We start from the raw sequence: 57,202 nt of genomic DNA on the forward strand, positions 1-57,202 counted from the left end.
GTCTCCTGGGATGCCGCCTTGAGCACCACCGCCGAACGCTTAAATGTCCTGCGCACTGAATATGGCAATCAAACAGTTGCAGCCTACCTTTCTGGTCAGCTGCTGACTGAAGATTACTACGTGGCCAATAAGCTGTTTAAGGGCTTTTTGGGCACACCCCATCTTGATACCAACTCGCGGCTCTGTATGGCCTCGGCGGTGGTGGGCTACAAGCGCGCCTTCGGTGCCGATGCGGTGCCGTGTAACTACGAGGATTTGGAAGAGGCGGAGCTGATCGTACTGGTGGGTTCCAACCTGGCCTGGAATCACCCGGTACTCTATCAGCGTATTAAAGTGGCTAAAGAGCGCAATCCGCTGATGCGCTTGGTAGTGATCGACCCTCGCGTGACCGACAGCTGTGAAATCGCCGACCTCTACCTGGGAATTAAGCCGGGCAGCGATGCTTACCTGTTTAACGGACTATTGGCGTGGATGGCGAAGCGCCGCAAGCTCGATACCCTCTACCTCGAACGCCACACCGAAGGCTTCGACGAGGCCCTGGAAGCCGCGCAGCAAACCGCGGGCTCAGTGGCGGAGGTAGCGGCTGCCTGTGATGTCGACGCCGAGCGACTGGAAACCTTCTACTACTGGTTCGCTAGCCAACTGCATGTGGTCACGCTCTACTCTCAGGGCGTTAATCAATCCGCCAGCGGTACTGATAAATGCAATGCGATTATTAACTGCCACCTGGCGGGCGGCAAAATCGGCTTGCCGGGGGCGGGGCCGTTCTCGATTACCGGACAGCCCAACGCCATGGGTGGCCGAGAAGTGGGTGGGCTGGCCAACCAGTTGGCGGCGCATATGGATTACCACACCCCTGGCGCTCTTGATCTGGTCAGCCGCTTCTGGTCTACCGACAGCCTGACGCCGACCCTGCCGGAAGGGCCAGGCTATAAAGCCGTGGAGCTGTTTGAAGCCATTGAGCAAGGCGAAATAAAAGCGCTCTGGGTGATGGCCACCAATCCAGCCATCAGCCTGCCTGATGCCGCACGGGTGCGCACCGCGCTGGAGAAGTGCCCGCTGGTGATCGTTTCCGAGTGCGCTGCCCATACCGATCTGCTGCCCTACGCCGATATTGTGCTGCCCGCCTCGGGGTGGTCGGAAAAAGAGGGCACCGTGACCAACTCCGAGCGGCGTATCTCCCGTCAGAGGGGCATGTTGCCACCGCCGGGTGAAGCTCGCCACGACTGGTGGATAATATGTGAGGTGGCAAAACGATTGGGCTTTGCCGAGGCATTTAACTACACCCACCCTTGGGAGATTTTCGACGAGCACGCAAGGCTCTCGGGGTTTGAAAATAACGGTGCGACCGGCAGCCCAAAACGGCTGTTTGATATTTCGGGATTGGTGGGCCTGGGCCGGGATGGCTACGACGCCTTGGCGCCCATTCAATGGCCGGTCACAAAGGCCGCCCCCCATGGTACGGCACGGCTGTTTGAGGATGGCGAATTTGCCACAGAGAATGGTCGCGCCAAGCTGCTGGCGATCCATCCCCAAGGGCCTGAGCAGTCGCTGAGTGCCGCCTACCCGCTACGGTTGAATACCGGCCGAATACGCGATCAGTGGCACACCATGACCCGCACCGCGCGCTCGCCGCGCCTAATGAATCACCGCGCCGAACCCTTTATGGATGTGCACCCGGATGATGCCCATAGCGTCGGTGTCACCGATCAGGGGTTAGCGGTGCTAACCGCCGCGAAGGGCGAATTTCGTGCTCGGGTACGGGTCTCCCACGCCCAGCGCCGCGGTGAGGTCTTCGTGCCCATCCACTGGACGGACTGCTTCACCCAGCAGGCCAGAAGCAGCGCGCTGATCGACAGCATTATCGATCCGCTCTCCGGTCAGCCGGAATCGAAGCACGGCGCCGTGGCGCTGGCGCCTCTGGCTACTGATTGGCAGGCTACTCTGCTGGTTGCCGAAGGGGGAACGGAGCCAACACCCTGGTGCAGCAGCGCCTACTGGACACGTATTCCCATGCGTGGCTGCCAGCGTTGGCAGCTCGCCCATACGCAGCCGGTTAATGACTGGCTGGCGCAGTTGAGAACCTGGCTGCCTGGTGACGTATCGGTCGTCAGCCAAGACCCCTCTAACGGACGCCTGCGCGCCGCCTGTGTGGAAAACGGTCAGTTGCGCTGGTGGCTGATGGTCGGCCCGCCCAACGAGTTACCGGGGCTGGCGTGGCTGGAAGCGCGTTTTAACGAGACGGTGCTGAGCGATACCCACCGCCGCCGACTATTAGCCGGCTGTGACGACGGCGCCGCGGATACCGGCCCGGTGGTATGCAGTTGCCACCAAGTGGGCCAAGCCACCATCGTCCATGCTATCCGAGAGGGCGACACCAGCGTAGAAGCGTTGGGGGCCAGGCTCGCCTGCGGCACCCAGTGCGGTAGCTGTATTCCCGAATTGAAATCACTGATTGAAGAGGAGCGGCCCAATGCCCGCACTAAGCAACCCCTTGCTACTGAAGTGGTTTAACGCCTTTATGCGGTTTTCACACCGCGCGCTTACGCCGTTGGTTCCGCACGTTTCCGACATACGTTTGCCACTACGTGGCGAGTGCCGTGCCGGGCAGGTCTACCTGGTTGGTGCAGGCAGCGGCGACGCGGAGCTGTTAACCCTCAAGGCTGCACGCCTACTTATGCAGGCGGACGCCGTGGTGTATGACCGCTTGGTAGGTGATGACGTGCTGGCGCTGATTCCTAGCGGCAGCGAGCGCTACTACGTGGGGAAAGCCCGCGGCCATCACAGCGTACCGCAAGCTGAGATCGGCGAGCTGATGGTCAAACTCGCCCGGGAAGGTAAGTCGGTAGTGCGCCTGAAGGGCGGCGACCCAGCGGTGTTTGCGCGGATGGGCGAGGAGCTGGATGCCCTGGCTGCCGCCCAGGTGCCCGCGGCCATAGTGCCGGGGATTACCGCGGCCTCTGCCGCCGCTGCCTGTATGGGCATTCCCCTCACCGATCGCGGCCATGCGCAGCAGCTGCGCTTTGTGACTGCCCAGCTCTGCCGCGAAGACGGTACGCCGGATTGGGCATCGCTGGCGCGTAAGGATGAAACCCTGGTGTTTTATATGGGGCTTTCCAAAGTGCGTGCGATTTGCCACGGCCTGCGCGAAGCGGGTCTGCCGGATGAGTGGCCGATCATGCTGGTGGCTAATGCCAGCCAGCCAGAGCAGCAGTCACTGGTGGGTTCACTGGCGGATATGCCTGAAAAACTCGCCGCAACCCCCTTGCCATCTCCCTGCTTGATTGTGGTGGGCAGCGTGGTGCAAAGAGTTGTCACAACGCCCGCTACCCTAGCCACCCATGTTTGCTCTGCACAGCACACCACGCCTTAACGGCAGTGTTTGCGGTGCGCGTTTTACGCTTCTGACCCTGCTGTCCCTTGAGATCCACAACAAAGGAAACGCTCTTTATGTCCTACTTATTGCCTGCCGAATTTGCCACCAAGATGGTCGATGCTGGCGAAGCCAAGCTGCATATGTCTACCCGCGATGCGCTGATTCGCGCCTTTATGGCGGGAGCCATTTTAGCCATTGCGGCGGTGTTTGCGGTGACCGTGGCGGTGCAAACTGGCTACCCGATTGTCGGCGCTATTCTGTTTCCCGTGGGCTTTTCGATACTCTATCTAATGGGGTTTGATCTGTTGACCGGGGTGTTTGTGTTAACCCCGCTGGCGTGGCTGGATAAGCGGCCTGGGGTGACGATTAATCGTATTCTCAAGCACTGGGGCATTGTGTTTATCGGTAATTTTGGTGGGGCATTAACGGTCGCCTTTCTCATGGCGATTGTGTTTACCTACGGCTTTAGCACCGAACCCAGCGAAGTGGGGCGGGTGATTGGTGAAGTAGGTGAAGGGCGCACCGTGGGTTACAAAGAGTATGGGGCCGGCGGCATGGCGACGATTTTTATTCGCGGCGTACTGTGCAACTGGATGGTATCGCTGGGGGTTGTAGGCGCGATGATCTCCACCACGGTGAGCGGTAAGGTGATTGCCATGTGGATGCCGATTATGCTGTTCTTCGGCATGGGCTTTGAGCACTCGGTGGTCAACATGTTCTTGTTCCCCTCCGGGCTGATGATGGGCGGTAACTTCTCGATCATGGATTACCTGATCTGGAACGAAATTCCGGTAGTGCTGGGTAACTTGATCGGTGGTTTGGCGTTAACGGGTCTCACGCTCTACACCACTCACGTGCGTACCGCGCCGCAAAAAGCCCTATGATTTGATAGGCAGCAGTTTGTCATTCACCAAGCCTTCGCTCCGGCGGGGGCTTTTTTTAGGGGAAGCATAATGGCAGCGCTGACCATTTCGCTCGGCCAGCACTCTGATAAAGGGCGCAAACCAAGCAATCAGGATTTTTATGGCGCTTATCTGCCCAGTGAACCCCTGCGTGCCACCAAAGGCATTGCGGTTGCGCTAGCCGATGGGATCAGCAGTAGCGAAGTGAGCCGGGAAGCGAGCGAAGCGGCAGTAGGCGGGTTTTTAACAGACTACTACGCCACCCCAGCCACTTGGGCGGTTAAAACCTCGGCCCAGCGGGTACTGCAGGCCACCAATGCCTGGCTTTATGCCCAAACACGGCAGAGCCAGTACCGCTACAACCTGGATCGTGGCTATGTGTGTACCCTGAGCGCGCTGGTGATTAAGTCCACCACCGCCCATCTGTTTCACGTAGGTGATAGCCGTATCTATCAGCTCTCTGGCAACACGCTGGAGCCTCTGACTGAGGATCATCGTTTCTGGGCCTCCCGGGAAGTCAGTCATTTAAGCCGCGCCATGGGGGCCAGCCAGCACCTGGAGCTGGATTATTCCTCGGTACCGCTGAGTGTCGGCGACGTGTTTGTACTTACTACCGACGGTGTGTATGAGTGGCTGACCGGCGCTGAAATGGCTGCACTCATTCACGCCCATTGGGGCGATCTCGATGCGGCGGCTGAGGCGCTAATCTCTGCCGCTATCGATAATGGCAGCGACGATAACCTCACCGTGCAAATTGTGCGCATTGATTCGCTGCCTGAGCACCACGCTAATGAGCTCTACGCGGCGCTGAGTACACTGCCGTCACCTTCTGAACTGCGCCCAGGAAGCGAGCTGGACGGCTACCGCATTGTGCGTCAACTGCATGCCAGTAGTCGTAGCCATGTCTACTTGGCGGAAGAGATAGAGAGTGGCGAAAAAGTCGCGCTGAAAACGCTTTCGACTGAGCTAAGCCAAGACCCTGCAAGCATTGAACGGTTCGTGCGCGAAGAGTGGATTGCCCGGCGTATCGCTAATCAGCACGTGCTCAACGCCCCCGCCCAAGCACGCCCCCGCCACTCCCTTTACACCGTATTGGCGTATATCGAAGGGCAAACCCTCACCCTGTGGATGCGCGACCATCCTCAAGCTGAATTGGCCAGCGTACGCCCCATCGTCGAGCAGATCGCCAAGGGGCTGCGCGCCTTTCATCGCCTGGAAATGCTCCATCAGGATTTGCGCCCCGACAACGTCATGATCGATAGCCACGGCACGGTAAAGCTGATTGATTTCGGCGCTGCCAAGGTGGCGGGCATTGCCGAAGAGGTTAATGCGGCTAGCGACGATATTCTAGGCACCGCCCAGTACACCGCGCCGGAGTATTTTCTGGGTGAAGGTGGCACGCCCCGTTCGGATCAGTACTCCCTGGCAGTGATTACCTATCAGATGCTAACCGGCACGCTGCCCTATGGCACCGAGGTGGCCAAAACCCGCACTCGGGCAGCGCAGCATAAGCTTGCCTACCAATCGGCGCTTAGCGAGAACCGTGAACTGCCTGCCTGGGTAGATGAGGTGCTCAAAAAGGCCCTTCATCCCAATCCTCACAAACGTTTTCCGGCCCTTTCGGAGTTTATTTTCGAGCTGCGCTCGCCAAGCCAAGAAATGCTTAAACGCGCGCAGTTACCGCTGCTGGAGCGTGACCCGGTGCTGTTTTGGCAGGGCGTGTCGCTGATCCTGACGCTAGTGGTTATCTTCCTGCTAGTGCGTTGATAGCACCGAGGCCGATCAAGAGATAATAAAGAAGGGGGTTGAAGTGGGGCATTGACCGCCCCATGTTAGTTAACACGCTATCAATAGAAAAGGATGTTAATGATGCAGAATGTAATGCCTAACCCCGGCTTCGGCACCTTTCGCCTGGAAGGCGATACGCTTAAGCAAAGTATCCACGCAGCGCTTGAGGCCGGTTACCGGCACATCGACACAGCACAGTTTTATGGCAATGAAAAAGAGGTAGGGGAGGCGATTCGCGACAGCAGCGTGCCACGCAGCGATATTTTCCTAACCACCAAGGTGTGGTTCGACAACCTTGAACCTACAACACTCAAAGCCAGCGTGGACGAAAGCCTGCAAAAATTAGGCACCGATTACGTTGACCTGCTGCTGATCCACTGGCCCTCCCCAGAGGATGAAGTACCAATGGTCGATTACCTAATGGCGCTGAAAGAGGTCAAAGCCGAGGGTAAGGCGCGCAATATTGGTATTTCCAACTTTACCATCGCCCAGGTGGACGAAGCGGTTAGCATTCTAGGCAAAGGTGAGATTCTTACCAACCAGATTGAAGTTCATCCCTTTTTACAGAACCGTAAGCTAGCGGATCACTGCGAGCAGCAGGGAATCCAGGTCACCGCCTTTATGCCGTTAGCTGTGGGCAAGGTTATGGACGACCCGACCCTTAAGCAGATTGCCGACGCACATAACGTCACGCCCGCACAAGTTGCCCTTGCTTGGGTCAAACAGCGCAATATGATTACCATACCTTCATCGACCAAGGCGCATAATATCCAAAGCAATATGGCCGCCTTTGATTTGGTGCTAAGCGACAGTGAAATGGCGGAAATCGCCCAGTTAGATCGTAAAGAGCGTATTGCCAGCCCTGACTTTGCACCCGCTTGGGATGAGTAAGGGAGTCAATAAGAGGCGCTTGAAACGACAACCGATGAACTTCAATGAACAGTTTTTGTCGTAGTGGATGCCTGCCCAGGCAGGCATCTTTAAGTAAACGGAGAAGATGATGAAACAGCGCAAGATCAAAGATAACGCGTTAAAAGCGCAGCTGCGAACGCCGATGTTTAAAATGCAGCAGCAAACCCCGAAAAAAGGTAAAGGCAGCTACTCCCGTAAAGGACGTAACTCCCTGGGAGGGCATCGCCAAGCTGCCTAACTCGGCGTTTTGGCGATGCCTTCCCCAGGCATCTCTGCGCAGTATCCCCCATATTGTGCAGACTCCCATCAGTTTGGCCGATCCAATGGATCGGCTTTTTTTATTGTGCGCCAGGCATGGCACGCAACTGAAAACGCCCCGGCCACTTCCTGTGACCGGGGCGTCGGCTACGCCAAACTACTCCCGCAGTGGGGACATTTCTCGTAGGCGTCGCGGGTTTCAGCCTGAAGGCGCTGGTTGCGCTGGCTTGGCTCCTCTACGCCGTGAATGGATACTAGCTGGCCCTGCTCCCAGCGTAGGCCAATATCTTTCAACAGGTGCGGGTCATGAAAGCGCGGATCTTCGTAAAAGCGCCGCTGGTTACGATAGTGAGTGAAAGCGCTGAGTAGTTTGCGGGTCATTGTTGCGATTGCCATGGGGCGGTCTCCTGGGTTAGGAGGCCGGGCAACATCGCGATCAGGGAGTCTCAAAGGTAACGATAAAACAACATGGCCGCGACACCTGCCGCGGCCAGTTTTCTCATTACATCTCTGGCGCGCGACAACAACAAGCTGATACCGCATTATTAATAATGCGATGCAGCTTATTCATTCGTGTCGCGGGGATTTGCCGGCGCATGATGAGGTCTCTGAGAATTATTACGTTAAGAAAATTACGTTAATCAAATTCTGGTTAATAAAACCAAGCTTCCTTTTAAAGGCAGCTTTTATCTTTTAACCGATGCTTATATGAGCGTCAAGTCTAGATGCCATCTAGTTAGCGACATGTGCTATAGAGGTGGTTTGGCAGGTCTCCATGCGATACCCCGACTGGTAAACGCTGCGCAGACGCAGGCCGTGCCGTCCATCCAACTCCAACTTACGACGTAGGCGGCTTACATGGGTATCTACGGTTCGCGTTGAAACGTCCCCTTTGATACCCCATACCAACTCTAATAAATGCGCACGGGTAATCAGTTCACCGATTTTTGAGAAGAAGAGCGCCGCTAATCGATACTCACGCTCGGTTAAATCAACGGCGTTGCCCGCAACACTGATGTAGTGCTCTTCGGTGTGCAGAGTAAAGGTGTCGGGACAGGCGGGTGCTGGGCGAGGTGTGGCATATCCAGACCGTCTACCTAGTGCGCTTACTCTGGCAATAAGCTCACTGGGGCGCAGGGGTTTCGCAAGGAAATCGTCGGCACCCTGTTCGAGCGCTTTAACGACGTCGTCTTCACCCTGGCTAGCGGTAATAAACAGGATTGGCCCGCGCCAGCTGTCATGTTGGCGCAGGTGGGCAACCACATCCATGCCGTCACTGTCGGGCAACCACCAGTCGATAATCAAAAAATCAAATGATCGTTGCTGGGTCGCGCGACGCAGCTCGTTGGCGCGGGTAAATAAAGAAACCTGATGGCCTGCCGTGAGTAGACACTGCTCAATAAAAGCCTGCTGATCAATATCATCTTCAAGTACGCCAATATGCATGGTGATCCCCTGTATTACCGTCTTATAAGCGTCACACGCGTAGTAGCTACAAACTCATGCGTTAAGTTTAGTTGATGATGGTGCGTTGACACAAAGGTTCACAGTTTGTCCGCAGACGGCCGATATATACTGCTTGCACTCTTGATCGCTCATACCGAGGTGCAGCTTAATGCGTGGTTCTTTGGTTTCTAAAAGCAAGGTTTTAATCGCCGCAGTGGGGCTTGCCTTGCTGTCGCCGCCCCTGGCTAGTGCGCTGGAAGTACCTGAAGGCCCGGTGATATTGGTAGTGAGTGGAAAGGTGGGGCAGACTAATGTGGGTGACGAAGCCCATTTTGATAAAGCGATGCTAGCAAGCTTAGGGCAGCACGAAACGATTACCCGTACGCCCTGGCACGACGGTGTGATTGGCTTCTCTGGCCCCTTGGTGCGAACTATTCTGGAAGCCGTCGGTGCCGAAGGGGAGGATATTCGTGTGGTAGCGTTGAATGAGTACGCCGCGACAGTGCCCATCAGTGATTTTGAGAATTACGATGTCATTCTTGCCATGCAGGCAAACGGTAAAGCGCTGCGAATTCGCGACCAGGGGCCGCTGTTTGTCATCTACCCCTTTGACCAGCACCCCGAGCTGCTAGATGAAGAGATATTTTCGCGCTCTGTGTGGCAGGTGGCGCGCATCGACGTTAAATAAAATAATCGGACAATTGCCATGCTGGCCTTATTGAAGTTCTATTTCTCCCGCAGCACCAGGGTCGCTACATTCTCAGCGATCCTTTTTTTTCTTTCAGCGTTAACCACCGGTGGTGTTATTTATAACCGTCAGCATGCGTTGGAGAACCGCCTGCTCGAAAACTTATTATGGGCCGGGTATCAGTTTGATCGAGAGGTGCGCGAATTGCGCCTCTCGCTATTCGAAACGAGTGCAGGGAACGCTACGGTTGATGACGTGTTGCTGCGTTTTGAAATTCTCTTCAGCCGACAGTCACTTTTTTTTAAAGGTGAAATAGGCAAAATCGTGGCGGAACTTGAGGATATTGAGGCGGTCATTCAACAAACTCAAATCCGCATTTTAGAGATGGATACCCTGCTCGAAAAGGTATGGGACAGCCCCACCCAGTTAAATAGCGAGTTAACGGCTACCCTCCTACAGCAAACGGCGGAGCTACAGCAGCTCACCGGAAACATTTTGATCGAAACCAACGCCCATGTTTCCCATCTACATAGTGAAGAACACCGCGCATTGACGCGTCTCTACGGATTGGTGCTGTTGCTTATTGTCCTGTTAATGTTTTCAGGTGGCATGCTGGTTCGCGCGCTGATTATGGAAAGCCGTTCAAGTGATCAGAAGGCACAAGCATTAGAAGCCAAGGGTAAAGAGCTGAACGAGGCCGCCAAGCAAGCAGAGAAAGCGAGCCTGGCAAAATCTGAGTTTATGGCGGTGATGAGCCATGAAATTAGAACCCCATTAAATGGCGTCGTAGGTATGGCGGATTTGTTAAGCGAGGAGGTTAAAACAACAAGTGCGAAGACTTATCTAGCGGCGCTTAAGCGCAGTGCAGAGAGCCTACGCGCGGTGATCAACGATATTCTCGACTACACCAAAATTGAGTCGGGGCGCCTCGACCTGGATGCTCAGCCGTTTGATCTTCACCAATGTATTGACCAGCTTTGTGAGAACTACACGCTTCGCGAGCCGAAGGCAAAGGTCTCCTTCAGCTACGCTATTGATCCCGCTTTACCCCGTTATGTGATGGGTGACGTCGCTCGGTTACGTCAAGTCATGATGAATTTAATCAATAATGGCTTAAAGTTTACCGAAGAGGGTTTCGTTAAATGCCAGGTAAAACCACTGGGAGACGATAATATTCTCGTCGAGGTGCATGATACTGGTTGTGGAATCGCGGAAGCGGATCAAACGCAACTCTTCTCGGCGTTCTCGCAAGTGGATACCTCCATGGCGCGGCGTCACGAAGGAACTGGGCTTGGGCTGGCGATCTGTAAGCGTTTAGTCGAGGCCATGCAGGGGAAGATAGGCGTTAATAGCCAGCAGGGACTTGGTAGCCGATTTTGGTTTATTGTTAGAATGCCGGAAACTGAACCGTTGGCGGTATACCAAACCGGTGAAAACTCGCTTGCACTCACTGCCGAGCACCAAATTTTAGTGGTTGAGGATAACCCGTTAAACCAGACGGTTGCCCGCGTTATGCTTGAACGCCTTGGCCAGCAGGTGACTATCGCAGAGAACGGTCTGGAAGCACTCGAACAGCTGAAAGTGGATCATGGCAGGTTCGGTTTGGTCTTAATGGATATGCAGATGCCCAAGCTGGATGGGCCCGAAACCACCCAGCGCTGGCGTGATTACGAAGCCGTGCATCAATTACCCCGGTTGCCGATAGTGGCGATGACGGCCAATGTGATGCCTGAGCACCGCGAATGCTGTATGCAAAGTGGTATGGACGATATGATCCATAAGCCCTTTACGCGGGATGAACTGTATCAGGTCATCAGCCGTTATCTCTCTAATGACGAAATCTTAGCACCTGAGGGTATTTACGTTCACTCGACCAAAGGCTCTGAGTCATGGAGTGACACCGTTGGGGCTGTTCAGGTGCTCGATAAGCGTCTTTGCGAAGAGCTGAAAAGCACCTTTGAACCTAGTGCGTTGGGTGCGCTGCTGAACACGTTTTTAACGCGACTTGTTGAGCGTAGTGCCCGCCTTGACGCTTACTGGCAGTCAGAGAATCGTCAAGCCTTGTGCCAAGAGGCGCATTCGCTGAAAGGTGCCGCTTCCTCTCTCGGCTGTGCTGCCATTGCTGAGCAAGCAAGCCAATTGGAGCAAGCAGCGCTAGAAGCCCCATTGAATGAATTGGCTATCTATCTGGAGCGTTTAGTCGCTCTTCAGGACACTACTCAGCAGGCTTTAGAGCAAGAAAGTATGCTCGTTTGATGCGTCATGGGGGCGGAGGGAGAGTACTCGCGTAACCAGGCGTTGAAAGCGTCAGCGGTTAAAGGATGAGCGATAGAGTAGCCCTGCCCAACCGTACACCCAGCTTCAACCAGCAGGGTGTACTGCGTGGGCTTTTCGATACCTTCGGCGACTACCGTCAGCCCCAGGCGCTTGCCTAAGTCGATAATTGACTCTGTGATCACCAGGGCTTCTTGATCCTGGTCGATCAGTGAGACAAAACTACGGTCAATTTTTAGCTCGCTGAAAGGCAGCCGATAGAGCTGTGTCAGTGATGAGTGACCGGTACCAAAATCATCTAACGCCAGTTTGCAGCCCCGTTGCCGCAACGCTTTGAGCACGTAGCAAGCGTAGCTCAAACACTCAACCCCGGCCGTTTCGGTGAGCTCCAGGGTGATCTTACTAAGAACAGCCTGGTGCTCTTGGGTGAGTTGATCAAACACTTCCAGAACGCCCTCTGCCTGAATAAAGGCCGCCGGTATATTAATCGAGATGTTTAAGTCCCACCCTTGCGACCGCCACTGGGCTTGTTGCTTCATGGCAAGCTCAATAACGTACCAAGTTAGCGGCAGAATCAGACCGTTTTGCTCTGCTAGAGGAATAAAACTATCGGGGTAGAGCACGCCACGTTGAGGATCTTGCCAGCGCACCAGTGCTTCAACGCCAATGACCTGACCTTGTTGAGTGCCTTGCTGGAGGTTTATTTGGGGTTGAAAAGCTAGAAATAGCTGTTGTTCACGTATGGCCTTCGCCAACTCATCGCCCGTAGGCGCTTTGGGCGCTTTTTTTAATGGCCCAAGGAATGTCGTTAGACCGGTGAGCAGCTTGGATTTAGATAGGAAACCTAGCATTTTCAAGCCTTTTGCTTCACCTGCTGCAAGAGCATGAGCGGCAGTTTCTTCCGTGCAACTACTAATTAATAAAATTGAAGCGTTTAAGCGTAAATCATACAAATATTCCAGAATATCAAAGCTGGTAAACTCACCTAGATCGATATCAAGCAAGATCAGCTCGACATTGAGCAGGTCAGGTTGGCGCACCAGCTCGCCCAAACTACTTGCCGTCATCACCTGATAACCGTGCTGGCGTAATAGCATTCTGCCCAAGAGTTGGACGTTACAATCATCATCAATAATTAAAGCATCAGACAGCATACGTGTACCTTTGATGATTACGATGAGCGGCTTTGGTTAGACAAAGCGCTTGCTAAAATGGATACGCATTATATAAGTCGGTAATAAACCTTCCTTGGGCTCAGCGTAAGCCCAAGGAAGCATCAAGAATTCTAAGGGAGATCGCTTAGAACGACTCCCACTCAGGTTGCTGTGAGCTCGGTATACGACGCGGGGCAGCAGGCGTAGGCGAGGGCTTATTCGTCGTAGAGGCAAGGGCTGCTTTAGCAAGGGCTGGTTGCTGGTGGGTATTACTGAGCTTGAACGCCCCCACTAGCACACCCAGCCGGTCGGCTTGCTCTCTTAGCTCCGCCGCTGCAGCGCTGGACTCTTCCACCATGGAGGCATTGTGTTGGGTCATACTATCCAACTCGTTGACCGCGTCGTTGACTTGCCCTATACCCACACTCTGCTCTTTTGCACCGGCGCTAATTTCGGCAATTACATCGGCTACGCGCTCGATGCTTTTCACCATCTCCTGCATAGTGACGCCAACTTGCTTCACCTGGTCAACACCGGATTTTGTGCGACTTAATGAGGTATTGATCAGCGTGGCAATATTTTTGGACGCATCACTGGAGCGGCTGGCCAAGATACGTACCTCTTGGGCGACCACCGCAAAGCCCCGACCATGCTCACCTGCTCGGGCGGCCTCTACCGACGCATTCAGCGCCAGGATATTGGTTTGAAAAGCAATACTGTCAATTAGGCTGACGATATTACTGATTTCAGATGACGAGTCATTAATGGTATCCATGGTTTGCTCAACGCTGTGCATGGAGTGCAAGCCCTGCTGAGCGAGGTCGCGGGTTGAAAGCGCCAGTTGGTCGGCCTGCTGGGCAGAGTCGGAAGCGTTGCTCACCACTGCCGCGATTTGTTCCATCGACGCAGAAGTTTGCTGCAGGTTGGCCGCAGCCTGCTCTGTGCGGGCCGCAAGCTCCTGGCTGCCTTTGGCTATTTCACTTGATGCATGTTGAAGGCTAACGGTGCTGCTGCTAACGGATTGAAGCGTATCATCAATGCGTTTAATAAAAGCATTGAACTGCTGTGCCAGTTCGCCGATTTCATCGCGGCGCTGGCTGTTAATACGGGCGGTTAAATCGCCATCACCTTCGGTGATCTCTTTTATCCGTCCGCTAATCTGGCGAATAGCCCGTGACATCATTAACGGCCCCAATAGTGCAATAAGTGTCGCCGTAATAAAGATGATTAAAGCGATAATAATAGTGGATGTCTGTTGTACTTGAATTCTGTCGACGACGGCTTCTTCTGCTTGGTAAGTAGCGGTTTCAACATTTACTCCCGAGAGGTCGTAGACATCCCGAAGCGTATTGAACCGATCTAGTGAAGAGCCCGCTAACAGGTTTAAAGCCTGGTTAGTATTACCATTCTGGTGTAGTTGAAAAACTCGCGTGGCCTCTTGTTTCCAGTCATTATAGAGCGTTTCGAAATTAGCGAGTTGGGTGGTTAGCTCTGGGTAGTTCTGCATTAGTTCGGCATACTGACTCATACGGTCGTAAGCTTGCTGAGCATTTTCCTCAAAGTCAGCGATTAGCGCTGATGCCCGCTCCGAGTTGGGGTCGGATAGCAGGTACTCGATCTCAGCTACCCGTGCTTGGTAAAGGTCTCTATCCGCATTGAGTACGGTAGAGGTGGCAGGGATATAATTGTTAATAAAAGTGTCTAGACGGCTTTTCACCATATTAACGAGCAGCGCATCGGCGATCACAATGACCAGTAGTGATAATGCAACGCTAATAAAGGCAATCGCATACTTAACTTTTATCTGATGGAGGCGGTTCATAGGTGCTACTCCTGTAGTGAAAAGCCTATAGGAGCACACTACCTTTAAAGTATTAGTATGGTCGATAGCTTTGTGACGTTTGTCACTTTTGTTCACGTTCTGTATTTTAAGTGGCTATACAACTGGTTAATAGTAGTTGTAATAATAACGATTAATGTTTAGGTGGTTATTTGTAACCTGCCGCCTGTAGGTGAAATAGCTTGGCATAACGACCTTCCGCTGCGAGCAATTCCTCGTGGGTGCCGCGTTCAATGATATGTCCTTGATCGATAACAAGAATGAGATCAGCGCTGCGCACAGTTGAAAAACGATGGGAGATCAGTATCGCCATTTTATCGCGGCTGTGCTCGCGAAAGCGGGCGAATATTTCGGCTTCTGCGGCGGCATCCATGGCGGCGGTGGGCTCGTCTAACACTAGAATATCAGCGTTTTCACGCATATATGCTCGGGAGAGGGCAATTTTTTGCCACTGCCCCCCGGAGAGTTCCTTACCATTTTTAAACCAGCGGCCAAGCTGGGTTTTGTAGCCGCTAGCCATGCGGGTAATAAACTCATCCGCCATACCGTGACGAGCGGCGTTCTGCCAACGTTCTTGGTCGTTAAAGGCATGGGTATCTCCGACGCCAAGATTTTCGCCCACCTGCAACTGATAGCGCACGAAGTCCTGAAAAATCACGCCGGTTCGCTCACGTAGTGCTTGGGTGCTCCAGTCCCGCAGATCGCTACCATCTAACAGAATTCGGCCCTGGGTTGGGTGATAGAGCCGCGTGAGTAGCTTGATCAGAGTGGTCTTGCCCGAACCGTTTTCACCTACTAGAGCCAGGCTCTGCCCAGGGCAGAGGTGCAGCGATATATCGTGGAGAACCGGATCTTGGAGAGAAGCATCGCCGCCAGGGTAAGAGAAGCTAACGTGTTCAAAGCGTAGCCCGTCGCCGGGCAGTGCCCCCTGAGTGAGCGTACCGTTCTCTCCCTCCACTGGTTGCTCCAGATACTCATAAAGATTGGAGAGGTAGAGGTTATCCTCATACATGCCGCTGATCGCGGTCAGGCTGGCGGATAGGGCGGCTTGGCCCTGTTTAAACACCATGAGGTACATGGTCATCTGTCCCAGGGTAAGTGCCCCGGCAATCGTTTCAATGACCACCCAGGCGTAGGCGGCATAAAAGGTTAACGTGCCGAGTAAACCGAGCAGAAAACCCCAGCTCTCCCGGCGCAAGGTTAGGCGGCGATCCTCAGCAAACAGCTTGGTAAATATATCCCGATAGCGTTTGAGAAATAGCCCTTCAAGGCCAAACAGTTTGACCTCTTTAATGCTATCTTCCCTTGCCAGTACCGTCTCTAAATAGATCTGCATACGGGTTTGCGGTGAGCGCCAGCGAAACAAACGGAAGGCATCGCCGGAGAATTTGGCCTCTGAGATAAATACCGGCAGGGCACCGGCCACCAAGATCAGCAGCGCCCAGGGGGAAAACTGCACCAGCAGCACGGCGAAGCTACCCAGCGAGATAGCATTTTGCAGCAAGCCGAAGGTTTTATTCACCAGGGCAAGGGGGCGCGTAGACGCTTCACGTCGCGCTCGGGTGAGCTGGTCGTAAAGCTCAGAGTCTTCAAACTGGCTAAGTGACAGCTGGCCGGCTTTCTCCAGGATCATCACATTGACCTTCTGCCCCAGCAGCGCACGCAGCAGCGACTGCTGGGCTGCAAGGCCCCGCTGAGCCAGAGCAATAAACCCAATAATCACGGCCTCAATACCCACTAGCGTTAGCACCGGCGTAATGGACACTAGCAGGTTGGGATCAGTGGCTGCCTGGTGGGCCTCCATGGCACTCACTACTCCATCCACAATCAGTTGTCCTACCCAGGCGGCAACGGCAGGTAGAACCCCTGCGACCAGAGTACACAGGGCTAAGCCAAGCATCATCCAACGAGAGGTTTCCCAGACTAGCCCGAGTGCGCGACGGCTATAGCGAAATACGCCAAAAAAGCCGCTTAGCGGTGAGGCTGAAGATGCCTGTGAAGAGGGCGGTGGCGACATAGTAAAAAGGCATAACCCTAATAAAAAAGAGTAGCCATAATGCGGGGATTGAGAGGAGATAGCCAGCTAACAACCGCCGGTTGCCTTCAACGGCAACACGGCGGAAAGTCCGTTTAGTGGATAGGCGTTACCAGGGAAGCACAGCCCCATCGGTGCGTGGTTCGGTGCCGCCTTGGAGTACCCCGGTGTCAGGATGACGCAGAATGATTTGGCCACGGCCAAAGCTGATTGAATCGGCGACTTTGACGATGTCGTGGCCGCGGCGTGCCAAAGCCAGTGCTAAGTGATTGGGGAAATCGGCCTCAACTTCGATGGTTTTGCCTTTGGTCCATTTCCAACGGGGCATATCCAGCGCCGCCTGAGGATTCAGTTGATCCTCAAGTATGGCCGTTACCACCTGCACATGGCCCTGGGGCTGCATATAGCCACCCATCACGCCAAACGGCCCAACGGCTTGGTTATCTTTGGTGATAAAGCCAGGGATGATGGTGTGGTAGGTGCGTTTGCCAGGTGCCAGTGCATTAGGGTGTTGTGGATCCAAGGAGAACGACCAGCCGCGGTTTTGCAGGCTGATGCCGGTTCCTGGCACCACCATGCCCGAACCAAAGCCTTTAAAATTACTCTGAATCAGCGACACCATATTGCCATCGCTGTCAGCTGTTGCAAGATACACCGTGCCGCCTTTAATTGGATTGCCGTGTACCGGATCGACCGCCTGTTCGCCAATCAGCGCTGCTCGCGCTTTTAAATAGTCGTCGTCCAACATTTGATCACTCGTGGGACGCATCGCGTCTAGATCGGTAACGTGCGCGAAGCCATCAACGTAGGCCAGTTTGGTGGCTTCGATACGGCGGTGAAGGGTTTCAATCGGGTCAGATCCCTCTGCGCCTAAGTGCTCAAGCATACCCAGCGCTTGCAGTACTATCATGCCACTGCCGTTGGGAGGGATCTCCCAAATATCGTGGTCTTTATAGCGAACGCTAATCGGATCTACCCACTCCGGCTGGTAAGCAGCCAGATCTTCTTTGCGTAGCAGCCCGCCATGTTCCCGGGAGAAGGTGTCGATGGCTTTGGCCAGCTCGCCTTCGTAAAACGCTTTAGCGTGGGTGTCAGCAATGGCTTTTAGGCTTTTTGCATGGCCTTCAGAACGCCATAGCTCACCCGCCTTAGGCGCTCGACCTTCGGGGGCAAAGGTATCAAACCAAGGTTTGAAAGAGGCATCGTTATAGGCTGAATACGTATTGAAAGCCTCTTTCCACATTTGATGAATAACGGGAGAGACGGGAAAACCTTCATCTGCCAGCGCAATGGCAGGCGCTAGCAGTTCAGCGAATGGCAGCTTGCCGAAGCGCTCAGAGAGCGCCGCCCAGGCAGCGGGTGCTCCAGGAACTGTGACAGGCAGCATACCGTGATTGGGCACTGCATCATGGCCGAGTGCTTTCAGCGCTTCAATGGTTGCCGCTTGTGGCGCAGGGCCACTGGCATTAAGGCCATGTAGCTTGCCGTCGACCCAGACAATTGCAAAGGCATCGCTGCCGATCCCATTGGAGGTGGGTTCGACCACCGTTAGCGCCGCCGCTGTCGCAATGGCAGCATCAATGGCGTTACCTCCTTTCTGCAGTATGTTAATACCCACTTGCGCCGCTAATGGCTGTGAGGTGGCGACCATGCCACGTTTACCGAAGGTGGCCATCCGGCGCGAGGCGCTGGGATAATAGAGTGCATCGTGTTGCATGCCAGAGTTCCTTTTGAACGGAGTTGTCAAGTAGCGTAGTAATGTCTTAAACGTTTTCTCGCTGAGCGGCATTTTTTAATCGCTGAATCTTGCGATCCTGATAGAGCGAAAACAAAATCGAAGCGACGGCTAATGCCAGGAAAAGCGCAGAGAGTGGCCGTGTTAAAAACGTCAACCAGCTTTCGTTAAGTTCTAGGGCTCGGAATAGCTGACGCTCAAGGTTGTCGCCAAGTACCACACCCAGTATCAGAGGCGTTAGGGGAACGTCCGCTTTCCACAGCAGGTAGCCGATGATGCCGAAGATAAACAGCACCCAAATATCAAACAGGTTGTTATTCAGGGCGTAAGCGCCAATGGCGCACAGCATTAGTACGACGGGAACGAGAATTTGTTGGGGGATTAACGATATTTTGGCGAACCAGCGCACTAGCAGCAGGTTGCAAAGCACCATGACGACCGCACCAATGAGCAGGCTGGCATAAATAGCACCCACTAATACGGGGTTCTGCTCAAACATCATGGGCCCCGGCGTAATGCCGTGCAGAATTAGTACACCCATCATAATCGCCATCGGCAAATCGCCCGGTATTCCCAAGGCAAGCGTGGGCACAAAAGCACCGCCCGCCACCGCACTGTTGGAGGCTTCAGAAGCCACAATGCCACTCGGCGTACCGGTACCAAACTCTTCCGGATGCCGGGAGAATTTTTTCGCTTGGTCGTAACTCAAGAAATTGGCAACGGTGCCGCCGGTGCCAGGGAGCGCACCTACTAAGCTGCCAATCAGCGATGAGCGAAGGGTATTGAGCTTTTGCCCCGCCATATCTTTGAGTATCAGGCCGTAGGGAATGGTGACATTGGTGTCGATTTTTTGTGCGTCGCTTTTCTCATCCTTCAGCCTTTCGATATTGCCAAGCAGCTGTGAGAAGGCAAAGATGCCGATCATCACAGGCAGGATTTCAAACCCAGAGCCCATTGCAGGTAGGCCAAAGTCAAAGCGCAGGTTGCTGTTGCGGTCATAGCCAACGGTGGTGACCAAGAGGCCTAACGCCGCGGCCATCAGACCTTTGAGCAGCGCGCCGCTTGAAAGTCCTGCTACCAGCGTCAGGGCGAAAACGATTAACGCGGTGATTTCCCAAGGGCGGAAGTTCATGCTGAAACGGGCAATCAGTGGGCCGAAAAAGACCAGCACTGCCACGCTGATCAGCGTACCTAGAAAAGACGATGCAACGCCGATGCCCAAGGCGCGGCCAGGTTCGCCTTTCTGTGCCATTGGATAGCCATCATAAACGGTGGTAATCGATGAGGGCGTGCCAGGTATCCCCAGCATGACGCCAGACACAATACCGCCAGAGTAGCCACCCACAAACACACCGACCATCAGCGATACGCCGCTTACCGGATCCATGGCAAACGTGAATGGGAAGACCACCAAGATAGCCATGGTGACGGTAAAACCAGGAATGCTCCCGCCCACAATCCCAAACAGTACGCCAATGATGATCAAGCCCAAGACCGATGGCGTGCCGACCTCAGCGAGCGCTTGGAGAAAAAAGTTGGTCATTATTTACTCCAGGTTTAAGGCAGCCAAACATTCAGGCCATAGCGGAAAACGACAAATATCACGATAGCTAAGGTGGCGCTAAGAGTGAGATTAATCATCCATTTACGTCGCGTATCAATGCCCAACAGTAGTGCCAGAGAAGCGACCAGGAAGCCTATGGTGGCTGCGATATACCCCACCACTGGAAGTAAGGCAGCGTAGAGCCCAAACAGTAGAAACAGAGCGAGTGTGGTGCGTCGGCTTTGAAACCACTCAGTAACGAGGCGTTTTGCGCCAGGCCGTTCAGGCACGTTTACCCATAAGGAACGCACTAAAATCAGCAGTGATAACACCCCAATCACGACTAACAAAATGCGGGGGAAAAGCGCTGACCCATAAGGTTGCCAGCTGGTCGGTGGACGAATATCACCCGACTCCATCCACATGACAGCCACCATTAAGAGCAGCGCCAGCGCCAAGGCGCGGTCTTTAGTTAGCGTAAGCATTAGCGATGCCTCCGGCAGCTCTAGCCCCCGCATTAACGAAGGCTAGAGCGTGCGCCCTCAGTTCTGGAAATCGATGTTCTCAGCAGCAGCGGAGAGTGCAGCTTCGTTTTCATCCAGAAACGTTTGGTAATCGTCACCGGCCAAAAAGCGAACAACAGAGCCAAATTCATTTTCGATCCGGCTCTGTACTTCTTCATTTTCCAAGGCCTGTCCGTAAGCTTCAGCGATGGTATCTAGGACTTCTTGCGGTGTGCCTTTTGGAGCAAAAATACCTCGACTGGTGGAGTGATCCATCTCGATACCTTGCTCACGCAGGGTGGCTACTTCAGGCATGCTATCAAGGCGCTCCGGGTGAGCGATACCGAGCGCGCGGAAGGTGCCATCTTCAAAAAACGCACCGCCAGAGGGCAGGTTGAACATGGCGAAATCAACTTCTTCTGCCATCAGTGCCGATACCTGCTCGCCAGTATCTGGGTAACCAACTAGGCGCACATCGGCCATATCAATGCCCGCTTCCTGAAAAAACTGTGCCCAAAAGAAGTGATCCGTGGAGCTGGGGATCATGCTGAAACGCACTTGGCCTGGATTTTCACTGACGTAGTCAGCGATTTCGTCGGCGCTCTGCACGGGATGATTGGCGTGCGCAGTGGGAATGTTGATGGTTTGGGTAAGCAGCGCGATGGGCTCGAAGGCATCAAACGAGTAGTCGACGGTGCCCGCTAGCTTTGAAAGTGCAATGGTGTCGTGGCTGCCAAGCAACGTGTAGCCATCGGGATCAGCATCTTTCACGTTGCGTGAACCCAACGTTGCCCCAGCGCCTGCCATATTGACGGGTACGATGGACTCGCCTAGCGTTTTCTCAGCTTCCTGAGAAATCAACCGGAACAGGATGTCCGTTGCTCCCCCGGGCCCGTAAGGGATGATTAAGCGAATATCCTGCTCGGGATAGTCAGCTTGTGCGGTGGTGGCCATTGCCAAACTAGACGCAAGTCCGATGGCGGCGAGGGTAGTGCTTAGAGTAAGTGTTGAACGCGTCATTCTTATACACCTTTATGTTTTGAGGTTGGTGTTGTGGGATGCCGCCCTTACTGCAGCGGCGTGGTGAGCGCGTGATCCCGTTATCGGGTTCTTGTTATTTGATAAATGCACCTGTCAATAAGCGTTAGCCGAGGAAGAAGCCTCCATAAACCAAGGCGCCCATAACCACAAAGGCGGGGTGCGTTTTGAAGCCAACCAGTGCAATAGCGGCGACTATGCCAATGATCAGGGTGTGAATCGTACCGCTGGAGTCCAAACTTTCGAGCAGAAATCCCAGGGTTAGCCAGGCCATCATCATGGCGATGACCGGGCGCACCCACTGACTCATGCGCTTAACCCTGGGAGAGTCGCGGTGGCGGTAGAGCAGCCCCAAGGCACCCAGCATCAGCAGCAGTGTAGGAATCACCGTGGCGGCTACGGCGATGAAAGCGCCGCCAATGCCCGCTACTTCATAACCCACGTAGCCGGCCATTTTGGTGGCGATAGGGCTAGGCAAGGCGTTACCCAGGGCTAATGTTTCCGCGAAGGTTTGCGCGGTCATCCAGCCATAACGGCCCACCACTTCAGCCTCAATTAGTGGAATAATGGCCGGGCCACCGCCGTAACCGATAATGTTGGGAATAAAAAACGCTAAGAAGAGATCCCAATAAATCATGCCGCCCCCTCCGCTTTCTTCTTGCCAGCAGGGCGCAGCAGGGCAGCAACGAGAATGGCGCCGATCACCCAGCCAGGGTGAAGGCCGAGCCAGTAGATTAGCCCGGCGGCAATAATGGCCATGGCAATACTAACCAGCCAGCCAAGAGCAGCCTGTGATTTATCGAAAAAGTCCCAAGTCAGCTGTGCCATCATCACCATGACAACAGGTACTACCGCCTGGCCCATGCCGCGAATCCATGCCACATCGCGGTAGCGGCTGAAAATGCCTAACATAACAATCATCGCTACAATCATTGGCACGATGATGGCAATGACGGCGGCTATGCAGCCCGTTATACCGCCCACGCGATAACCAATGTAGCCGGGCATTTTGGTGGCAATGGGACCGGGTAGAGTATTGCCAATCGCCAGCACGTCGGCAAACTCTTCATCGGTTAGCCAGTGGTGGCGGGTGACGACCTCGGCTCGTACTAAAGGAATCATGGCGGGGCCGCCACCGAAACCGAAGATACCAACGCGGAAAAATGCCCAGAATAGTTGCCAAGAGAGAGCGGTTGGTTTCATGGGCGGATATTCCACACAGCCAACGAAGGGAGAAAAATCATACTCAAACCTTATTTATCGTTTGTAGGTTAAAAAATCGATTATCTTGTCTAAAATAGAATATAGGTAGTGCCCGATCTAACGTCAACAGCGAAAAATAGAATGGACAGCGGGAGCTGAGATGAATAAAGGACATCGCCATGAGTAATTCTGTACCTACGTCAGCCAAGTCAGCAGGGCCAGCAGGTACTGCATCAAGTCGCGTGTTTGATCATTTACGTAAGGATTTGGTGGGCGGGCGTTTTGTCGCCGGCGAAAAGCTCGCGATCAATGCGCTTAAAGATCGCTACCAAGTCGGTTTGAGTCCGCTAAGAGAAGCGCTCAATAAATTGGCGGCGTATGGGTTGCTGGTGCAGGAGAATCAGCGCGGTTTTCGGGTACCGAAGCTGTCCCGGGATGAGCTGGACGATATTGCCCAGATGCGTTTGGAAATGGAGGGAATGGCGCTTGAACGGGCGATTGCTAAGGGTGACTCGCTTTGGGAAGCTGACCTGTTAGCCGCTGCGCACCGCCTGAAACGGGCTGATATAACCCTGGATAAAGGCGAGGAGTGGGAACATCTGCATACCCAGTTTCATCGTACCTTGGTGGCGCCCTGTGGGTCAGTGTGGCTATTACGTTTTATTGAACAGTTACACGACCAATTTGATCGCTATCGCCGTCTGGGGCCGAAGATGCCGACGATTCGCCAAGAGCTTGACGAGCAGCACCATCAACTTGTGGAGCTGGCGCTACAGCGCGATGCTAGAGCAGCGCGTGCATTAATGGACGACCATATCCATAAATCTTATGAGGTGGCGCTGAAGCGCTATCAAGAGCACGTGTAGTTGGTCATGAACAGTTGGTAAACTGCTGCGCACAAAGCGTCGGCCATCGCCGACCTGACCATGACCGTGAGGGTGCAATGCACACAAATAACCAACACGCAGATTATCAAGTAGCCGCGCAAACGTTGAATTGGGTGCGCACCTTCATTGTGGCTCACGACATTTGCCCGTTCGCTCAACGTGAGTTAGCGAGTGACACCATCCGAGTTGAAGTAGTGCGCTCCAAGAAAATCGAAGTGGCACTGGAGGAACTGATGGTCGAAGTCCAGTGGCTGGATGAGCATCCAGAAACAGAAACCACGCTGCTGGTATTCCCAACGCTTTTCAAAAGCTTTGATCACTACTTGGATTTTGTTGAGCTGGCAGAAAATATCCTTGTCGACCAGGGGTATGAAGGGGTCTATCAGCTCGCCACTTTTCATCCGGATTACTGCTTCGACGGTGCTGAGCCCGATGACGCCTCTAACTATACCAACCGCTCTCCCTACGCCATGGTGCATCTGTTGCGCGAAGAGAGCGTCGAAAAGGCGATTGAGTTTTACGGCGATACCGACGCTATTCCCGAGCGCAATATCGCTAAGTTAACGGCGATGGGCAGCGCTGCCGCTGAGCAGCAGCTCCAACACTGTTTTGACGTGATTGACTAAGGTTTGTGAATCACTAGCTGATGCTTGCCTTTACTTTTAGCTGCATATAGGGCGCTATCGGCAAGTTTTAGCACCGTTTCAATATGCAGGCCGTGGTGTGGCCACCAAGCGGCGCCCAAACTGCAGCCCACATGGGCGCGCTTATTTTCGGGTAATAAAATCGGTTGGGCGATAGCCGTAAGTAAACGCCTACTCACTTCGTGGGTAAGCATTTCCAGGTACTCCTGCTTGGTTTTGAGCACCATGACGAATTCATCGCCACCCAGGCGCGCAACCACATCGCCACTGCGCAGGGCGTTTTTCAGGCGCTGGGTTATCTCAATAAGCAATAGATCCCCCGCATGGTGGCCCAGTTCATCGTTGACCCGTTTGAAACCATCCAGATCGATATACATCACCACCATGCTCTGCTGGTTTCTTTCCGCTTCTGGAATGGCCAACTGTAGGTATTGATTAAGAAAGGCGCGATTGGGAAGCCCCGTTAGTGGGTCGGTATTGGCTAGATCCTCTAAGCGGTTGATCGTTTGACGTTGATCCAGTAGCCGGCTGACCATGTTACGCATTGAGGTCGATAGGCGCTTCATTTCAGGAGAGCCGTTTTCCAGAGGAATACAGTCGGCTTGCTCGCCCTCCTGTATTTGATCGGCGGCACTGGCTAGGCGGGTGAGAGGAGTCACCATGCGAGAGGCTATCGTCCAACCAATCATTGCAAACAGCAGCGCCAGTAGAATACCGATGCCCATAATGGCTGCCTGGAGCTGCTCCACGGGGGCAAAAGCGATAGAGACCGGTTTTCGGCTAATCGCTATCCAGCCTAATCCAGGAAAGTCCTCATAGCCGTTGCTTCGAGCGTAGCCTGTCACAAATTGTTCACCATTGGGCCAGGTTTCAATAGCCCATTGCGGTGATGTGGTAGCGGGCCCGGGTAGATGATCCAGGCTGGCTAATGATTGACCCATGAGCGTTTCTGGGCCCAGCAAGACGGTACCATCAGTTGAAAGCAGTAGCATCTCGGTATCTTGACGCTGCTTAGTAGGTGAAAACATTGAATGCTGAATATATTCGGCCCATTCCCAGCTTAAATGTACCGCTAGAACGCCCTGGAGTTCCCTATTGCGGTCATACACAGGGGTGGCAATATCGACGAACTTAAGCGCTTCACCACTGGGGTTAGGCAGCAACTGTGCGAGAAGCACTGCCTCATGAACATCGCCTATCCAAAGCGCTTTGCGCCCTTCAATAAATACGGGTCTGTGCGCTATTGAAACGCCTTCTAAAATTCCTCCAGTCGCTGCTTGAACAGTCCCTTCCGGGTCAGTAAAGCCAATCCAAGACACAACGTTGTGATTGTCTTGCAAACGTTCTAGCTGTCCCCGTAGCGCGCCAGGACGCGTGTCATTAGTGAGTGCCTGCATACCCAATAGGAGTTTGACCTCCTTAATACGTGCATCCATATTGCGCTCTAGCTTATCCACCATTTGATAAGCCGCTTCTGCAGTCGCCGTACCAATGCTAGCTTCCATTTGCTGCGCTGATTCACGAGATGCCACCCAGCCCAGTAGCAGCGTAGTGGCAAACACCAACGTTGCAATTAGTGCGCTAAACCGTGAGCGTAGTGAGAAGCGCGAGAATAACCAGGTATGAACAGACATTATTATTAGCCATCACCGATAAGAGGAACTGCTTATTAACGTATTGTCATTAGCTGAGGGAAAGTACCTTATTTTGCTGGTTTTTGCATTTAGCGGGCTATTAATGATGATTCACTTAACGGCTGGCCTAGGCTCTGTCTGAAAACTGGCTGCGCTCGACCATACGGCGTTAAAAATCGGCTCGTGCGCGAGTCCGATCCGTCTTTTCGCCGATTTTTGCCTTGTCTGGCCTTCGCTCGCCGACTTTTCAGACAAAGCCTAAGGGAAAAGGGCCAGCGACGCTGGCCCAAAGAGGTGAATTAAAACTCTTCCCAATCTGGTGTGGTGCTGGATAATTTTTTCGACGTATAAGAAGAGTGAGTTGTTGCCAGGGTATGCTTTGAAGCAGTGGCGGTAGAGGGTTCCGAACCACCGTTCGCAACCCGCTTCAGTTTGAAGGTGGTGACTAACTCGGCCAAACGAGTGGCTTGATCCTGGAGTGAGGCTGACGCGGTGCTGGTTTCTTCAACCAATGACACATTTTCTTGAGTGGCGGAATCCATCTGAGATACAGCCGTACTGACTTGGCTAATGCCCGACTCCTGCTCTTTTGCGGCGAGCGCAAGCTCTTGCATCATTTCCGTCACCTTACGAATCGCTTCGTTGATATCCGCCATATCATGGCCATTTTTCGCTGCTTGCTCCGCACCGACAACAATACGCTGAGAGATATCTTCAATCATAGTGCGTATCTCTTTCGATGAAGTGGAAGTCTTTGTTGCTAGTGAGCGAACTTCACTCGCAACCACCGCAAAGCCTCTGCCATGCTCGCCTGCACGGGCAGCTTCCACAGAGGCATTAAGTGCCAGGATATTGGTTTGAAAGGCGATAGAGTCAATCACCTGAATAATGTCGTGTACCTTGTGCGAGGTCTCTTCTAACTCCCTCATTAGCAGGCTGGTGCGCTCAGACGCCTGCTCACCGTTATTTGCCTGTTGTGCGGCGTCTAGGGTCAGTTGCTGGGCCTGGCTGGCAGTGTCAGCGTTTTGGCGCACAATTGATGAGATTTCATCCATGCTCGCGGCTGTTTGTTGCAAAGCCGCGGCTTGTTGCTCGGTGCGTGAGGCGAGGTCTTGGCTGCCGCTAGCGATTTGCGTTGAACTGGAAGCGACTGCTTCGCTACTTTGATTGAGTGTGCCAATCATCTCTTCCAGACGCTCTTGCATATCCTCCATGGCACTATAAAGGCGGCCAATCTCGTTACTTCCTAGGGTGTCGATATGGCTGGTCAAGTCCCCTTTGGCGATATTTTCGCAGATGCGAACCGCACGTTGCAGTGGATTAATAACGAGCCGATTAATCATTATTTGTACAACGATATAGAGCACTATGGCCGTTAAGATAAGAATGCCCACGGTAATGCCAAAAATAACGCTGTCGCGCTGGGCTTCCGAGTGAACTTGGCTGCCCCGGCTTAGTGCATAGTTATTAAAATTACTGATTGCTGTGCTGAAGCTTGAAAATTTTTGGTTGATGGGATCTCTATACGCATCTAGAGCTTCATAGCGTTCATTGGCGAGATCACTTCTTAGGCCGTCAGTGACAATAAGGTTGTAATTATCGACAATGTCAGCAATGAGAGGGCGACGCTCGGAGTCAACCGGGAGCTCAAGGCCAGAGAGTTCTGCAATACGCCGGTCAGACCTTTCCAAACTCTGCAGCGCCTCTCCTAGGGCACGCTCCGCATTGTTTTCGTTCCCACTGCGGTAGTGCTGTGATATCCGCTCTAGCCTGACCCGCACCTCCATTAGGTTAGTTTCTGCACGGTTAGCAGCACTCGCCTGTTGAGCACTTATCTCATTGATTTCTGATAGCAGCTGTGCAGCCTCGCGCTCTTCCATGACACCCATACTGCCCAGCACTATAATCATCGCTAAAAGCACAATCAGTGCACCAGCAATCACTCTCTTAACTGATATGTTTTGCATTGTTACTTCTCCTAATACTCCCCGCACCTGAATTGGTGCATAGGTGAGTGTTAAAAGGTATCAATTAAGCGTTAAAAGCAGCGGCTTGATTAAGTTAGCTTTAGTTTTTGATATTGTAAAATGCTCGACCATAATAAAGTCGTATAATTAAACGTTTTTTAAGTTTTTTGGCTTTTTCGATAAAAGGCTGTTTGATAAGTGTATTATCGCTAAAGCACCTTATGCATCACATACGTGTCGACAAAACCATGGCGCGCATGGCGATAGGCGTTAGGCACGGTACCTACGATACTAAAACCAAGTTTCTGCCACAACGCAACGGCCACTTCATTGGTGGCCACCACGGCGTTGTACTGCATGGCGAGAAACCCCAGTTCTCGTGCCTGCTGCTGGGAGTGCTCGCACATGGCGCGCGCTACGCCTTTGCCCCGAGCGGCGGGGGAGACCATATAACCACAGTTACATATATGATCGCCGGGGCCAGCTGCATTGGTTTTTAGGTAATAAGCGCCCAGCACTTGGCCCTTTTCATCCTTGGCAACCACGCTTGCATTCGGCGTTTTACACCATAACTGACGGGCGGCTTCAAAACTGATATTGGGATCAAACGCATAGCTCTCTTGTGCTTCAACAATGGCCTGGAAGGTGGGCCAAAAAGCAGCAAAATCGTCATCCGTTATGGGTGAGAAAGCGAGTGTGATCATAACTATCCTATGCAGCCAAGCGCTTATCGGGCGACCTCAGCCACAATTTCGTAGCTGCGTAGACGGTCGGCGTGATTGTAAAAATCGCTATTAATCATCAGTTCATCGGCCCCCGTGCGCGCTTGGAACTCCTCAAGCTCTGCTTTAACTGTCTCTGGCCCACCAATAATAGCCGCGCCTAAAAATTGGCTGACTTGAGCCTGTTCCATCGGCGACCAATCGAGCTGTTCAACCGGCGGCTGTGACTGGGTTGGCTTACCGCGAATAAGGTTTAAAAACTTCTGCTGTGCTGTTGTCGCCAGGTAGTGAGCCAGCGCGTCGCTCTCGGCAGCAATGACGGGCAGGCCGACCATGGCATGAGGTTTATCCAGGTGTTCCGAAGGGCGGAAATTGTCACGGTATAAACGCAGCGCTTCAAATAAATAGCCCGGCGCGAACTGGGCCGCGAACGCGAAGGGCAGGCCTAGTTTGGCTGACAACTGCGCGCTGTAGCCACTAGACCCCAGTAACCAAACAGGCACATGAGTACCTTGGCCCGGCACCGCTTTCACCCGTTGCTGGGGCTCTGCATCGGCTAAGTAGCTGCGCAGCTCATTCAGCAGCTGTGGAAAGTCGTCGACACCCGCGTGAGCGTTGCGGCGCATGGCCTGCATCGTGGCGCCATCCGAACCTGGCGCACGGCCTAAGCCCAGGTCAATACGGCCAGGGTAGAGCGTTTCCAGGGTGCCAAACTGTTCTGCGATCACCAGTGGGGGATGGTTAGGCAGCATGATGCCACCGCTGCCTACGCGGATGGTGGATGTTTGTCCCGCTATGTGGCCAATTAGAACAGCGGTTGCGGCGCTGGCAATGCCGGCAATATTGTGGTGTTCGGCGAGCCAGTAACGGGTATAGCCTAGCCGCTCGGTTAATTGTGCTAGGGCAACACTATCGCGAAAAGTCTCTGCGGCACTGCCGCCTTGGCGAATAGGCGCCAGGTCGAGGACGGAAAGTGCCGTGGAAGCGAGTTGGCTCATGGGTCACCTGCAAATTAATTCGTGGGCGCGTAGCGTGAAAAATTACTTAGCGCGCTTGGTAATTATACGTTATGCGGCCAGTGCAGATGAATTACAAGGTGCCGACTATCCAGGTTCGCTGGCTTATCACTCCTCACTTAAAGGCGGAGTAGGGCGAATAAGGATTTCATTGACGTCTACATGGGCAGGTTGGGCAAGCGCATACACCACCGCACTGGCGATGTCGCGATCTTCGAGGGCATAGGCTGGCGGTTCATCAAAAAAGGGTGTGTCTACCATCCCTGGTTCAATCAGTGTCACGCGCATACCAGTGCCACGGAGCTCTTCACGCAGGTTATAGCCAATGCCCGTTACCGCCCACTTGGTCGCGCTATACATAGAGCCTGGGATGGTCGTGCGTCCTGCCGCTGAGCCGGTCAATAACACATGGCCTTTGCGGCGTTTAAGGGCAGGCAAGCAGGCTTGGATTGTGAGTCCTACGCCATAGATATTGGTAAGGATCATCTCACGCCATGTGTCGTGGTCAGCCTCGCTAAAGCCCCCGGGTGAGCCGCCACGTCCAGCGTTGGCAAAGATGGCATCCAATCGGCCAAAGGTTTCCAGCGTCTGCTCTACCATGGCTTGCTGCTGCTCCATGTTGGTCACATCCAGTTCGCAGGTCAGCACATTTTCTGGCCCCAGCTCTTGGGCCAGTGCGGTGAGTTTGTCGCTAGAACGGGCGGCCAATACCAGTTTATAGCCTTCACGCGCGGCTGCTCGGGCGGTGGCGGCGCCGATGCCGCTGGATGCGCCGGTGATTAATAGCACGCCGTTATGCATGGGTTGAGCTCCTTGCCTAATTAATCAAGTAAGCTTTTAGCATGGCTAAGGTGACGGCATCCTGCAAATATAGGCTTAAACTGCTGGTGCAGTGCTGCTAAGTGGTCGTTAACGGCGGCTTTACGTTTTTGCATCCTTACGTTTTAGCATCGCGGAGAGATCGAGAATAGCTTGGGCCATATCCGCCATGCTTTTGCTTTGATCCATCGAGGTTTTACGCAGAAAGCGGTAGGCTTCCTCTTCGCTCATCTCCTGGTGGGCCATGATTAGCCCCTTGGCGCGCTCAATCAATTTGCGTTCACGCAGCGCTTTGCGGGTATTTTCAAGCTCATCACTCAGTCCCTGTAAGCGGCTAGCTTGGGCTTGGGTGAGTTCTATCAGTGAACGTCCCAGTGGAGAGGTGAGGGCGTTGGCAGTGAGGTCACCTAACGGTTGCCCGTCATTGAGCGCCAGCAACTGTTCGCAAGGCGCAGGGGCATAAGTACACGTCTGCGTTTTCGCTTTTTCTAACGCATCCTCGGCTTGGGCAATTTTGCGGTGACAAAGCACGCTCAACTGAGAGATCAGCGCATCTTCAACCATTTTCATTGAGTCGATACGCAGGGTGGTGAGTTCGTACCAGGTTTCACCCAGCTTATCAGGTGTCTCCTTGGGTAATGGTTGCGTTGCCGAGGATCGCTGACAGGCGACATCACGCAGTTGGCAAATACCCGACAGCGTGCGTGGAGAAAGCTCTTTTTGCCATGCCTGTTGCGCTTCGGGGGTTGCAAACTCTACAAAGGTGTCAAAGCAGCGCTGCTGATCCGTCATTAGCTGGTTTAGCAGGGCACGGTGGGGCTCGTCGAAGTGACCATGGGTAAAGCCAAAAGCGCCACAGGCGCGCTCCTGGCCCGCCAACTCTTTGCCCTGCATCAAGTGGAAAATGGCCACTAGCGTGCGGGTGATGTCGGGATCGATAGCGGTGTCAGCGGCCTCAAATACAATGGCCAGCAGTCCGCTGGTCAGTTGGTTAAACGCCTGAGTCGCCGCATCGGGGGTGATGGCAAAGGTATCGATCGCCTGGCGAAGGGCTCCAAGTTCGTCAAGTGCATACCAAACGGCAGCGATTCGGCGCAGTAAGCGCGCGGCGGCCTGAGGGCGGGCTTCCTCGCTGAGCGCTTCCAGCCGTTGGCGCATTAACGTTTCGGCCTGCTGGCTGTGTTGACGGTAGGTATCGCGGCGGGTTTTGAAACGTTGCCCCTGGGAAACCAGGTAGATCGTCGAGGCGCCCCGCTCACGCTGGAGCATATGAATAAATCGGCTAATGTCGCCGACAATATCGGCGGTGGTGGCAAGGTGGGTAAGGTTGTCGATATCGCAACGGATGGCGGTTAAGAGCAGTTGCTGCGCTGAAGACATAGAGATTTCCTTAGTGGCTTGCCGCCTAAATGAATACACTCCCATACTGCTATGTAGCTAGATGGGAGTGTACTGGAAAGCGTTTAACGTAACGACAGAGCGCCTGCGCCTACGTCATCACCAATCGCATCGTGATAGGCTTTGGCCTCTTCTGCTTCAGTGGCATCACTAAAGCGCACCAGCAGCACACAGGAAGCCAGCACCAGTACTGTTAGGCCTAAATAGAACAGCCCTTGTTGATAGGTCAGGCTTTCGCTGCGGAACAAAAAGGCTGCGCCTACCGCGCCTACATTACCGCCTGCGCCGACAATCCCTGCGACGGCGCCCAAGGCTTTTTTGTTAATAAACGGTACAACACCGTAGGTGGCGCCTTCAGCCATCTGCACAAATAGACTGAACACGAGCATGATGCCAATCGCCAGGCTCAATACGTGCATCTGTGAGAAGGCTACCAACGCAATACCTTCGCAAACCAGGGCAATAAACAGCCAGCGAACGCGCCCTTTCAGGCCCCCTTGTTTGGCGAAAAGATCCGAGAAAACCCCTCCAAGGGTACGCGCAAAAATATTCATTAACCCGAACAAGCCAGCGATCAGACCCGCGGTAGCTAGCGTCAGGTCAAACTTATCGAAGAAGTAGATGGCGGCAATATTGTTGATCGTCAGCTCTACGCCAAAGCAGAGGCCGTAGACAACGAACAGCGCCCAAACGCGTATATCCTTGGCGGCAGCTAGAAAGCTTTGCGCAGCACCATTTTCGCCTGACGCTTCAGGCAGTTCACCCCGTGCACGCAGATCGCTGAAATTACCGTTGGGCGCATCTTGGGTAAAGAACCAGTAGCCAATGCCGGTGAAGAACATCACGACACCAGGCACCATCATCGCCAAGCGCCAGCCAAAGGCTTCATTAACGCCCAGCATCAGCATGCCAGAGAAGATCAGGGGCATCAGAATTTGTGTGGTGCCGCCACCCAGGTTGCCCCAGCCCGCGCTGGTAGCATTGGCGGTGCCGACTACATTGGGGGCGAACATCATTGACGTGTGGTACTGGGTAATAACGAAGGAGGCTCCAATGGCACCAATGGCCAAGCGTGCCAGTAGAAAGGTTTCAAAACTATCGGCCAAGCCAATGCCCATTACCGGGATAGCGCCCAGCAGCAGTAGCCCAGTATAGGTTTTACGCGGGCCGATGCGATCACACAATACACCAATTGCAAGGCGCACTATCACGGTGATCGCCACCGAAGCGATAATCGTATTGCCGATTTGCGTTTGTGTCAGCGAAAGGTCTTCACGAACGATCGCCATGAGTGGAGCGATGCCGAACCAGCCAAAAAAGCAGATATGAAACGCGAACCATGAAAAGTGGAAAGCGCGCATCTGAGGGGTCGAGAAGTTGAATAACCGAATGCGGTTGGCTTTGTTGCGTATGTCCATGGGATGGCCTCACGGGGCATAAAACGAGTTGATCGCTACGCAACGCAAACGAATTAGCGCGTTACGCAAACAATTGACGAGAACATGCCTTCATCGTTGAAGGTCAGGTTCGACGCACTCGTACCCAGTTGGGCCTGGTCCACGCCTACCACCACTGGAAGGAGTTAAGCAGGTAGCTTGCCATTTTATGGCTTTTTTATATTAATCAGTATTTTGTTGTATTTTTTGTTGTGCGTTTTAGCGATAAGTGGTCAGGGCTATGCTGCATGATTGGGCATGCTGCGCTGATTTTGCGGCATCTTGGTGCTAGAAGGGGCGGGAACTGACCATGCGGCCGCTATTTATGTAAGCCGCTATTCATGTAAATAGACGGCATCAATATCAAGAGTGGAGCGATTGCCGATGGCATCAACGTGCTCGCCTAACCAGCGGTCAGCGGCGGCTTGGCCCTGTTCGAACAGGTGACATAGAAAAGCCCACTCGGAATTGGATTTGCTGGAGACAGAGAGTCCCTCAAGTGCCTGCTCACCGCTGATGCGATGAAACAACGCCTGTTGATAGCAGTTTTCAATGCCTTGTTCATCGAGGGCGTGCTTCAGCAGCGCAATCATGCGGATCTCTTTAATCAGTGCTGAGTTAAAAGTGATCTCGTTGAGGCGGTTCATAATGGCTGACGCCGAGGTAGGAACTTCGTTGCGACTGATAGGGTTGATTTGTATCAGTAGAATATCCCGTGCGCTGCACTCCTCCATAAGTGGGAACAGCGCGGGATTGCCCATATAACCGCCATCCCAATACGCCTCGCCATCAATCTCCACCGCCTGAAACATAAAGGGCAAACAGGCGGAGGCCATCACCGCATCAACGCTCATCTCCTCACGGCGAAACACCCGCTGTTTACCTGTGCGTACATTGGTTGCCGCGACAAATAGCTTAAGCTGCTGGCATTGCCGTACCCGCTCGAAATCAATGTGATCAGCCACGATATCGCGCAGTGGATTGATGTTGAGCGGGTTGAGTTGATAGGGGGAGGCCACGCGGCTTAACAGATCCATCGCAATAAAACCGGGCGAGTGATCCAGGCTCCAGTTGCCGGTCAATATATCCAAGGGAGAGCGGCGGATGGGGCTGGTCATGCCCGCACGACTCACCGCTTGCCAAAAATCGTACAGTGCTTGCCGTGCGGTCTCTTTATCGCCTCTGGTCAGCGCATCGGCCATTACCACGCCGTTCATCGCCCCAGCGCTGGTGCCACTGATACCCTCAATTTCAATACGATCATCGGCCAGCAGGCGATCAATGACGCCCCAGGTATAAGCTCCGTGGGCGCCGCCACCTTGTAACGCGAGGTCTAGCTTTTTGACCTTTGCCATATGCTTTTCCCATTGCTGCTGGTGAGGAAATTGGGTTTAGTGACACCAGCATGGCATAGGCGGCTAGAGAAGACGAAAGGCTATTATTAGCGCACTGGATTTTTTAAGGGGCACCTGCAAGCGGCGAGTGGTGGTTGCTTGGGTAGGGCGCCTCAAAGATGGCGTGCTCCATAAGGTTATCCAACTGCAGTGCAAGCTGTTGGCTGGCTTCTTCCATTAAACCCAAGGCGGCTAGTTGGCCATTGCGGTCACCTAGGCGGGCAAACTTAAGCGCTTCAGCACCACTGTCATGCATACGCCGATGCGGCGCCGCCAGCGCTCGATAAGCTTCAGTGCGAGCGTAGCGTTGGTGGCCTTCACCGTGTTGATACCAATGGCCTAAGCGACATTGGTGGTGATCGTCTAGCAGGGTGTCTGTGTTAGCAGACAGTAGCTGCTTATAAAGTCGGCATTTCCACACCGCATGATCAAGCTTAGCAGAGTGTAAAAAAGCAGCGGTGGCGCTGTGATGAATGACCTTATGCATGTGCTGAGCTTGGTCAGCAAGCTGGCTCACTGCCTGTTTAGCTGTTTGCGCCGAGCGGGCAATCTCGTCATCGGCCAAACGTTTTTTCACTACGGCTTGGGAGTGCTCTCTTACCTGACTATTAATTTGCTCCATCAGAAGAGTGAGCTGGTGGCTCAATTGGTGCATATTAAGTGCTAAGCGGTGAACATCGTCAGCAATGGCCGCCAACCCTGGCGCTTCCTGGGTAGCGGCGTCAGTGCTACCCAGTAGACCTTGGCTATGGGCCGTTTCAAGCGCCGTGCTAACCGCTAGCGCTTGGGCGTGGCCCGCATTACGTGCGAGGGCAACCTGCAATTGGCTTAGGGTATGTAAGGTTTTGGCTAGCACTAACGGGGGTAATGCTTCGGCATGTTCAGTGTCGAGGCAGCGCTGATTAAGAGTATTAACCGCTAGTTCAGCAGCGGCGATTAAATTATTAGTCTCCGTCAGTGTGGCGCGCTCTCCGGCAAGATGGTCTGCATATTCCTGAATGCCGCTATTTAGCGCAGCCAGCATATCTGCGCCTCTCGCCTGCAGCATTCCAATCGACTGTGCAGGTTTCATTAAGCTTAACAGGCGACAGCTGGGGGTGGCAGCGTCAAGCTGGGTGCGTAAATCGGCAACCTCCTGCTCCAGGCGACGAATTTTTTGATACGGGTGGATAAAGGTGAACATGGCGGAGACACCTACGGCAGATAGCAATATTTTGTGTTAATTTGTCACAAAGTATTGCAGAGAGTTCCCGCGTACGCCTGATTTAGCGACCGTAAATGATGAAATTGAGCTATCAACAATCTCTTAGACTGAGGTTGTTAGCGCTCACCTTTACCAAAAGTTTCGATATTAGCGACGGGCAAGCTGCGCGGCCTCGGCTGTACAGCCTAGAAACGCTGAAGTAGCAAGCCACTCCGCATCGGGATAATAAGCGAACACATACTGATCCTCTTTGAGGCTATTGATCAGCGGGTAAGTCACGTCTTCACGCACTGCCGGGCAGCCATGACTGCGCCCGAGCCGCCCCGTTTGGGTAATGAACGCATCGCTCACGTAGTCCGCGCCATGGATCACAATAGCGCGCTCAAACGCCAAGTCGTTGACGTTAGGTTCCAGCCCTTCCAAGCGTAGTGAGTAGCCGTTGCGGCCGTAATAACTGTTCATGGTACGAAATAGACCAATGCTGGATTGATGGCTATCGGGAGTATTGGAAAACGTCTCGGCCTGGGCGTCGCCCGACCCCTGGCCGTGGGAGACCAGCTCTTCAAAGAGTAGCTTATGTTGGCGTAAGTCAAACACCCACAGGCGCGGCTCGGTAGATGGCAACGAGTAATCGATCACCGCCAGGCGCTCGGCATTAGGCTCGGCACAGTTTAGGGCTTGGGCGGCTAAACGCAGTGCATCGGGAGATGCCTGGGGGGCGAGCTGCTGCAGTTGGTGGTTTAAAGGCAGTACGCCACGGGGGGGCGTTGAATCAACTTGGGCAAAGAAACTGGCAGCGTGTAGCGGTAATGTAAATAATGTAAAAGGTAAGGAAAATATTAACGTGGCAACATTTAAGCGAAGAGCCATAAAAGTCGATCCTAAAAGCAATATCAGTCATTATGAATGATTAGCCGACTAAGATAAAAACGGGACGGCGATGTGGAAGACTATAGTAACGCAAGGAGAGGGCGATGAACGAGATACAGCCACTAAGACAATGGGCGATAGGGGTCGCTCTATGTCTCACGCTTACCCACAGCCCTTTAGGTATTAGTCAGGCGTATGCGGATTCAGTACCGTTACAGCAGGCGCTGACCCAGCAGTTAAGCAAGGTGGACGCGCACCGATTGCCCATTGCTGAGTTTTATCAACTTCGCGATGGTCAGCCCGCTTGGCAGTCAGCCAGGGCGGTTGAATCATTGGTAGCCGCACTGAACAGTCTGGAAACCGACGGTCTAACACCCGATGATTATCACGCTGATACGCTGCTGGATGAGTTTCAGCGCAGTCAGGCAGGGAGTGAAGCCACCCAGGCGACGTTTGATATTAAAGCGACCCAGTCGCTGCTGCTGGCGCTGGATCATTTAGAGCGGGGCAAAGTGAACCCTCGTGAGATCGAGCCTCAGTGGGATGCACCGCGCCCTGAGCGTGGCTACTCGCTGTTGCGCGTTGTGCATGCTGTCGATGATCGCGTGATTGATAACGCTATCGCCCTGGCTCGGCCCTCATCACCTGAATATCAGCAGTTGCGCGATGCTTTGAAGCAACATTATCAGTTGGTTAGCTTGGGCAGTGTGCCCTTCTTGGCCGCACGGGAGGAGTCGCTTCGTCCAGGCGACGAAGACGACGATGTGAGCGTACTGCGTCAACGCTTAGCGCTGTGGGGTGAAGCTGACTTACAAGTGGCTGACAGCAGTGCCTACCCCATGATTGGCGTGCAGGCGGCGTCTAACCGGCGTACCTTTGATGCCCCCCTGGAAGCAGCTGTAAGGCGCTTCCAGCGCCTTCATTTGCTACAGGAAGATGGAGTGGTGGGCGAACAAACCCGCCTGGCCTTGAATACCTCGGTGTCGTCGCGAATCGACCAACTGCGGGTCAATTTAGAGCGTGCGCGGTGGGTTCGTCCAATGCAGACGGCTGAGCCACGGGTATGGGTTGATATTGCAGGCTACCGGATGCACTACGTGCGCCCTAACGGTCAGCACTGGGATGCCCGGGTGGTGGTAGGTACGCCGCGCCGCGAGACGCCGATTATCCACTCCACGATCAGCCATTTGACCATTAATCCTTCCTGGACAATCCCGCCGACGATAATGCGCGAGGATGTGTTGCCTCAGGTGCGTGCCGATATTGATTACTTATCGCGTAAAAATATCCAGGTGGTGAGCCTCTCGGGTGAGCTGCTAGCGGCCGAGGAGATTGATTGGCAGCGCCCAGGTAGCGTTATGTTACGCCAAGTAGCAGGATCGGCGAACCCTTTAGGTCGCGTCGTGGTGCGGTTTCCCAATGATGACATGATCTATTTGCACGACACTCCCGCGCGAGGGCTATTCCAGCGTGATCAGCGGGCACTCAGTTCAGGCTGTATACGCGTTGAAGGGGTGGCTGAGCTGGCGCAAATGCTGCTGCAAGACACCGGTAGTCGCTACCAAATGAGTTCGCTGTTAAATGGGGGGAGTGATCGCAATGTGAACTTAACCCAACGTATTCCCATTGCACTGCACTATTTAACCGCTTGGCCGAATGCGCAAGGTGAGGTGGAGTTTCGGCCTGATATCTACCGCCGTGATGCAGCGCTACTAGCTGCATTGCAGCGCCCAGTCTAAGGTTGAGTATTTAAAGAATAATGCACACCAACGTAAAACACCGCCTAGTTGAAGGCGGTGTTTTACGTATAAGCATTCGTTATTGGGTAGCGAAGTGCTAGTCGTCGCTTTCCTGCTGATAGTTAGCCACGCTAACCGGCCCGGTTTCGCCGCTTTCCAGCGCAGCTAACATTGGCGCTGCCTGGTTCTGGAAGGCAATAAGCGTGTCGCCGCTCAGGCTGGTGTTTTCGGGCAGGGGAACGGTCATCGCATTCACCGGCGAGTTGTTAACGATGACTTCGTAGTGCAGGTGAGGGCCAGTGCTGCGGCCTGTATTGCCTGAAAGGGCAATACGCTCGCCCATTGTTACACGTTCACCTTGTGTTACCAGCGGACGGGAGAGGTGCAGGTAACGGGTGCGGTAGCCATTGTCATGGCGAATGACGACATAGCGGCCAGCGGCGTGATGGTTGCTCACGCGCTCGACAACACCATTGGCGGGAGCCGTTACCGGTGTACCAATGGGCATAGCAAAATCGGTACCGTTATGGGGGCTGATGCGGCCAGTCACCGGGTGCTTACGGCGTGGATTGAAGCTGGAGCTTAAGCGGTAATTGCCTTCGAATGGGTGGCGGGCAAAGGCGGGATCCAGACTGCCACCCTCTGGTGTGTAGAAATTATCGTCGCTGGCATTACGTACAACGGTTAAGTCCATGCGTTCACCGTCATAATGAACCGCCAAAACGCGGGAATCCAGCGTTTCTCCATCGATCATGTCGGACTCGACCAATACTTGAAAGCGGTCGCCGCGGCGGCTGTCACGCCGAAAATCGAGTTTCTTCTCAAGCAGCTTGGTTAGTTCCGTTACTGAGCCGCTGTTCAAGCCAGTCGCCTGGGCAGAGCGCGCAAAACTACCGCTAACGCTACCCGCATAGAGGCGCTGGACGGGTTCACCCTGGCGTTCAATCGTGGTGATGGCGAAGTGATCAGCATCTTTTTCCAGCAGAATGCCGTCGCGAGTGTTTTTCATCATCCGCAGTGATAACAAACGCCCATCTTCATCCAGCTGATAATCAAAGCTGTGCCCGGCGCGCCAATTGGTTAACATGCGCTGGTCGGGTAGATCTTCAAGCAGAGCCATCACTTCGCTGTAGCCCAGACCTAGTTCATTCTGCGCCAGGACAGCGAAAGTTTCGCCAGATTCAACAATATGTGTTTCCCATTGAGGCACAAACGGCTCTTCTGCTGCCAGCTCCAACTCCAGGAACGATATATCGTCAAATAGCTCAATACCGTAATCCTCATAAGAGGTGGCATCGGCTATTTCAATGGAGGAGGAGTCATCTACATCGAGCATGCCACTGGCTAGTGTGCCCAGCACAATGGCCATGTGCAGCGCGCCATCATCAAGACCGGCACTTTCCAGCACTGCGGTGTTCAGTACCGCGGCATCGCCACCCACAACAGGTTGGTCTGCCATGTCGGCTTCTGCGCTGGCAATCACGTCTAGATCAACGATCTCGGTTGCAGTTAGTTCGCTGAGGGGGATGTTCTCGCGGGTGGCGTCGAGTGCACGTGAAGCGCGGTCGATCGCTTCTGCCACCGGGGTGCGTTCTTGGCGCAGTGAGGGGACGCCCGGTGTAGAGTCACTTGGAAGCGGAACCAGCACGCTTTCAAGCGGTGTTTGCGGTTGATTTAAATCTTGGTATGTCGTTAATAATTTTTGTGTGCCCAGCACTGTGACCATTGTGGCCACGGGTAACAGTAATAATTTATGCGTGCGAGGCAGCGAATGGAGGATTCGCAACATGGGTAAATGGACCGCCGAGTTCGTGATTAAAAGTAACTATAAAGTCGATAAACCCGGAAACCATACCCCATGAGGGCAGGGGTGCATAGACTGTATGCCTATACATAAAACGTAATTAAATACAAAAATGGCAATAATAGGCAGAGATTACTATTTATAAACACCGTTTGCTAACAAATGTAACCAGCAAAGCGTGCTAACTAAATATCTTGAGTTAACTGTAGACGAAAACTACGTTTTTAAAAGCTTAAATATAATTTTTGTCGAATATTTTCCTACCGCTAGCGGCTAATCTTAACCATTTTACAAGCATGGGCGGAAGTGTTGGCTGTTTCCTGGCATCCTAGCCATGTTTTCGAACACAAGTTTTTTCGAACATTAGGCGCATTGTCTCGCTGTATTGCGTTGAGGAAATCGAAATGTCCCGGGTAACACTTTCACAATGGCAAATGTTGGCTGCCGTGGTTGACCACGGTGGGTTTGCGCGTGCGGCAGAGGCGGTACACAAAAGTCCCTCCACACTGAACCATGCCGTTCATAAGTTAGAAGAGCAGTTGGGCGTCCAGGTGTTGGAGCCTATTGGCCGGCAAGTGCGTTTAACTGAAGCGGGCGAGCTGCTGCTTCGGCGTGCGCGCCAACTAATAGAGAGCGCGGCGTCACTTGAAGATGTCGCCACCCGACTGGCGGCAGGTTTGGAAGCAGAAGTGGTGGTGGCAATCGATCAGGTGTTTCCTGCCGCTGCCCAAGCCAAAGCGTTAGAACGCTTTTCTGCAACCTTCCCTCAGGTACGAGTTCAGTTACACGAGAGTGTGCTCAATGGTGGCATTGAAATGCTCTACGATGGCCGTGCAGACCTGGTGGTCTCCGGGATTGAGGCCCAGGGCTTTTTAGGAGAGCCGTTGGTAACGGTGCGATTTGTGGCGGTGGCGCACCCCCAGCACGCGCTGCATCAGCTAGGGCGTTCGTTGGATCTGCGCGACTTGGCTCAGCATAGACAGTTAGTGGTGCGTGATTCAGCACTGCGTCAATCCACCAATGCGGGCTGGCTGAAAGCGGAGCAGCGCTGGACCGTCAGCCACCTTAATACCTCACTGGATATGCTAAAGCGTGGCCTGGGGTTTGCCTGGATGCCGGAAACACGCATATCTGAAGAGTTAAAAAGTGGTCAATTAAAACCGCTGCCTCTGCCTGCGGGCGGTATTCGCGAAGTGCCTATCCAGATGATTTTTCGTGATCGGGATCGGGCAGGGCCTGCGGCGCATGCGATGGCCGCTGCACTGAAACAAGCGGTGGTTAGCGAGTGCGCGCTGCATGATTCGACTGACTCGAATGAAAGACCGTAAAACATCCGCTTGAGCCTCCTTGAAGCGGGCGTATGCTGAAAGCAGTGACGCAATAACTAGAACCCCACAAGACTTTTCAGGAGACGCCCCATGGGACTACTTGTAAACGGCGAATGGCAAGACCAGTGGTATGACACCAAAAAGCACGGTGGCGAATTTGTACGTGAATCCGCCCAGCTAAGAGATTGGGTGGGTGATCAGCCGGAGACAGACGGTAATTGCTACCCAGCGGAAAAAGAGCGCTACCATCTATATGTATCATTAGCCTGCCCCTGGGCGCATCGCACACTGATTATGCGTAAGCTGAAAGGGCTGGAGCCGTTGATCGGCACGTCCCATGTCAGCCCGCTGATGCTCGATCAGGGCTGGACGTACCGTCAGGACGAAGGCGCCAGTGGTGACCCTATTAACGGTGCCGACTTTCATCACCAGCTCTACACCATGACGGATCCACATTATACCGGCCGTGTCACCGTGCCCGTGCTATGGGACAAGCAGCGCAGCGCCATCGTTAATAATGAGTCTGCAGACTTGCTACGTATTTTTAACCGTGCGTTCGATGAATTGACCGGCAACGACCTGGATTTTTACCCAGAAGATCTGCGTGGTGTCATTGATGACGTAAACGCCGATGTCTACGACCACATCAATAATGGCGTTTATAAATCAGGCTTTGCTACAGAGCAGGCAGTTTATGAGAAGCACGTTAAGGCGTTATTTGATGCCCTCGATCGTATGGAAGCACGCCTGGCCGATCAGCGCTATTTGGCGGGTGAGTGGCTGACCGAAGCGGATATTCGCCTGTTTACGACGCTGATCCGATTTGATGCGGTTTATTACGGTCATTTCAAATGCAATTTTAAGCGCATTGAGGATTACCCCAACCTTTCTAATTACGTAAGAGAAATCTACCAATGGCCGGGTGTGGCTGAGACCGTCAATATGGATCACATTAAACGCCACTACTATTACAGCCACGACACGATTAACCCGACACGCATTGTACCCGCTGGCCCACTGCTCGATTTTCAGCGCCCCCATAACCGGGAGCGTTTGCCAGGTAAGGGCGTGCGGCGTAAATAGAGCCGTAGCGCGCTAGTTTTACATTAGGAACTGGCTTGACATGAAAAGGGCCGCCCGATTGGGCAGCCCTTTTTCTAGCGTATAAATCCTGCTAGGAGCGTTGCGTTGTTATTGCACGCAACTGCAACTCTTAGCCATTGTCATCATTAATATCTAACGCTTCACGAGTGCGCTGCCAAGCGCTCTCAGCACCCTCTTGGGTCGTTTGCCAAGCGTCGCGAGCGTTAGCTTTGGTCTGCTCCCACCACTCGTTATTGTAAGCAGGGAAGGCTTCTACTTCTTCCTGGCTCGCTTCGACCATGATGCGATGTTCTGTATCACCATCGGCTTCCGTTTCGGTTTCGAGGGTGAAGTAATCAGTGCCAACAACGATCTCTCGGCCACCAAGGCCAAGTACTGAGCCACTTTCGATCACAATCGCGGTAATGCGCATCTCTTCATCAAACAGAATATCATCAACGTCGCCAATCTCTTCACCGGAACCGCCGGCAAAATAGACTTCTGCATCGAGAATGTCATCGGCAGAGTACATGCCTTGTGGCTCATTTTGGGCATGAGCGCTCATTGCAACGCTGCCCATAAGGGCGGTGCCGATCACGGTTGTCAGGATTGTCTTACGCATAGCGTCTCTCCATGTGGCTACGATAAATGTTACATCGCTTATCGGCTGGTGTTAGCAAGCCGACAGGCTTAAAACAGGAATGGAGTGTTATAGAAGGGGCAGTAAAAACGTTACTGCTTGTCAGCCCAGTCATCGGCTTGGCGCTCTGCTTCGTCTCGCTCAAGGCCGTACTTTTGCTGAAGCTTGCCTACCAACTGATCTTTCTTACCGCCGATCTGATCTAATTCATCGTCAGTAAGCTCACCCCAGCTCGCGCGGGCCTTGCCTCTCATCTCTTTCCATTTGCCTTCAATTTGATCCCAGTTCATTGCATCGCTCCTTGAGAATAGTGAACTTGATTAGGCATCTCTCAGGTTAGACCATATGTGCATGAGTGCAAGCTCCTGTTTCAATATGGTGTAAGTTAAAAGTACTGGTCAGAAGCGAAATGCGATGTTAGGATGCGCCCTCCTCGCATGTGTTGACCCCTCCATCACGACGGTAAGCGTTAAACTGCATAGTTATTAATGAGAGATATTAATAGTTAATCGTAGTGTCGCTTGCGGGAACATCTCGCCAATTGCTAGATGTTCATTGCTGTGTAGATGGCGCGCCTCCAGTATTTCGCCACACGGGTGAAATCGGCGCAGAAGGTCGCCACAGTGGTTGGCCCGCTAACGCGGTGTATGCCAACCGGATGCTAGGTGCGACCGGCGTCTCCGACTCCATTGATGGCTTTGACCGCTATGGCGGTGCCTGTTATCGACAGTGACTGCATTGTTGTGCGATGACAGAGTCAGAGACGCTTATGATGTTTTTTGCCGGTACTTGCCGGCCTACCAAGGTGTGATTAATGACCTCGACTTCTGTCGCTTCGCCGAGCTTCGGCGATCTAGCTCTTTTGCCTGCCGTTCTGTCTGCTGTCGAATCACAGGGCTACCTCGTACCCTCGCCGATTCAGGCGCAAACCATCCCTGCGCTGCTTGAAGGCCGCGATATGTTGGGCCAAGCCCAGACGGGTACCGGCAAAACTGCAGCGTTTGCACTGCCGTTACTGTCACGTTTAGAACTAACTCGCCGCGAACCGCAAGTGTTGGTAATGGCGCCAACCCGCGAGCTTGCTCAGCAAGTAGCTGCCTCGTTTAGTAAGTATGGTCAAAACCTCAAAGGTCTCGAAGTTGCGACTCTATGTGGTGGCCAAGAGTACCGTGAACAGCTGGGCGCCCTTAAGCGTGGCGCGCAAGTGGTTGTCGGTACCCCAGGCCGGATTATCGATCACCTGGATCGCGGCAGTTTGAAGCTTGATGGCCTCTCTGCCCTGGTGCTGGATGAAGCTGATGAAATGTTGCGCATGGGCTTTATCGACGACGTAAAACGCGTGGTCGCCGATACCCCGAAAGATGCCCAGCGTGTGTTCTTCTCAGCGACACTGCCCACTGAAATTGAGCGCATCGTTAACCGCTACCTGGTTAACCCGGTGAAAGTCGCCATTGAGTCTAGCACCACGACCGGCGAAAACATCGAGCAGCGCATTGTGCGCGTTGATGGTGGCGCTAAGCTGGAAGCCTTGTCACGTATTCTCGAAGTTGAACCTGTCGATGGGGCTATCGTTTTTGTGCGCACCCGTGCGGCTTGTACCACCTTGGTTGAGCAGCTAACTGCTCGTGGCGTTAACGCCGCTGGCCTGTCCGGTGACCTCGACCAGAGCCTGCGCGAGCGTACTATTACGCGCTTGAAGCGTGGCAAAGTTGATGTGCTGATCGCCACTGACGTAGCAGCGCGTGGTCTTGACGTGTCGCGTATTACTCACGTTATCAACTACGATCTGCCTCAGGATGCGGAAGCTTACACGCACCGTATCGGCCGTACTGGTCGTGCAGGCCGCAGTGGTATCGCAATTACCTTTGCTGGCTTCCGTGAAGGCCGCAAAGTGGGCTGGATGGAGCAGGCAACCGGTCAGAAAATGACTGAAATGCCGCTACCCGACGAAGCCGCTATCCGTGCCCATCGCGATGACGTCTTCCACCAGCGTGTTATTGCGTCCTTAACGAAGGGCGCTGCAGAGCAGCGTGCTCTGATTGAGCGTCTCATCGAAGAGGGCCATGACCCGATCGAACTGACCTGTGCGTTTGCCGCTATGGCGCGTGCTGATGAAGCACCGATTGGTCGCCTACAGGCACCGCGCAAAGAGAAGCCCTCACGTGATGGTGCGTCTGGCGGTAAGCCGGGAGCACGTCGCGAACGCACTGGTGCGCCGTCTGAAGGCATGACGCGCTATCGCGTATCGGTTGGTCATAAAGATGGTGTCAAACCTGGCCAACTAGTCGGTGCCCTCGCTAACGAAGGTGGCATTGAAGGCGCACGTATCGGTCGTATCGATATTCGCAATGCTTTCTCTGTGGTCGAGTTGCCGAGTGGTTTACCCGCAACGATTCTAACCAAGATGGCCCGTGCCCGTGTGGCCGGTCGCCCGTTGGAAATCAGTGAAGACAGCGCACCGGCTGAGCGCGCTCCGCGCCGTCGTCGTGACGAAGGCGATGCGCCCGTTCGTCGTCGCGAACGCGCCTAAGTCTTTATTCGTGTAAGGAGTCATCAACTGCCGCCAAGCGGCAGTTGAGTAACTCTCAAACGCCCTCGCTCCTTTACTGGTGCGGGGGCGTTTTTTTGCTACCTTGATGATGATTCATCACATCAAGGAGGATGATATGTCAGCACCACTACACGAATGGAATTTGGCGCCTAAAGAGGCGAGGGCTCTGCAAACAGAGCTGTCGAAGCGATTGGAACTTACTGATCGCCTAGCGCCGATAACACATATCGCCGGGGTGGATATTGGTTTTGAAGAGGGTGGCGAAATTACCCGGGCAGCGGTGGTGGTATTGAAGTGGGATCCTGCTACCGCGCCCGATTTAAGCGTTGTGGAGCAGGTGGTGCACCGCGAACCCACCCGTATGCCGTATATTCCCGGTTTGCTTTCGTTTCGCGAAATTCCCGCAGCGCTAGGGGCGTTTGCAAAACTCAGCGTGATGCCGGAACTGGTGATGGTCGATGGCCAAGGGATTGCCCACCCACGCCGGTTAGGGGTGGCTGCTCACTTAGGGCTATGGCTGGATTTGCCTACCATTGGGATTGCCAAGTCACGCCTCTATGGCCAACACGCTGAGGTGGGCGAGCAGCGCGGCGACTGGGTGCCGCTTTACGCGGGGAAAGAGACCCTTGGTGCTGTTTTGCGCTCCCGCACCAAGGTGAAGCCCGTGTATGTATCGCCTGGGCACCGCATCACGCTTGAAACCTCGATGGCCTGGGTGATGCGCTGTTTAGGGCGCACCAAACTGCCTGAGCCAACACGGCTGGCGGATAGGCTGGCCTCACGGCGTGATCAGCGCAAGTAGACGGCTTTTGAGGTTTTTGTCAGAAGCTATACGAACGCCAAAAAACGACGCAGCAGGCTAGTGGCATCATTGCACTCCACAATGTTCGCCAGCAGGGCGTCAGGCTCTTCGCCTTGGTCGCGCAGTGCGGCGCGTTGGCGCTCAAGGTAGGCGCGCATCACTGGTGGCGTGAACTCGGGGTGAAACTGCACGCTCCACTGGCGCGGGCCATAGCGCAGCGCCTGATGGGCGTCGTGGCTGTTGTGGGCTAGCACCGTACAACCTTGAGGCGCCTGCATTACCGATTGAGCGTGGGTCAAGTGGGCAGCAAAGCTTTCCGGTAGTTGGCTAAACAGAGGGTCTTGCTGGCCAGCTTGCGTTAGCCGCACGGTGCGTGTGCCTGACTCGCGGCCCGCCGGATGGTAGTCACTCACGCCACCAAAAGCGGCGGCCATTAACTGATGGCCATAGCAAACGCCCAGCATAGGCATGTCGTTTGCCAGTGCCTGTTGCAGCCAAGGCTTAAGTGCTTCGCTCCAGGGTTCGGCTTCGCTGACCATACTGTGCGAACCGGTAATCACAATGCCCGCGAGTGTATTAAGCTCGGGCGGGCTGGGGTGGCGGGTTGCATCCCATACCTGTAAATCTAAATGTGCCGGTAAGGCCGTGCTAAGCTGCTTTTCAAATAGCGTTTCAAAATCACCGTGCTGGTCGACAACTTCCGGAAAAGCGTCGCCGGTTTTAACGATTAATACACAGGCCATATCACTCCCTCGGTAGGATGAAACGCAAACATTGAACAAAGCTCTTTCAGGAACAGCGCTAAGGCGTGAAGATAGCCTACCATGGCTTTTCAAATGGCCAACACGTATTGATTATTAACCTTCTAAGGAGAGGATAATGCAACAGATTACCCGCGCAGGCGAACCGCTGGATGTCGCTGGCACACTGCCTGCAAAAGGGCAGGCGGCACCTGCGATGACGCTGACCAATACCGAGCTGCAAGACGTTACGCTCGATACCTATGCCGGCAAGCGTAAGGTGCTTAACATCATTCCCAGTGTGGATACGCCCACCTGTGCCATGTCCACGCGTCGCTTTAACGAGCTAGCGTCTAACCTTGCCGAGACCGTGGTATTGGTGGTTTCAGCGGACTTACCCTTTGCAGCCAAACGCTTTTGCGGCGCCGAAGGGCTAGATAACGTCGAAACACTGTCTACTTTCCGCCATCCCGAGTTTCGCGAAGCCTGGGGTGTAGCGCTGTGCAACAACCCTATGGAAGGCCTTTGCGCTCGTGCCGTCGTGGTGCTGGATGCCGATAACCGCGTGCTGCATAGCGAGCTGGTGAGTGAGTTGAAGAATGAGCCGGATTATGAGGCTGCCTTGGCGGTGCTGAGCTAGCGCGGATGGCGCTTAGCATGCCGCTTTGATGCCCTCACCAGCGCGCGAATTAAGCGCTGTTGGGGGCGGTTGAAAATCAACCACTCCGGGTGCCACTGCACGCCAATCAAGAACTCGTGCTCCCGCGACTCAATCCCTTGCACCAAACCATCCCTGTCGCGTGCAACGATTTCAATTCCTCTGCCCGCCTGATAAACGGCTTGATGATGCAGACTGTTAACCCGGCACCAGGTTACCCCTAGCAGGCGGTGTAGCTTACTCGCTCCGACGATATCAACGGTTTTGCGCGGCAGTACGGTGCGGCGCCGTTTTAGCCCTTCATGGGTCGTGTAGATATCCGGATCCAGAGTGCCGCCCAGGTGTACATTGATTAACTGTGCCCCACGGCAAATTCCCAATACGGGGGTATGCAGTGGGATAAAGCGTTCAAGTAGGGCGAGTTCCAGCTCATCCCGTGCCGGGTCTAAGCGAACATCCAGCTGTACTTCCCCACCATAGAGGTGGGCTTGAATATCGTCGCCGCCGCCAATGATTAAGCCGTCCAGGCTTTCAGGCTTCGGGCGCGAAGGGGACAGCCGTAGCGGTTTGCCGCCATGCCGCCAAACGGCAAACCAATCAAACCACCACGCTAAGTGGCTTTTTTGATCAGAGGTGGTAATTCCGATAAGCGGCCGAGTCATGCGTGTCGTTACTCACTGTGACAGAAAATGAAAGGGACTAAGCGGGGTTATATCGCTGGGCTCTCCCGAACGATCAGCGTTTGCGGCGAAGCCAGCGAGCCAGTTTAACCGTTGACCGGGCAAGCTTATCTTTGGCGCGGCTCAACATCGGTCGGTTGTGGTCGGCGATATACTCAGCGCAGCGTGCGAGCAAAACCTCAGAATTAGCGGCCAGTTTCTCAACTTCCACCCAACGATTCCACTCGATCACTGAGCCCCATCCAGGCTGGGAAAGCTGAGCGTTGGGTAAGCGGTAGTGAAAGGTGGGGCGCGGCTTGGTAAGCTGCGTATGCAGCAGTTCATGAGGGTGGTCAGGGCGCAGAAAGGCAAATAGTGGCAGCATGTCCAGCTCACGGTTGCGAGTTGGATTGTGGTGCAGGTAGTCGTCAATCAGCGTATCGAGATCAGGCGAATAGCGGCTATCCAGCACTTTTAGCGCATAAGCTTTGTGAAATGGGTTGGCATGGGGCAGCATCTCACGGGTAATGTCGACTTTGATTTCGTCTCGAAGCCAGCCAGCCAGCAGCAGATAAGCGCGTAGCATAGCGAGCAAGTAGTCAACGTCAAAGCGCTCTACTTCAGGGTTTAGGTGTAACCCGAACCCATACAGCAGGCTGGCATCGGTACCCTTGGCGCCGTGTTTACGCAGAGCTTCAAACAGGGCGTCTAACGCTTCCAGCTCATTCCAGGGTATTGGTGGGCAAACAATTTCGGTCGGTACCAGGCCGGTGACCATATCACCGATCAATTCGCGGGTTTTTTGGTGAAATTCGACTCGCCGCTGATGCTGATGTCGCGCCCACTCGCTATCTTCAGCGAGCGGGACATCGACCAGTGACTTATCGGGATGCGCGTACTGGGTGTCTAGCTCGATATCAAATTCGCCCCAACGGGTATCTTCAACCAGTAGCCGATGGGGGCTTACCACGTTAAGCTCCCCGCCAAACAGCTCGCGTACGATCATCGCCGTGTCCCGGGGTGGCAGGCCAGCGAATTCAATTTCGACGCCAACTTGCCGGATTTTCCCGTGGCTATTTAAGCGATTAGGTGGAGCTTGTAGCGTCATCTCAGCATCCTTGAGGTGAACGTTTAAGCCTCCAGCCTATCATAGTCACGCGTTGAGACTGAGCTTGTGGCCTGAGCTTATGACTAAGTTCAGTAAATTGAAGCGGTGGTCAATGATACGCAGGTCGCCATCCAGGCTAATTTTCAGGAGTAAGGCGTGCGACAGCACTGGTTAATCAATTCACTAATAGGCGTTGTCTTGTTTGTGTTAGCAAGCCTGACAGTGACGAGCATGGCCATCACCCAGGCCCAGGCGCAAGCGGTGTCGCTGCCCGGTCTGAGCAGTGGTTCCGAAGAGCAAACGGCTGAGGTCAGCGGCGAAGAGTTTCAGCGGTCGCTAAATGACGTCATCACCCTGCTCGAAAATGAGCAGCAGCGCAGCGAGTTACTTAAATCGCTGCGCGAGCTCCAGGTCACCGCTGACGCTGCCAGTGAGGATGAGGGCGTGGTGCGCCAAGGGCTGCTGGGTGCTCTTGCCGACACCTTGAGTGACTTGGGTGACCAAGCTGAGGCGGGTGGCTCCCCCATTGATGAGTGGGCGCGCCAACTGGCGCAAGGTGCTGAGGATTTGCGCGCGCTTAACGATGATGCCGACCAGGGCGAGGCCATTCGCGCGGTGGCCGAGGGGGCCGTGCTGGCCTTTATATGGGGGGTACTGCTGGTCGTCATGATTGCCTTTGGGCGTATGGTGGCGACCCGGCGGGAGTGGCCACTGGATCTCCCCAGGGATCCTAAGGGCTGGTTGATGGCAGTGCACTTCTTGCGCCGTATGCTGCCTTGGGCATTGTCGTTTGCAATCACGCTGGGCATTGGTCAAGTGTTGCCCGATAGTCCTGGGCGAACGCTGGTGCTGGTGGTGGCTTATATTTGCGTGTGTGGGCGAGCGCTCTCGGTGGTGTTTGAAACGGTCATCGCGTTCTTTAGCCGTGGCCACCGGTTTACCGCGGTTCAACTGCTTCAACAGCGTGCGCTACGCGGGCTGTTTGTGATTGGTGCCTTAATTGCGTTAGGCGATGCGGTTAACTCCTCTCGTTTGGTGGAAATGCTGGGCAGTGAGCTATCGAGCCTGGTTTCGGTGCTTTCCAATATGTTGGCGGCGCTGTTCGCGGCGCGGTTTATTATCAAATTCAAACGGCCTGTGCGCCATTTGATTTGCAACCGCCCGTTCAAGCAGCGCCGTGATGCCAGTACGGCCGTTGAGATGATTCGCTCCCTGGGTGGTCTCTGGCACATCCCGGCGCTGTTACTGGTGAGTGGTTCGCTGCTGGCGATCTTTATCACCGTGGGGGATGTAGGTACCGCCCTGGCGCGCTCGATTATTTCTGCCAGCCTGTTGGTGCTTACGCTGGTGGTCACTGGGTTATTACGCCGCCAGGCTGAGCGGATGGGCAAGCGTCGTCACCGCCACCGCCAGAGCCAGTACCGTAAGCGTTTGGAGCGTTTTGGTTTTGTGCTGGCGCATATCTGTTCTTGGATGGTATTTGCCGAACTCTCCATGCAAGTTTGGGGCAGTTCGTTCTTTGGTTTGGGCCAGCAGGCGGTCGCCAGTGCACGGATTGGTCAAGCACTGGTGAGCCTTGGCGCCACCGTGCTCCTGGCATGGCTAGTGTGGATCTTTGCCGATACTGCCATTCAGCGAGCCCTGACATCTTCGGCACGCTCTCGAGGGCGGCGAGTTAATCAGGCGCGGGCGCAAACCATCACGCCGATGATTCGCAATGTTATCTTCGTCACCATTTTGATTATTGCCTTCATCGCTGGGCTGGCGAATTTGGGTGTCAATGTCACGCCGCTGCTAGCCGGTGCCGGTGTGATCGGTCTAGCGATTGGTTTTGGTGCCCAGACGTTGGTACAGGATTTGATCACCGGTATTTTTATCTTGATTGAGGATTCGCTGGCGGTCGATGACTTCGTGCAGATCAATAAGCATATGGGTACGGTCGAGGGGCTGACGCTGCGCACCGTGCGGCTGCGCGATTTGGATGGGATTGTGCATATCATCACCTTTAGCCGCATTGAGTCGATTCATAACATGTCGCGCCAGTTTGGCATTGCGCTAATGCGTATCCGCATTCCCTTTGATATGAAAATCGACGATGCGATTACGCTGATGCAGGAGACCGCCCAGGAGCTGCGCCGTGATCCGATGATGCGTCACTACATTTGGTCGCCTCTGGAGATGCAGGGCGTTCAGGGTTTTGAAGATGGTTGCCCCATTTTACGCATGCGTTTTCGCACCGCGCCGGAGATGCAGTGGGATGTCTCCCGGGCGTTTAATCTGCTGCTGAAGCAGCGTATGGAAGATCAAGAGATTGACCTGGGCGTACCGCGTCTCAGCGTTAGTATGGAAGCGCGCGCCGAAGACCGTATGGAGGCTACCGCGGGGACTTCGTTCTCTTTAGAAGAGGAGCCACAAGAACAAGCCGCGCAAGCAAATAGCGCATTTGAGAGCGAACAGGGTAAGGGAGAAGCGACGCAAGCAAGTGATTCAAGCGACGGCCATCATAAGCAACCGGCTCCGCCGAAGCCCGCGCCGCGTCCGACAAAAGCTGAGATCCGCCAGGACGAGCAGGCGCGCAAGCACAATAAGACGGCTAATCGTGCGGCATCACATCGGCAAAAGCCCCAGGCACAGGGCGAGCCCCAAAGCGATACCTATGCCAGCCCCGGCGGCGAACACGGCGATGAGTAGCCATGGGCCGCGCAGGCGGCGCCAGCGGTTATACAGCGAGACCGCGTGGCTAACACGGTCAACCAGTTCGTCGTGACGGGCAATAGCGTGGTCGGGGGGCAGCGAAAAGTCGTTGGCGACATCGCCCTGCCAGTGGGGGCCGTGGCTGAGCCCCAGGCGCGCGCGTAGCCTGCCAATATCGCTGACTGTGTCGTGCAGCGTATCGTAGGTTTCGCGACGTTCGGCAACCGCGAACACCGCCTCGGCATCCTGGCGTAGTGCGCTATGCTGGCAGCTAGCCACAGCTTGGCTGATTTCCTGGTCGTTGGCCTCGGGGGAAACCGCAAGGCGCTGGTACAAATCACGCATAGGGAACTATTGCTTCTCTTGGAACTCGACTCGCGTAGGACAGAGCATAGTGCGAAAGGTATAGCGTTACATGGTCTTAGTAAGTTTGCATCAAATAATCATAGGCGTTTTTAATACGCTGAAACCGCGCTGAAGCCAAGGCGACCTGGTGCTCGCTTTCTGAATAGAAGCGATCCGGGTGGTGGAGCTGCGCCATTCGGCGATAGGCGTGGCGTACCTCTATCCGGGTAGCGCCAGGGGTAAGCCCTAACACTGAAAGCGCCCGCGTGGTGCGGTCGGGTGGCGGCGGTGAAGTGCGTTGCTGGTGATGACGATGCCCTTGCTGGCTAGAGCGTTGTTGATAAGAGTGATCGCGTGAGCGGCGCTGTTCGCGTTCGGCCTGTTCACGCTGCTGTTGCTGCCTTTGTCGCTCCTGCTCCTGGTGGCGTGCCTGTTCCCGCTGGCGCTGCTGCTCCTGTTCTCGTGATTGGCGTGCCTGCTCCTGACGCTGCTGCTTCTCCTGCTGTTTTTGTTGCTTTTGCTGGTGGCGCTGCTCTTTTTTTCGTTGCTGTTGTTCGGCCCGAGCTTGGGCCTGCTGGTACTGCCGTTCAGCCGCCTCAGCCTCACGTGCTTTTCGGGCATGGTAATCTGGGTCGTGGGTTTGCCAGTAGGCATCGCGGCTAGGGTCTTCGGGGCTGGCAAGCGGTGTGCCGGTGAGCTCCTTAAACAGCGTATTTAAGGTCATCGGTGCCACGTTTAGCAAATCAGCCAAAAAGCGCAAAATATAGTGGTTGGCCAGTGACAGCTCGCCGTCATCGGTGGCGACGGTAATGGCTTGATGAAGGACGCTCAGGCTTCGCTCAGCGCCGCACTCTTTGCGAACCACCTCGGCGGCAAGTTGGATCGCCTGAAGGTCTTGGCTATGGGCAATGCTCATGACCGGGCCTAACTCATGCCCGTGGCGAAATTGTGCGGTCACCTGGGCCAAGCGGCGCCGCCGCTGCCCCTCTGATACGTGTTGGCGGTGCACCAGCACCCAGGCCAACAGCAGCAGGGTTGCCGTATCCACTTGGCTACGGCTCTTTAATAGCAGCAGCTCAAAGGGTGAAAAACGGGCAATGGGCATTTCCTAGCTCCACAGACGAAGAGGTAAATAAAGTACGATGGCTTTATGCGGCAACATGATCATTTTTAGCCATGGTATATCATCACGTTAGGCAAAGGAGTAGGAGATTGGTGAGTTGATCAACGTTGAGCGTAAAAACAGCTTTCAACTGCGCCTTACCCGGCGGCTCAAGGAAGAGACATCGCATAACCTCGACGTCTATCTTTTTGTGCCTGGCGAGCTTGGCTTAAGCACACAGCTTATCTCAGAAGAAGCCTTTTATCATGCGGCCATCAATGTCTCACGCACCTACTACAGTGACGAGTATCTCTTACCCTTGGTGCACAGTCGATTGGCCAGTCGTAACCGTCTTGGCAGCGAGTCGTACCGGTTGAGCCTAAGCCTCTATGCTTACCAATACGTGGAAGCGATGGAGCGAACTACTCGCTCAATGCTAGTGAGTGCCAATAAGCTGCGTCATGCTCGCCAAGAGGAGCGGGATGAGAACAGCGAAGTACAAGAGAGTGCCGACGCCCTGCGTGATCAACTGCATGAAATGATCGACTTAAGCGACGGTATTCTTAAGCGGCTGCGCCGCCATAAGCCCGATGATGAAAGCTTTAATAAGTACTTTGCCAATATCGATAACTACCTCTCATGGTTTACCGAACAGCAGTTGCTGGCGCTGATCGCCCATATGCCTCGAGGGGGAGAGTTTACCGATATTCGACGCCGTTTCATCAGCGTCTGCCATCGTGAGGATGAGCATCGCCGTGAACAGCAGTACAACGCTGAGCGGGTCATGGCAGACCCTACGCGCATGTCGAATAAAATGCGCCTGCTGCGACGGTTGATTGAGCACCCGATTACGCTGAAGCAAGAGGCCTTGGAGTTGGGCGGCGGCGAGCAAAAAGCGGTCAAAGCGCTTGCCACCGCCGTGGTGATGGCCTTTGTATCGATGGGCGTGCTGCAGTTGCGTAGCGCCTTGGGCGATATCACTGCGCTTTTTGTGCTAGCCATGGCACTGCTCTATGCCATGCGTGAGGTCTTTAAGGATGATTTGCGCAATACCCTGTGGCGCTGGCTGCGTAAAGGCCGCCCCAAATGGCGCCGCCAGTATTTAGACCCCACCCGCAATGCCGCGGTGGGACGCCAATTGGAGTGGTTTGATTATAAACGCTTTGCTTCATTGGCCGCTGATATCCAAAAGATGCGCCGCCGCACGGTCGCTCAACGTGAAGAAGTGGTGCTTCACTACCGTTCAAGTTCACGTATGTCCCCCACGCGCTTTTTAAGCGGCTACGAGCACACCCGCGAAACGCTCAATCTGGATATCTCCATGCTCACCCGGCTCATGAGTAAGGGCAAACATCATATCTACCGCCTGAAAGATGGCCAGGCAGTGCGTGAGGGGGTCGAGCGCCGCCATCTGTTCAATCTGGTGATTCGGGAAACAGGCAGCGAAGATACGCCCTATCTCGCTCGTTGGAAGGTCGTCGTTAGCCGTTCGGGCATTGTCGATGTGGAGAAAGTCGAAGAGAGCAGTGGCATGCGGGAGAAGAAAGAAACCAGTGAGGAGTAAATAAGCCCCCATAAACTGCTCCAGATCAATACCGCCTCAATGTGTTCCTGGTGATCACTATCCAGCATAGGCAAATTGCCCGCAGCGAACTAGGCTCAAAGAACAAGCAGGACAACCTGCATCTGCGAATCAGTCTTTAAAATGCGTATTAAGGGCTGACGCAAGGAGGAGAGCCATGCAAGCTATCGACATTATGACGCCCAACGTGGTCAGCGTGGGCCCTGATACAGAAGTGCGCGACATTGCCCAACTGCTACTCAAGCACCGTATCAGTGCTGTGCCTGTGGTGGATGAGGATCGCCAACTGATTGGCATTGTCAGTGAAGGCGATTTAATGCGTCGGGTAAAAGATGACGGAGGCCATCGCGACGCCTGGTGGTTAACGCTGTTTGCCGGTGGCAAGGATGCGGGTGACTATGTAAAGTCCCACGGCCGAAAAGCCCATGAAGTCATGACGGCCAACCCGCTATCCGTCGCGGAAGATACGCCGCTGCACACCATTGCGCGCATGTTGGAAAAACACCATATCAAGCGGGTGCCTGTGCTGCGTGAAGGCAAACTGGTGGGCATTGTCAGCCGCGCTAACCTGCTACAAGGGATCGCCAATGCCGCGGTAGCGCCGACCCAATCACCCTCAGATGATCGGCAGATTCGTGAGGCCATTCTCAAAGAGGTTGAGAATAATACCGGTGTACAGGTCGAAGGCATTAGCGTGATTGTGGATGGCGGTGCGGTAGAGGTTTGGGGGCTGGTCGAATCCCATGAGCAGAAGCAGGCGGTATCAGTGGCAGCGGAAAACGTACCAGGGGTCACGAAGGTTGAAAACCACCTGGGTATGATGCCGCGGGGCGTGGGATATATGTGACTTTAGCCCGCTATTTTTATAGCGGGCTACTCCTTCCTGACACTTTAAACCACTGATTTAATCGCCTGCTCCAGGCTGGTTACGCTGCGCTCTGTGTGGTGGAGCTTATCGAGTCCAAACAGGCCAATGCGGAAGGTTTGGAAGTTGTCACCTTCATCACACATCAGTGGTACGCCGCCCGCCACCTGAATACCCGCCTGGGCAAGTTTGCCCACCAAGCCGCTATCGTCGCTGTAGCACACCACCACGCCAGGGGCTTCAAAGCCTTCCGCTGCAACGCTGACAAAACCGTAGCGTTTAAGCATCGCGCGGACTTCCCGGCCAATCGCTTGCTGCTCCTGTTTTACCTTGGCAAAGCCGTAACCGCGGGTCTCCTTCATGATATCGCGCAACTGCCGCAAGGCATCCGTGGGCATGGTGGCGTGGTAGGCGTGCCCGCCATTTTCGTAGGCCTGCATGATGCTGTGCCACTTGCCTAAATCGCAGGCAAAGCTGTTGCTCTGGGTCTCGCTCAAACGCTGGGTGGCACGCTCTGAGAGCATCACCATGGCGCAGCAGGGTGAGCCGCTCCAGCCTTTCTGCGGTGCGCTGACCACCACATCAATGCCCAGCGCCTGCATATCCACCCACAGGGTGCCCGCCGCAATAGCGTCCAGCACGAACAGACCACCTACCTCATGAGTTGCTTCGGCAAGCGCCTGAATATAGTCGTCCGGAAGCAGCAAGCCAGCGGAGGTCTCCACTTGCGGGGCAAACACGACGGCAGGCTTCTCGCTACGAATTTTCGCCACGGCCTCATCAATGGGCACTGGCTGAAAAGGTGAATGCGGATCA

At 54.2% G+C, this 57,202-nt stretch carries 50 protein-coding genes (2 of these 50 running past the window's edge); 20 read left to right on the forward strand and 30 right to left on the reverse strand.

What is annotated here, in order from left to right; all coding sequences use genetic code 11:
- The 6 genes from ACFIOZ_RS05100 to arfA form a co-directional block, all read left to right on the forward strand.
- Positions 1-2,514: the 3' portion of a molybdopterin-dependent oxidoreductase gene (locus ACFIOZ_RS05100; protein ID WP_386082616.1), read on the forward strand. Its footprint begins 204 nt before the window's first position; 2,514 of the gene's 2,718 nt are visible here — the last part of the coding sequence; the start codon falls outside the window, past its left edge; it ends in the stop codon at positions 2,512-2,514.
- Complete coding sequence (cobA, locus tag ACFIOZ_RS05105) at positions 2,474-3,373, forward strand: uroporphyrinogen-III C-methyltransferase (protein ID WP_386082617.1); 900 nt, start codon at positions 2,474-2,476, stop codon at positions 3,371-3,373. Before ACFIOZ_RS05100 ends, cobA begins: the two co-directional genes overlap by 41 nt.
- Before the next feature lie 77 nt (positions 3,374-3,450).
- Positions 3,451-4,260, forward strand: coding sequence for a formate/nitrite transporter family protein (locus tag ACFIOZ_RS05110; RefSeq protein ID WP_386082618.1), 810 nt, complete (start codon positions 3,451-3,453; stop codon positions 4,258-4,260).
- A gap of 69 nt (positions 4,261-4,329) precedes the next feature.
- Complete coding sequence (locus ACFIOZ_RS05115; RefSeq protein ID WP_386082619.1) at positions 4,330-6,045, forward strand: protein kinase domain-containing protein; 1,716 nt, start codon at positions 4,330-4,332, stop codon at positions 6,043-6,045.
- 93 nt (positions 6,046-6,138) lie between these two features.
- Complete coding sequence (dkgB, locus tag ACFIOZ_RS05120) at positions 6,139-6,957, forward strand: 2,5-didehydrogluconate reductase DkgB (RefSeq protein WP_386082620.1); 819 nt, start codon at positions 6,139-6,141, stop codon at positions 6,955-6,957.
- Positions 6,958-7,066: 109 nt separating this feature from the next.
- Positions 7,067-7,216 (forward strand): alternative ribosome rescue factor ArfA, encoded by a 150-nt coding sequence (gene arfA, locus ACFIOZ_RS05125; RefSeq protein ID WP_008957724.1) that lies wholly within the window; start codon positions 7,067-7,069, stop codon positions 7,214-7,216.
- Between the two features lie 167 nt (positions 7,217-7,383).
- Here arfA and ACFIOZ_RS05130 read toward each other — a convergent pair whose 3' ends face one another.
- Together ACFIOZ_RS05130 and ACFIOZ_RS05135 are read right to left on the reverse strand one after the other, a co-directional pair.
- Positions 7,384-7,632: a hypothetical protein gene (locus tag ACFIOZ_RS05130; RefSeq protein WP_088700880.1), complete on the reverse strand. Its 249-nt coding sequence runs from the start codon at positions 7,630-7,632 to the stop codon at positions 7,384-7,386.
- A gap of 336 nt (positions 7,633-7,968) precedes the next feature.
- Positions 7,969-8,682, reverse strand: coding sequence for a response regulator transcription factor (locus tag ACFIOZ_RS05135; protein ID WP_386082621.1), 714 nt, complete (start codon positions 8,680-8,682; stop codon positions 7,969-7,971).
- A gap of 169 nt (positions 8,683-8,851) precedes the next feature.
- Here ACFIOZ_RS05135 and ACFIOZ_RS05140 point away from each other — a divergent pair, with 169 nt between their 5' ends.
- Positions 8,852-9,370, forward strand: a complete 519-nt coding sequence (locus ACFIOZ_RS05140) for a molybdopterin-dependent oxidoreductase (RefSeq protein WP_211593199.1) — start codon at positions 8,852-8,854, stop codon at positions 9,368-9,370.
- Between the two features lie 18 nt (positions 9,371-9,388).
- Positions 9,389-11,626, forward strand: a complete 2,238-nt coding sequence (locus tag ACFIOZ_RS05145) for an ATP-binding protein (protein ID WP_386082622.1) — start codon at positions 9,389-9,391, stop codon at positions 11,624-11,626.
- On the opposite strand, the gene ACFIOZ_RS05150 is transcribed toward ACFIOZ_RS05145, so the two are convergent.
- The 9 genes from ACFIOZ_RS05150 to ACFIOZ_RS05190 form a co-directional block, all read right to left on the reverse strand.
- A complete protein-coding gene (locus tag ACFIOZ_RS05150) occupies positions 11,590-12,798 on the reverse strand; it encodes an EAL domain-containing protein (protein WP_386082623.1) in 1,209 nt (402 codons plus the stop codon). The genes ACFIOZ_RS05145 and ACFIOZ_RS05150 overlap by 37 nt on opposite strands.
- Positions 12,799-12,943: 145 nt before the next feature.
- Positions 12,944-14,620: a methyl-accepting chemotaxis protein gene (locus tag ACFIOZ_RS05155; RefSeq protein WP_386082624.1), complete on the reverse strand. Its 1,677-nt coding sequence runs from the start codon at positions 14,618-14,620 to the stop codon at positions 12,944-12,946.
- Positions 14,621-14,786: 166 nt separating this feature from the next.
- A complete protein-coding gene (locus ACFIOZ_RS05160; protein ID WP_386082625.1) occupies positions 14,787-16,655 on the reverse strand; it encodes an ABC transporter ATP-binding protein in 1,869 nt (622 codons plus the stop codon).
- Positions 16,656-16,782: 127 nt separating this feature from the next.
- On the reverse strand, positions 16,783-18,390 hold the full coding sequence (locus tag ACFIOZ_RS05165; RefSeq protein WP_386082626.1) for a gamma-glutamyltransferase family protein: 1,608 nt from the start codon (positions 18,388-18,390) through the stop codon (positions 16,783-16,785).
- 46 nt (positions 18,391-18,436) lie between these two features.
- Positions 18,437-19,951 (reverse strand): tripartite tricarboxylate transporter permease, encoded by a 1,515-nt coding sequence (locus ACFIOZ_RS05170; RefSeq protein WP_386082627.1) that lies wholly within the window; start codon positions 19,949-19,951, stop codon positions 18,437-18,439.
- A 14-nt stretch (positions 19,952-19,965) separates the two neighbouring features.
- On the reverse strand, positions 19,966-20,436 hold the full coding sequence (locus tag ACFIOZ_RS05175; RefSeq protein WP_386082628.1) for a tripartite tricarboxylate transporter TctB family protein: 471 nt from the start codon (positions 20,434-20,436) through the stop codon (positions 19,966-19,968).
- A gap of 57 nt (positions 20,437-20,493) precedes the next feature.
- Positions 20,494-21,474, reverse strand: coding sequence for a Bug family tripartite tricarboxylate transporter substrate binding protein (locus tag ACFIOZ_RS05180; protein ID WP_386082629.1), 981 nt, complete (start codon positions 21,472-21,474; stop codon positions 20,494-20,496).
- Between the two features lie 124 nt (positions 21,475-21,598).
- Entirely contained in the window at positions 21,599-22,129 is a 531-nt protein-coding gene (locus ACFIOZ_RS05185) for a chromate transporter (RefSeq protein WP_386082630.1), read from the reverse strand.
- Positions 22,126-22,695: a chromate transporter gene (locus tag ACFIOZ_RS05190; RefSeq protein WP_386082631.1), complete on the reverse strand. Its 570-nt coding sequence runs from the start codon at positions 22,693-22,695 to the stop codon at positions 22,126-22,128. Before ACFIOZ_RS05190 ends, ACFIOZ_RS05185 begins: the two co-directional genes overlap by 4 nt.
- A 179-nt stretch (positions 22,696-22,874) precedes the next feature.
- On the opposite strand from ACFIOZ_RS05190, the gene ACFIOZ_RS05195 reads away from it, so the two are divergent.
- Positions 22,875-23,561, forward strand: coding sequence for a GntR family transcriptional regulator (locus tag ACFIOZ_RS05195; protein WP_386082632.1), 687 nt, complete (start codon positions 22,875-22,877; stop codon positions 23,559-23,561).
- Between the two features lie 77 nt (positions 23,562-23,638).
- A complete protein-coding gene (locus tag ACFIOZ_RS05200; RefSeq protein WP_386082633.1) occupies positions 23,639-24,208 on the forward strand; it encodes a DUF1415 domain-containing protein in 570 nt (189 codons plus the stop codon).
- Here the strand turns inward: ACFIOZ_RS05200 and ACFIOZ_RS05205 are convergent.
- The 10 genes from ACFIOZ_RS05205 to ACFIOZ_RS05250 all read right to left on the reverse strand — a co-directional run bounded on the left by ACFIOZ_RS05205 (position 24,205) and on the right by ACFIOZ_RS05250 (position 36,686).
- On the reverse strand, positions 24,205-25,860 hold the full coding sequence (locus ACFIOZ_RS05205; RefSeq protein ID WP_386082634.1) for a sensor domain-containing diguanylate cyclase: 1,656 nt from the start codon (positions 25,858-25,860) through the stop codon (positions 24,205-24,207). The genes ACFIOZ_RS05200 and ACFIOZ_RS05205 overlap by 4 nt on opposite strands.
- A gap of 299 nt (positions 25,861-26,159) precedes the next feature.
- Positions 26,160-27,827: a methyl-accepting chemotaxis protein gene (locus tag ACFIOZ_RS05210; RefSeq protein ID WP_386082635.1), complete on the reverse strand. Its 1,668-nt coding sequence runs from the start codon at positions 27,825-27,827 to the stop codon at positions 26,160-26,162.
- 209 nt (positions 27,828-28,036) lie between these two features.
- Entirely contained in the window at positions 28,037-28,531 is a 495-nt protein-coding gene (locus ACFIOZ_RS05215; RefSeq protein WP_088700896.1) for a GNAT family N-acetyltransferase, read from the reverse strand.
- A 23-nt stretch (positions 28,532-28,554) separates the two neighbouring features.
- Positions 28,555-29,547, reverse strand: coding sequence for an LLM class flavin-dependent oxidoreductase (locus ACFIOZ_RS05220; protein ID WP_386082636.1), 993 nt, complete (start codon positions 29,545-29,547; stop codon positions 28,555-28,557).
- A gap of 126 nt (positions 29,548-29,673) precedes the next feature.
- A complete protein-coding gene (locus ACFIOZ_RS05225; RefSeq protein WP_386082637.1) occupies positions 29,674-30,366 on the reverse strand; it encodes an SDR family oxidoreductase in 693 nt (230 codons plus the stop codon).
- A 120-nt stretch (positions 30,367-30,486) separates the two neighbouring features.
- A complete protein-coding gene (locus ACFIOZ_RS05230) occupies positions 30,487-31,764 on the reverse strand; it encodes a nitrate- and nitrite sensing domain-containing protein (protein WP_386082638.1) in 1,278 nt (425 codons plus the stop codon).
- A gap of 83 nt (positions 31,765-31,847) precedes the next feature.
- On the reverse strand, positions 31,848-33,200 hold the full coding sequence (locus ACFIOZ_RS05235; protein ID WP_386082639.1) for a NarK family nitrate/nitrite MFS transporter: 1,353 nt from the start codon (positions 33,198-33,200) through the stop codon (positions 31,848-31,850).
- A gap of 353 nt (positions 33,201-33,553) precedes the next feature.
- Positions 33,554-34,573: a patatin-like phospholipase family protein gene (locus ACFIOZ_RS05240; RefSeq protein ID WP_386082640.1), complete on the reverse strand. Its 1,020-nt coding sequence runs from the start codon at positions 34,571-34,573 to the stop codon at positions 33,554-33,556.
- 103 nt (positions 34,574-34,676) lie between these two features.
- On the reverse strand, positions 34,677-35,795 hold the full coding sequence (locus tag ACFIOZ_RS05245; protein WP_386082641.1) for a CZB domain-containing protein: 1,119 nt from the start codon (positions 35,793-35,795) through the stop codon (positions 34,677-34,679).
- 168 nt (positions 35,796-35,963) lie between these two features.
- A complete protein-coding gene (locus ACFIOZ_RS05250) occupies positions 35,964-36,686 on the reverse strand; it encodes a murein L,D-transpeptidase catalytic domain family protein (protein WP_386082642.1) in 723 nt (240 codons plus the stop codon).
- A 104-nt stretch (positions 36,687-36,790) separates the two neighbouring features.
- Between ACFIOZ_RS05250 and ACFIOZ_RS05255 the strand changes: the two genes are divergently transcribed.
- Positions 36,791-38,425 carry a L,D-transpeptidase family protein gene (locus ACFIOZ_RS05255; RefSeq protein ID WP_386082643.1) on the forward strand — a complete coding sequence of 545 codons (1,635 nt, stop codon included), beginning with the start codon at positions 36,791-36,793 and terminating at the stop codon, positions 38,423-38,425.
- 97 nt (positions 38,426-38,522) lie between these two features.
- On the opposite strand, the gene ACFIOZ_RS05260 is transcribed toward ACFIOZ_RS05255, so the two are convergent.
- Positions 38,523-40,214, reverse strand: a complete 1,692-nt coding sequence (locus tag ACFIOZ_RS05260; RefSeq protein ID WP_386082644.1) for a peptidoglycan DD-metalloendopeptidase family protein — start codon at positions 40,212-40,214, stop codon at positions 38,523-38,525.
- Between the two features lie 419 nt (positions 40,215-40,633).
- Here ACFIOZ_RS05260 and ACFIOZ_RS05265 point away from each other — a divergent pair, with 419 nt between their 5' ends.
- The gene (locus ACFIOZ_RS05265) at positions 40,634-41,557 is read left to right on the forward strand and encodes a LysR family transcriptional regulator (RefSeq protein ID WP_386082645.1); all 924 of its coding nucleotides are present in this window, start codon (positions 40,634-40,636) and stop codon (positions 41,555-41,557) included.
- 90 nt (positions 41,558-41,647) lie between these two features.
- Positions 41,648-42,640: a glutathione S-transferase family protein gene (locus ACFIOZ_RS05270; protein WP_386082646.1), complete on the forward strand. Its 993-nt coding sequence runs from the start codon at positions 41,648-41,650 to the stop codon at positions 42,638-42,640.
- 130 nt (positions 42,641-42,770) lie between these two features.
- Here ACFIOZ_RS05270 and ACFIOZ_RS05275 read toward each other — a convergent pair whose 3' ends face one another.
- Positions 42,771-43,262: a PRC-barrel domain-containing protein gene (locus ACFIOZ_RS05275; RefSeq protein WP_386082647.1), complete on the reverse strand. Its 492-nt coding sequence runs from the start codon at positions 43,260-43,262 to the stop codon at positions 42,771-42,773.
- 110 nt (positions 43,263-43,372) lie between these two features.
- The gene (locus ACFIOZ_RS05280) at positions 43,373-43,570 is read right to left on the reverse strand and encodes a CsbD family protein (protein WP_386082648.1); all 198 of its coding nucleotides are present in this window, start codon (positions 43,568-43,570) and stop codon (positions 43,373-43,375) included.
- Positions 43,571-43,821: 251 nt separating this feature from the next.
- On the opposite strand from ACFIOZ_RS05280, the gene ACFIOZ_RS05285 reads away from it, so the two are divergent.
- The 3 genes from ACFIOZ_RS05285 to nfi all read left to right on the forward strand — a co-directional run bounded on the left by ACFIOZ_RS05285 (position 43,822) and on the right by nfi (position 46,633).
- A complete protein-coding gene (locus ACFIOZ_RS05285) occupies positions 43,822-44,013 on the forward strand; it encodes a hypothetical protein (protein ID WP_386082649.1) in 192 nt (63 codons plus the stop codon).
- Between the two features lie 81 nt (positions 44,014-44,094).
- Positions 44,095-45,810, forward strand: coding sequence for a DEAD/DEAH box helicase (locus tag ACFIOZ_RS05290; RefSeq protein ID WP_386082650.1), 1,716 nt, complete (start codon positions 44,095-44,097; stop codon positions 45,808-45,810).
- A gap of 136 nt (positions 45,811-45,946) precedes the next feature.
- Positions 45,947-46,633, forward strand: a complete 687-nt coding sequence (gene nfi, locus ACFIOZ_RS05295) for a deoxyribonuclease V (RefSeq protein ID WP_386082651.1) — start codon at positions 45,947-45,949, stop codon at positions 46,631-46,633.
- Positions 46,634-46,659: 26 nt separating this feature from the next.
- On the opposite strand, the gene ACFIOZ_RS05300 is transcribed toward nfi, so the two are convergent.
- Complete coding sequence (locus tag ACFIOZ_RS05300) at positions 46,660-47,376, reverse strand: glutamine amidotransferase (protein ID WP_386082652.1); 717 nt, start codon at positions 47,374-47,376, stop codon at positions 46,660-46,662.
- Between the two features lie 136 nt (positions 47,377-47,512).
- On the opposite strand from ACFIOZ_RS05300, the gene tpx reads away from it, so the two are divergent.
- Complete coding sequence (gene tpx / locus ACFIOZ_RS05305) at positions 47,513-48,013, forward strand: thiol peroxidase (RefSeq protein ID WP_386082653.1); 501 nt, start codon at positions 47,513-47,515, stop codon at positions 48,011-48,013.
- Here the strand turns inward: tpx and ACFIOZ_RS05310 are convergent.
- Together ACFIOZ_RS05310 and ACFIOZ_RS05315 are read right to left on the reverse strand one after the other, a co-directional pair.
- Positions 48,010-48,693, reverse strand: a complete 684-nt coding sequence (locus tag ACFIOZ_RS05310; protein WP_386082654.1) for a gamma-glutamyl-gamma-aminobutyrate hydrolase family protein — start codon at positions 48,691-48,693, stop codon at positions 48,010-48,012. The genes tpx and ACFIOZ_RS05310 overlap by 4 nt on opposite strands.
- A gap of 73 nt (positions 48,694-48,766) precedes the next feature.
- Positions 48,767-49,798 (reverse strand): amidoligase family protein, encoded by a 1,032-nt coding sequence (locus ACFIOZ_RS05315; RefSeq protein ID WP_386082655.1) that lies wholly within the window; start codon positions 49,796-49,798, stop codon positions 48,767-48,769.
- Between the two features lie 156 nt (positions 49,799-49,954).
- Between ACFIOZ_RS05315 and ACFIOZ_RS05320 the strand changes: the two genes are divergently transcribed.
- Positions 49,955-52,489 carry a mechanosensitive ion channel domain-containing protein gene (locus tag ACFIOZ_RS05320; RefSeq protein WP_386082656.1) on the forward strand — a complete coding sequence of 845 codons (2,535 nt, stop codon included), beginning with the start codon at positions 49,955-49,957 and terminating at the stop codon, positions 52,487-52,489.
- On the opposite strand, the gene ACFIOZ_RS05325 is transcribed toward ACFIOZ_RS05320, so the two are convergent.
- Positions 52,406-52,837 carry a hypothetical protein gene (locus ACFIOZ_RS05325; RefSeq protein WP_386082657.1) on the reverse strand — a complete coding sequence of 144 codons (432 nt, stop codon included), beginning with the start codon at positions 52,835-52,837 and terminating at the stop codon, positions 52,406-52,408. The genes ACFIOZ_RS05320 and ACFIOZ_RS05325 overlap by 84 nt on opposite strands.
- A gap of 76 nt (positions 52,838-52,913) precedes the next feature.
- The gene (locus ACFIOZ_RS05330) at positions 52,914-53,942 is read right to left on the reverse strand and encodes a J domain-containing protein (protein ID WP_386082658.1); all 1,029 of its coding nucleotides are present in this window, start codon (positions 53,940-53,942) and stop codon (positions 52,914-52,916) included.
- A 115-nt stretch (positions 53,943-54,057) separates the two neighbouring features.
- Between ACFIOZ_RS05330 and ACFIOZ_RS05335 the strand changes: the two genes are divergently transcribed.
- Together ACFIOZ_RS05335 and ACFIOZ_RS05340 are read left to right on the forward strand one after the other, a co-directional pair.
- Positions 54,058-55,503 (forward strand): hypothetical protein, encoded by a 1,446-nt coding sequence (locus ACFIOZ_RS05335; RefSeq protein WP_386082659.1) that lies wholly within the window; start codon positions 54,058-54,060, stop codon positions 55,501-55,503.
- A gap of 175 nt (positions 55,504-55,678) precedes the next feature.
- The gene (locus tag ACFIOZ_RS05340) at positions 55,679-56,368 is read left to right on the forward strand and encodes a CBS domain-containing protein (RefSeq protein ID WP_386082660.1); all 690 of its coding nucleotides are present in this window, start codon (positions 55,679-55,681) and stop codon (positions 56,366-56,368) included.
- A gap of 44 nt (positions 56,369-56,412) precedes the next feature.
- Here ACFIOZ_RS05340 and ACFIOZ_RS05345 read toward each other — a convergent pair whose 3' ends face one another.
- Positions 56,413-57,202 carry the 3' portion of an aminotransferase class V-fold PLP-dependent enzyme gene (locus tag ACFIOZ_RS05345; RefSeq protein WP_386082661.1) on the reverse strand. 335 nt of this gene lie beyond the right edge of the window, so 790 of the gene's 1,125 nt are visible here — the last part of the coding sequence; the start codon falls outside the window, past its right edge; the stop codon is at positions 56,413-56,415.

The sequence above is a fragment of the Vreelandella sp. F11 genome (assembly GCF_042466685.1).
Classification (GTDB): Bacteria; Pseudomonadota; Gammaproteobacteria; order Pseudomonadales; family Halomonadaceae; genus Vreelandella.

What these genes read in the sequence shown, in the direction of transcription:
- cobA (WP_386082617.1), top strand. Translation starts at nt 2,474, where the DNA reads ATGCCCGCACTAAGCAACCCCTTGCTACTGAAGTGGTTTAACGCCTTT.
- ACFIOZ_RS05110 (WP_386082618.1), top strand. Translation starts at nt 3,451, where the DNA reads ATGTCCTACTTATTGCCTGCCGAATTTGCCACCAAGATGGTCGATGCT.
- ACFIOZ_RS05115 (WP_386082619.1), top strand. Translation starts at nt 4,330, where the DNA reads ATGGCAGCGCTGACCATTTCGCTCGGCCAGCACTCTGATAAAGGGCGC.
- dkgB (WP_386082620.1), top strand. Translation starts at nt 6,139, where the DNA reads ATGTTAATGATGCAGAATGTAATGCCTAACCCCGGCTTCGGCACCTTT.
- arfA (WP_008957724.1), top strand. Translation starts at nt 7,067, where the DNA reads ATGAAACAGCGCAAGATCAAAGATAACGCGTTAAAAGCGCAGCTGCGA.
- ACFIOZ_RS05130 (WP_088700880.1), bottom strand. Translation starts at nt 7,632, where the DNA reads ATGGCAATCGCAACAATGACCCGCAAACTACTCAGCGCTTTCACTCAC.
- ACFIOZ_RS05135 (WP_386082621.1), bottom strand. Translation starts at nt 8,682, where the DNA reads ATGCATATTGGCGTACTTGAAGATGATATTGATCAGCAGGCTTTTATT.
- ACFIOZ_RS05140 (WP_211593199.1), top strand. Translation starts at nt 8,852, where the DNA reads ATGCGTGGTTCTTTGGTTTCTAAAAGCAAGGTTTTAATCGCCGCAGTG.
- ACFIOZ_RS05145 (WP_386082622.1), top strand. Translation starts at nt 9,389, where the DNA reads ATGCTGGCCTTATTGAAGTTCTATTTCTCCCGCAGCACCAGGGTCGCT.
- ACFIOZ_RS05150 (WP_386082623.1), bottom strand. Translation starts at nt 12,798, where the DNA reads ATGCTGTCTGATGCTTTAATTATTGATGATGATTGTAACGTCCAACTC.
- ACFIOZ_RS05155 (WP_386082624.1), bottom strand. Translation starts at nt 14,620, where the DNA reads ATGAACCGCCTCCATCAGATAAAAGTTAAGTATGCGATTGCCTTTATT.
- ACFIOZ_RS05160 (WP_386082625.1), bottom strand. Translation starts at nt 16,655, where the DNA reads ATGTCGCCACCGCCCTCTTCACAGGCATCTTCAGCCTCACCGCTAAGC.
- ACFIOZ_RS05165 (WP_386082626.1), bottom strand. Translation starts at nt 18,390, where the DNA reads ATGCAACACGATGCACTCTATTATCCCAGCGCCTCGCGCCGGATGGCC.
- ACFIOZ_RS05170 (WP_386082627.1), bottom strand. Translation starts at nt 19,951, where the DNA reads ATGACCAACTTTTTTCTCCAAGCGCTCGCTGAGGTCGGCACGCCATCG.
- ACFIOZ_RS05175 (WP_386082628.1), bottom strand. Translation starts at nt 20,436, where the DNA reads ATGCTTACGCTAACTAAAGACCGCGCCTTGGCGCTGGCGCTGCTCTTA.
- ACFIOZ_RS05180 (WP_386082629.1), bottom strand. Translation starts at nt 21,474, where the DNA reads ATGACGCGTTCAACACTTACTCTAAGCACTACCCTCGCCGCCATCGGA.
- ACFIOZ_RS05185 (WP_386082630.1), bottom strand. Translation starts at nt 22,129, where the DNA reads ATGATTTATTGGGATCTCTTCTTAGCGTTTTTTATTCCCAACATTATC.
- ACFIOZ_RS05190 (WP_386082631.1), bottom strand. Translation starts at nt 22,695, where the DNA reads ATGAAACCAACCGCTCTCTCTTGGCAACTATTCTGGGCATTTTTCCGC.
- ACFIOZ_RS05195 (WP_386082632.1), top strand. Translation starts at nt 22,875, where the DNA reads ATGAGTAATTCTGTACCTACGTCAGCCAAGTCAGCAGGGCCAGCAGGT.
- ACFIOZ_RS05200 (WP_386082633.1), top strand. Translation starts at nt 23,639, where the DNA reads ATGCACACAAATAACCAACACGCAGATTATCAAGTAGCCGCGCAAACG.
- ACFIOZ_RS05205 (WP_386082634.1), bottom strand. Translation starts at nt 25,860, where the DNA reads ATGTCTGTTCATACCTGGTTATTCTCGCGCTTCTCACTACGCTCACGG.
- ACFIOZ_RS05210 (WP_386082635.1), bottom strand. Translation starts at nt 27,827, where the DNA reads ATGCAAAACATATCAGTTAAGAGAGTGATTGCTGGTGCACTGATTGTG.
- ACFIOZ_RS05215 (WP_088700896.1), bottom strand. Translation starts at nt 28,531, where the DNA reads ATGATCACACTCGCTTTCTCACCCATAACGGATGACGATTTTGCTGCT.
- ACFIOZ_RS05220 (WP_386082636.1), bottom strand. Translation starts at nt 29,547, where the DNA reads ATGAGCCAACTCGCTTCCACGGCACTTTCCGTCCTCGACCTGGCGCCT.
- ACFIOZ_RS05225 (WP_386082637.1), bottom strand. Translation starts at nt 30,366, where the DNA reads ATGCATAACGGCGTGCTATTAATCACCGGCGCATCCAGCGGCATCGGC.
- ACFIOZ_RS05230 (WP_386082638.1), bottom strand. Translation starts at nt 31,764, where the DNA reads ATGTCTTCAGCGCAGCAACTGCTCTTAACCGCCATCCGTTGCGATATC.
- ACFIOZ_RS05235 (WP_386082639.1), bottom strand. Translation starts at nt 33,200, where the DNA reads ATGGACATACGCAACAAAGCCAACCGCATTCGGTTATTCAACTTCTCG.
- ACFIOZ_RS05240 (WP_386082640.1), bottom strand. Translation starts at nt 34,573, where the DNA reads ATGGCAAAGGTCAAAAAGCTAGACCTCGCGTTACAAGGTGGCGGCGCC.
- ACFIOZ_RS05245 (WP_386082641.1), bottom strand. Translation starts at nt 35,795, where the DNA reads ATGTTCACCTTTATCCACCCGTATCAAAAAATTCGTCGCCTGGAGCAG.
- ACFIOZ_RS05250 (WP_386082642.1), bottom strand. Translation starts at nt 36,686, where the DNA reads ATGGCTCTTCGCTTAAATGTTGCCACGTTAATATTTTCCTTACCTTTT.
- ACFIOZ_RS05255 (WP_386082643.1), top strand. Translation starts at nt 36,791, where the DNA reads ATGAACGAGATACAGCCACTAAGACAATGGGCGATAGGGGTCGCTCTA.
- ACFIOZ_RS05260 (WP_386082644.1), bottom strand. Translation starts at nt 40,214, where the DNA reads ATGTTGCGAATCCTCCATTCGCTGCCTCGCACGCATAAATTATTACTG.
- ACFIOZ_RS05265 (WP_386082645.1), top strand. Translation starts at nt 40,634, where the DNA reads ATGTCCCGGGTAACACTTTCACAATGGCAAATGTTGGCTGCCGTGGTT.
- ACFIOZ_RS05270 (WP_386082646.1), top strand. Translation starts at nt 41,648, where the DNA reads ATGGGACTACTTGTAAACGGCGAATGGCAAGACCAGTGGTATGACACC.
- ACFIOZ_RS05275 (WP_386082647.1), bottom strand. Translation starts at nt 43,262, where the DNA reads ATGCGTAAGACAATCCTGACAACCGTGATCGGCACCGCCCTTATGGGC.
- ACFIOZ_RS05280 (WP_386082648.1), bottom strand. Translation starts at nt 43,570, where the DNA reads ATGAACTGGGATCAAATTGAAGGCAAATGGAAAGAGATGAGAGGCAAG.
- ACFIOZ_RS05290 (WP_386082650.1), top strand. Translation starts at nt 44,095, where the DNA reads ATGACCTCGACTTCTGTCGCTTCGCCGAGCTTCGGCGATCTAGCTCTT.
- nfi (WP_386082651.1), top strand. Translation starts at nt 45,947, where the DNA reads ATGTCAGCACCACTACACGAATGGAATTTGGCGCCTAAAGAGGCGAGG.
- ACFIOZ_RS05300 (WP_386082652.1), bottom strand. Translation starts at nt 47,376, where the DNA reads ATGGCCTGTGTATTAATCGTTAAAACCGGCGACGCTTTTCCGGAAGTT.
- tpx (WP_386082653.1), top strand. Translation starts at nt 47,513, where the DNA reads ATGCAACAGATTACCCGCGCAGGCGAACCGCTGGATGTCGCTGGCACA.
- ACFIOZ_RS05310 (WP_386082654.1), bottom strand. Translation starts at nt 48,693, where the DNA reads ATGACTCGGCCGCTTATCGGAATTACCACCTCTGATCAAAAAAGCCAC.
- ACFIOZ_RS05315 (WP_386082655.1), bottom strand. Translation starts at nt 49,798, where the DNA reads ATGACGCTACAAGCTCCACCTAATCGCTTAAATAGCCACGGGAAAATC.
- ACFIOZ_RS05325 (WP_386082657.1), bottom strand. Translation starts at nt 52,837, where the DNA reads ATGCGTGATTTGTACCAGCGCCTTGCGGTTTCCCCCGAGGCCAACGAC.
- ACFIOZ_RS05330 (WP_386082658.1), bottom strand. Translation starts at nt 53,942, where the DNA reads ATGCCCATTGCCCGTTTTTCACCCTTTGAGCTGCTGCTATTAAAGAGC.
- ACFIOZ_RS05340 (WP_386082660.1), top strand. Translation starts at nt 55,679, where the DNA reads ATGCAAGCTATCGACATTATGACGCCCAACGTGGTCAGCGTGGGCCCT.